The organism is Serratia sp. JUb9 (assembly GCF_014298095.1).
Classification (GTDB): Bacteria; Pseudomonadota; Gammaproteobacteria; order Enterobacterales; family Enterobacteriaceae; genus Serratia_B; species Serratia_B rhizosphaerae.
This window is the reverse complement of the sequence record NZ_CP060416.1, coordinates 1,147,962-1,205,632: the sequence shown is the minus strand read 5'-3', so window position 1 is coordinate 1,205,632 and position 57,671 is coordinate 1,147,962. Positions and strand designations below refer to the sequence as shown.

The following is a 57,671-nucleotide window of genomic DNA, read 5'->3' as shown; positions in this document are numbered from 1 at the left end:
ATCACGCTGAAGAACGGTGCTCACTGTCTGTTCCGGCCGATCCTGCCGGAAGATGAGCCGGCGCTGAAGCACTTTATCGACCGCGTGACCAAAGAAGACCTTTATTACCGATATTTCAGCGAGATCAATGAGTTTAGTCATGATGACTTAGCGAATATGACGCAAATCGACTACGATCGTGAAATGGCATTTGTCGCGGTCGCCGAGGATCAGCAGATTATCGGCGTGACGCGCGCACTGTCCGACCCGGACAATACCGACGCCGAGTTCGCCGTCCTGGTACGTTCCGATCTGAAAGGATTAGGCCTGGGTCGTCAACTGCTGGAAAAGATGATTGGCTATGCGCGCAGCCGCGGTCTGCTGCGTCTGAGCGGCATCACCATGCCGAATAACCGCGGTATGGTGACATTGGCAGAGAAACTGGGTTTTATGGTGGACGTACAGCTGGAAGACGGTATCGTCAATCTGACGCTGCCGCTGAAGTCCGGAAAAGCGGGGTGAGCTATGTCGCAACGCGTTACAAATCCACCATTTAATGCCAAAACATACGCACAATCGGGGCAACTAATGGTATTATCGACCACTTGTTCGATTTTATGTTGTCTGCATGTGGCGTTCCGGCCATCTAATCATGAGAGAAGAAGCGCACTGTGATGTTGTCAAAATTTAAACGTAGCAAACATCAACAACACCTTGCACAACTGCCAAAAATTCCCCAGTCGGTAGCTGATGTTCGTACGCTGTACACGCCGTCGGATTACCGCACCGCCTTACTTGACGCCATTGCCAACGCCACTCAGCGCATCTATCTGGTCGCCCTGTATCTTGAGCACGATGACGCCGGCCGCGATATTCTCAACGCGCTGTATCAGGCAAAGCAGCAGCGCCCTGAGCTGGAAATTTGCGTGTTGGTGGACTGGCATCGCGCACAGCGCGGCCGTATCGGCGCCGCCGCAGCCAATACCAACGCCGACTGGTACTGCGCCATGGCGCAGCAGCACCCGGATCTTAGCGTACCGGTGTACGGCGTGCCGGTGAATACCCGTGAAGCGCTGGGCGTACTGCACCTCAAAGGCTTTATCGTTGACGATACCGTGATCTACAGCGGCGCCAGCATCAACGATGTCTATCTGCATCAGCACGATAAATACCGTTACGATCGTTACCAGCTGCTTGGCAACGGCTCGTTGGCCAGCGCGATGGTCGACTATATCAGGCAGCATCTGCTGACCGCCGGCGCCGTGCAACGCCTGGACCGCTGCGATCGCCCCAAAAGCCCGGAAATCAAAAACGAAACGCGGCAGTTTCGTCTTGCCCTGCGCCACGCCGGCTACCAGTACAGTGGTAGCGCAGGCAACGACGAGCTGGCGGTGACGCCGTTGGTCGGGCTGGGCAAACAAAGCGTGCTGAACAAGACCATCCATCACCTGATGGCCAGCACCGACCAAAAGCTGACGCTGTGCACCCCCTACTTCAACCTGCCGGCGCTGCTGGTGCGCAATATTATTTATCTGCTGCGCCAGGGCAAACAGGTGGAAATTATCGTCGGTGACAAAACGGCTAACGATTTCTATATTCCGCAGGATCAACCGTTCAAAATCATCGGCGCGCTGCCGTACCTGTATGAAATCAACCTGCGCCGCTTCGTTACCCGCCTGCAACGCTATGTCGATACCGGCCAGCTGATCGTCCGCCTGTGGAAGGACGGTGACAACAGTTACCACCTGAAAGGCATGTGGGTCGATGATGAATGGCAGCTGCTCACCGGCAATAACCTCAACCCGCGCGCCTGGCGGCTGGATTTGGAGAACGCCATCCTGATCCACGATCCTAACCAGGAAATGCGTGAACAGCGCGCCCAGGAACTGGAATGTATCCGCACCCACACCACCGTGGTCGGCCACTACCAGGAACTGGAAAGCATTCAGCAATACCCGGTAAAAGTACGCAAGCTGATCCGCCGATTACGACGCATCCGCATCGACCGGTTGATTAGCCGTATACTCTGATTCCGCTATAATTGATTCTCCAGACCCCGGCACGCGCCGGGGTTTTTGTACGCCATGACAACAGGACGTTTTCATTATGCGTGTATTGCATCTCTGCCTGCTGATCCCACTGTTATTCACCGGCGGCTGCAGCCATCTGGCCAACGACAGCTGGACCGGTAAAGACAAAGCCCAGCATTTTATCGGCTCTGCGGCGCTGGCCGCCGCCGGTAGCGCCTACGGCGACCATCAGAATTGGAGCGAGCCTCACAGCCGCACTTTCGGCCTGATGTTCGCCATCAGCGTCGGCGCCGCCAAAGAGCTGTATGACAGCCGCGAAGGCGGCACCGGCTGGAGCTGGAAGGATTTTGCCTGGGATGTTGCCGGGGCGGCGGCGGGCTATAGCCTGTACCACGCCGCCCGCTGACTTACAGCTGAATCTCCTTCCCTTTGCGATGCAGCTTCAGCGAAACCAGCAGCGCCAGCAGGCTCATGCCGGACACATACCAGAAGAAGACATTCTCGATGCCGAATGACTTCAGCGACAGGGCGACGTATTCCGCCGAGCCGCCGAACATCGCATTGGCAACGGCATAAGACAGCCCCACGCCCAGCGCCCGCACCTCAGGCGGAAACATTTCCGCCTTCAGCAGGCCGCTGATCGAGGTATAAAAACTGATGATAATCAACGCCACAACAATCAAGCCAAAAGCGGCATAAGGACTGGAGACGCTTTTCAGAGTAAACAGAATCGGCACCGTTAACAGCGTCGCCAGCGTGGAGAAGATCAGCATGGAGTTACGACGGCCGATCTTATCCGACAGTGCTCCGGCTACCGGCTGCAGCAGCATAAAGACGAACAGCGCCGCCGTCATGATGCCGCTGGCCAGCCTGGCGTCCATACCGGCGGTATTGACCAGATATTTCTGCATATAGGTGGTAAAGGTATAAAACGTCAGCGAGCCTGCCGCAGTAAAACCCAGCACCATCAAGAATGCTTTGCGGTTTTTCCACAGCCCCCTCAGCGAACCGGCATCCTGATGATTACGGGTTGAGGCGTCAGACGTTTCGTTCAACGAGCGGCGCAAATAGAGCGCTACAACCGCCAGTACCGCCCCCAACGCAAACGGAATGCGCCAGCCCCAGGCCACTAACTCAGCATGAGACAGGATCTGCTGCAGCACCACCAGAACCAGCAATGCCAACAGCTGGCCACCGATCAGCGTGACATACTGGAAAGAAGCGTAAAAGCCGCGCTTGCCTTTCACCGCCACTTCACTCATATAGGTCGCGCTGGTGCCGTATTCACCACCGACCGACAGCCCCTGGAACAGGCGCGCAACCAGCAGCAGCACTGGCGCCCAGTTGCCGATCGACGCGTAGGTGGGCAGACAGGCGATCACCAGCGATCCCGCGCACATCATACAGACCGAGATCAGCATGGAGTTTTTACGGCCATGCTTATCGGCGATATAGCCAAACAGCCAACCGCCGATCGGCCGCATAAAGAAGCCGGCGGCGAAAATGCCGGCAGTTTGCAGCAGTTGGGTGGTACTGTTGCCTGCCGGAAAAAAAGCGGCGGCAAAATAGATCGAGCAGAAGGAATAAACGTAGAAATCAAACCACTCCACCAGGTTGCCCGATGAAGCGCCAACAATGGCAAAGATTCGCTTTTTTTTATCTTGTGCCTCTAACGTAGCGGCATCCCCGAGCGGTGAGGTTGTTTCAGTCATTATCTATTCTCCAAGCCAGTGTTTTGGCACCCTGCAGGTTTATTGTTGCTTTGTTGTTTACAACAAATTAACAACTTAATGAGTAGCAGGCGAAGAATATTGTCGTGATTTTTGTGATACGGATTAAACAGTAGGATGAAAGTCACGCACTGTTACAGTGCGCCCGTATAAAACGATCCTAACGGCCAAAAACGCAAAAAGCCTCATGCTTTCGCATGAGGCTTCTTACTTTGTTTGATGCCTGGCAGTGTCCTACTCTCGCATGGGGAGACCCCACACTACCATCGGCGCTACGGCGTTTCACTTCTGAGTTCGGCATGGGGTCAGGTGGGACCACCGCGCTATTGCCGCCAGGCAAATTCTGTTTCAATCAACCCGCAACGCTTCCACGTCGCCAGTCAATCCAATCTCGGAACTTCGCTGAAAATTATTCGTATCATCCTGATACTCACCCCTTCGGGGCCAACGCTCCGCGTTGTTCAAAATCGTTCCCGACGATTTTGTCATCCGTCTCTAAAACACCTTCGGTGTTGTAAGGTTAAGCCTCACGGTTCATTAGTACTGGTTAGCTCAATGCATCGCTGCACTTACACACCCAGCCTATCAACGTCTTAGTCTTAAACGTTCCTTCAGGGGCCTTAAAGGCCCAGGGAAGACTCATCTTGAGGCAAGTTTCGCGCTTAGATGCTTTCAGCGCTTATCTTTTCCGCACTTAGCTACCGGGCAATGCCATTGGCATGACAACCCGAACACCAGTGGTGCGTTCACTCCGGTCCTCTCGTACTAGGAGCAACCCCTCTCAATCTTCCAACGCCCACGGCAGATAGGGACCGAACTGTCTCACGACGTTCTAAACCCAGCTCGCGTACCACTTTAAATGGCGAACAGCCATACCCTTGGGACCTACTTCAGCCCCAGGATGTGATGAGCCGACATCGAGGTGCCAAACACCGCCGTCGATATGAACTCTTGGGCGGTATCAGCCTGTTATCCCCGGAGTACCTTTTATCCGTTGAGCGATGGCCCTTCCATTCAGAACCACCGGATCACTAAGACCTGCTTTCGCACCTGCTCGAGCCGTCACTCTCGCAGTCAAGCTAGCTTATGCCTTTGCACTAACCTCACGATGTCCGACCGTGATTAGCTAACCTTCGTGCTCCTCCGTTACTCTTTGGGAGGAGACCGCCCCAGTCAAACTACCCACCAGACACTGTCCTCACCCCCGATTAGGGGGCCGAGTTAGAACATCAAACATTAAAGGGTGGTATTTCAAGGTTGGCTCCATGCAGACTGGCGTCCACACTTCAAAGCCTCCCACCTATCCTACACATCAAGGCTCAATGTTCAGTGTCAAGCTATAGTAAAGGTTCACGGGGTCTTTCCGTCTTGCCGCGGGTACACTGCATCTTCACAGCGAGTTCAATTTCACTGAGTCTCGGGTGGAGACAGCCTGGCCATCATTACGCCATTCGTGCAGGTCGGAACTTACCCGACAAGGAATTTCGCTACCTTAGGACCGTTATAGTTACGGCCGCCGTTTACCGGGGCTTCGATCAAGAGCTTCTGGTTACCCATAACCCCATCAATTAACCTTCCGGCACCGGGCAGGCGTCACACCGTATACGTCCACTTTCGTGTTTGCACAGTGCTGTGTTTTTATTAAACAGTTGCAGCCAGCTGGTATCTGCGACTGGCTTCAGCTCCATCCGCAAGGGACTTCACCTACGCGCCAGCGTGCCTTCTCCCGAAGTTACGGCACCATTTTGCCTAGTTCCTTCACCCGAGTTCTCTCAAGCGCCTGGGTATTCTCTACCTGACCACCTGTGTCGGTTTGGGGTACGATTTCGTGTTACCTGGAGCTTAGAGGCTTTTCCTGGAAGCTTGGCATCAACTACTTCTGCACCGTAGTGCATCGTCATCACGCCTCAGGGTTAACAAGTAACCGGATTTACCAGGTCACTCCCCCTACACGCTTAAACCGAGACAACCGTCGCTCGGCTAGCCTAGCCTTCTCCGTCCCCCCTTCGCAGTAACACCAAGTACAGGAATATTAACCTGTTTCCCATCGACTACGCTTTTCAGCCTCGCCTTAGGGGTCGACTCACCCTGCCCCGATTAACGTTGGACAGGAACCCTTGGTCTTCCGGCGTGCGGGTTTTTCACCCGCATTATCGTTACTTATGTCAGCATTCGCACTTCTGATACCTCCAGCATGCCTCGCAGCACACCTTCAACGGCTTACAGAACGCTCCCCTACCCAACAACGCATAAGCGTCGCTGCCGCAGCTTCGGTGCATGGTTTAGCCCCGTTACATCTTCCGCGCAGGCCGACTCGACCAGTGAGCTATTACGCTTTCTTTAAATGATGGCTGCTTCTAAGCCAACATCCTGGCTGTCTGTGCCTTCCCACATCGTTTCCCACTTAACCATGACTTTGGGACCTTAGCTGGCGGTCTGGGTTGTTTCCCTCTTCACGACGGACGTTAGCACCCGCCGTGTGTCTCCCGTGATAACATTCTTCGGTATTCGGAGTTTGCATCGGTTTGGTAAGCCGGGATGGCCCCCTAGCCGAAACAGTGCTCTACCCCCGAAGATGAGTTCACGAGGCGCTACCTAAATAGCTTTCGGGGAGAACCAGCTATCTCCCGGTTTGATTGGCCTTTCACCCCCAGCCACAAGTCATCCGCTAATTTTTCAACATTAGTCGGTTCGGTCCTCCAGTTAGTGTTACCCAACCTTCAACCTGCCCATGGCTAGATCACCGGGTTTCGGGTCTATACCTTGCAACTAGACGCCCAGTTAAGACTCGGTTTCCCTACGGCTCCCCTATTCGGTTAACCTTGCTACAAAATATAAGTCGCTGACCCATTATACAAAAGGTACGCAGTCACACCACGAAGGTGCTCCCACTGCTTGTACGTACACGGTTTCAGGTTCTATTTCACTCCCCTCGCCGGGGTTCTTTTCGCCTTTCCCTCACGGTACTGGTTCACTATCGGTCAGTCAGGAGTATTTAGCCTTGGAGGATGGTCCCCCCATATTCAGACAGGATAACACGTGTCCCGCCCTACTCATCGAACTCACGACCTGTGCATCTTCGTGTACGGGACTATCACCCTTTACTGTGCGACTTTCCAGACGCTTCCACTGACACACAAGCCGATTCAGGTTCTGGGCTCTTCCCCGTTCGCTCGCCGCTACTGGGGGAATCTCGGTTGATTTCTTTTCCTCGGGGTACTTAGATGTTTCAGTTCCCCCGGTTCGCCTCATGCCACTATGTATTCATGACATGATAGTGTGTCGAAACACACTGGGTTTCCCCATTCGGGTATCGTCGGTTATAACGGTTCATATCACCTTACCGACGCTTTTCGCAGATTAGCACGCCCTTCATCGCCTCTGACTGCCTAGGCATCCACCGTGTACGCTTAGTCACTTAACCTCACAACCCGAAGGTGTCTTTCGACATCGTCGCGTTGCTACATTTGAGAGACTCTATGACAGGTTACTCCTCATCCCGAACGTCTACGGGGGACAAGTTTCAGCTGCCATGTTTCAATTTTCAGCTTGTTCCAGATTGTTAAAGAGCAAAATACTTCGCAGCATACTGTTGCCAATATACTCTGAAGTATTGATTTTCGGACTTATATGGTGGAGCTAAGCGGGATCGAACCGCTGACCTCCTGCGTGCAAGGCAGGCGCTCTCCCAGCTGAGCTATAGCCCCATATAATCGCGTGCAATACCTTTGTTATTACCAACTCGTAAAGAGTTAATTCTTTCTTAGGCAAGGCATGCAACCGGGAAGTTTACTTTGGTAAACGACCGAGAGCATAACGCAGCATAAGGAAGAATTTGGTAGGCCTGAGTGGACTTGAACCACCGACCTCACCCTTATCAGGGGTGCGCTCTAACCACCTGAGCTACAAGCCTATAAAGGTATTTCTGCTCGTTACTTTTTCATCAGACAATCTGTGTGGACACTGCACAGTCAGGATATCTTTAGGTAAGGAGGTGATCCAACCGCAGGTTCCCCTACGGTTACCTTGTTACGACTTCACCCCAGTCATGAATCACAAAGTGGTAAGCGCCCTCCCGAAGGTTAAGCTACCTACTTCTTTTGCAACCCACTCCCATGGTGTGACGGGCGGTGTGTACAAGGCCCGGGAACGTATTCACCGTAGCATTCTGATCTACGATTACTAGCGATTCCGACTTCATGGAGTCGAGTTGCAGACTCCAATCCGGACTACGACGTACTTTATGAGGTCCGCTTGCCTTCGCAGGTTCGCTTCTCTTTGTATACGCCATTGTAGCACGTGTGTAGCCCTACTCGTAAGGGCCATGATGACTTGACGTCATCCCCACCTTCCTCCAGTTTATCACTGGCAGTCTCCTTTGAGTTCCCGGCCGAACCGCTGGCAACAAAGGATAAGGGTTGCGCTCGTTGCGGGACTTAACCCAACATTTCACAACACGAGCTGACGACAGCCATGCAGCACCTGTCTCAGAGTTCCCGAAGGCACCAAAGCATCTCTGCTAAGTTCTCTGGATGTCAAGAGTAGGTAAGGTTCTTCGCGTTGCATCGAATTAAACCACATGCTCCACCGCTTGTGCGGGCCCCCGTCAATTCATTTGAGTTTTAACCTTGCGGCCGTACTCCCCAGGCGGTCGATTTAACGCGTTAGCTCCGGAAGCCACGCCTCAAGGGCACAACCTCCAAATCGACATCGTTTACGGCGTGGACTACCAGGGTATCTAATCCTGTTTGCTCCCCACGCTTTCGCACCTGAGCGTCAGTCTTCGTCCAGGGGGCCGCCTTCGCCACCGGTATTCCTCCAGATCTCTACGCATTTCACCGCTACACCTGGAATTCTACCCCCCTCTACGAGACTCTAGTCTGCCAGTTTCAAATGCAGTTCCCAAGTTAAGCTCGGGGATTTCACATCTGACTTAACAAACCGCCTGCGTGCGCTTTACGCCCAGTAATTCCGATTAACGCTTGCACCCTCCGTATTACCGCGGCTGCTGGCACGGAGTTAGCCGGTGCTTCTTCTGCGAGTAACGTCAATGTAATGCCGTATTAAGACACTACCCTTCCTCCTCGCTGAAAGTGCTTTACAACCCGAAGGCCTTCTTCACACACGCGGCATGGCTGCATCAGGCTTGCGCCCATTGTGCAATATTCCCCACTGCTGCCTCCCGTAGGAGTCTGGACCGTGTCTCAGTTCCAGTGTGGCTGGTCATCCTCTCAGACCAGCTAGGGATCGTCGCCTAGGTGAGCCATTACCCCACCTACTAGCTAATCCCATCTGGGCACATCCGATGGTGTGAGGCCCGAAGGTCCCCCACTTTGGTCCGAAGACGTTATGCGGTATTAGCCACCGTTTCCAGTGGTTATCCCCTCCATCGGGCAGTTTCCCAGACATTACTCACCCGTCCGCCGCTCGCCGGCAAAGTAGCAAGCTACTTTCCGCTGCCGCTCGACTTGCATGTGTTAGGCCTGCCGCCAGCGTTCAATCTGAGCCATGATCAAACTCTTCAATTAAAAGCTTGATTCGCTAAGTTAATAGCTGTTGCTCAAAGATTTACTGCATGAATTTTACTTCAGTTAGTCACTCTTCAAGACTTGATATTTTTTTGCATCCGAAGATGCTGGATATCGTCTTGTGAGTGCCCACACAGATTGTCTGATAAATTGTTAAAGAGCGTGAGTTACGCGCTTTCGCTTGCTAACTCGAGGTGGCGTATATTACGCTTTCCTCTTTCAGAGTCAATTCATTTTTTCAGAATTTTTTCTCTGTCGACCCCGGATACTCTGTGATGTTGTTCACATGTTCCGTGTCGATGGAGGCGCATTATAGGGAGGCGATTCAGAATAACAAGGATTAATATTCACTTTTTTCTCAACCGCTCACTATTACGCCACAACGTCGATTAAACCCGCTGTTTTATCGCCTGCGGCAGCTCAGCCAGACTATTTAACACCCAATCGGCCTGTTGCTCCCCTTCTGCCGTTACCGCTTTGCCGGTACGCACCAGAACTTTCATGCCGACACCCGCAGCGGCGGCGGCCTGCATATCTTCCGGTTTATCGCCCACCATATAAGAAGCGGCCATATCAATATTCAGTTCCTGCTGCGCCTGCAGCAGCATGCCCGGCTGTGGTTTGCGGCAGTCGCACACCTGACGCAGCTCTTCTACCGTTCCTTCCGGGTGATGCGGGCAGAAATAGATGCCGTCGAAGTCGACGCCGCGGTCAGCCAGCGACCAGTCCATCCATTCGGTGAGATACATAAACTGCTCTTCGCTGAACATCCCGCGCGCAATGCCCGACTGATTGGTTACCAGCACCAACGCAAAGCCCATGTTTTTTAATTCACGGCATGCATCGATCACACCATCAATAAATTGGAAGTCATCGATTTCATGGACATAGCCATGGTCGACATTGATCGTGCCGTCACGATCTAAAAAAATAGCTGGAACGCTTTGTGTCACCGGTTTGCTCCTGAGGGCCTGAAAACGCGGACAGTATCGCATGTTTTACCCCATACTGAGAACGGTAGCGAAAGCTCCCCCGTTGACTTAGACGTCTAGACGCCTTAACATCTGACCATGCCTTGGTTCCACGCCAAGGTTTACTTTTATCTAGCCACGGGCAACCACGCTAAAATAAGAAGAATATGATTAAACTCTCTAACATTACCAAAGTGTTCCAGCAGGGCTCGCGTACCATTAACGCGCTCTCAGACGTGACTCTCCACGTCCCTGCCGGGCAAATTTATGGCGTTATCGGTTCATCCGGGGCCGGTAAGAGTACGCTTATCCGCTGCGCCAATATGCTTGAGCGCCCGACATCAGGCCAGGTTCTGGTGGACGGCCAGGATCTGACCGCCCTGTCAGAAAGCGAACTGACGCGCGCGCGCCGCCAAATCGGCATGATTTTCCAACACTTCAACTTACTGTCGTCCCGTACCGTCTTTGGCAACGTTGCGCTGCCGCTGGAACTGGACAACACCCCGCGCGCCGACATCAAAAAGCGCGTCGGCGAACTGCTGGAGCTGGTCGGCCTGGCCGATAAGCACGACGCCTACCCGGCCAACCTGTCCGGCGGGCAAAAGCAGCGCGTGGCGATCGCGCGCGCGCTGGCCAGCCAGCCTAAAGTACTGCTGTGCGACGAAGCCACCAGCGCCCTGGACCCGGCCACCACCCGTTCGATTCTGGAACTGCTGAAAGACATTAACCGTCGCCTGGGGCTGACCATCCTGCTTATCACCCACGAAATGGACGTGGTAAAACGCATCTGCGATCAGGTCGCCGTTATCAGCCAGGGTCAGCTGATTGAAAAAGACAGCGTCAGCGAAGTGTTCTCGCACCCGAAAACGCCGCTGGCGCAGCAGTTTATTCAGTCCACGCTGCATCTGGATATTCCTGACGATTATGCCGAGCGCCTGAGTCCGGAACGCAGCGGCGACCGTCAACCCCTGCTGCGCCTGGAGTTCACCGGCCAGTCGGTGGATGCGCCGCTGCTGTCCGAAGCAGCTCGCCGCTTCAACGTCAACAACAATATTATCAGCGCGCAGATGGATTATGCGGGCGGAGTGAAATTCGGTGTGATGCTGGCAGAGCTGCACGGCAGCGATGAAGACGCACTGGCGACGATTAAATTCCTGCAAGAAAATCAGGTAAAAGTAGAGGTTCTGGGTTATGTCTGAGGCAATGATGTGGTTAATGGCGCGTGGCGTGTGGGAAACCGTCATGATGACCTTTGTCTCCGGCTTCTTCGGGTTTATCATCGGCCTGCCCGTCGGCGTGCTGCTGTATGTCACCCGTCCGGGACAGATTATCGCCAACCCGGCGCTGTATAAAGTGCTGTCCGCACTGGTGAATATTTTCCGTTCCATTCCATTTATTATTTTGCTGGTCTGGATGATTCCCTTCACGCGCATGATCGTCGGCACCTCCATCGGCCTGCAGGCGGCGATCGTGCCGCTGACCGTCGGCGCAGCGCCGTTTATCGCCCGTATGGTGGAGAACGCCCTGCTGGAGATCCCGTCCGGTCTGGTGGAGGCCGCGCGCGCCATGGGCGCCACGCCGCTGCAGATCATCAAAAAAGTTCTGCTGCCGGAAGCGCTTCCGGGTCTGGTTAACGCCGCCACCATCACGCTGATCACTCTGGTGGGCTATTCCGCCATGGGCGGTGCCGTCGGCGCCGGCGGCCTGGGGCAGATTGGTTATCAGTATGGTTATATCGGATATAACGCCACGGTGATGAATACCGTATTAGTATTACTGGTGATCCTGGTGTATCTGATCCAGTTCTGCGGCGATCGGATTGTCAAAGCCGTCACCCATAAATAAGTTTCACAGCAACGCGCACAGCATCTTTGTATGCGAGTCTAATAAGAGGAAGGGATATGTCGTTAAAACTTAAATCCATCGCGGCAATCGGCGCACTGATCGGCTCTCTGGCTCTGGCTGGCTGCGGCCAGGATGAAAAAGATCCAAACCATATCAAGGTCGGCGTGATCGTCGGCGCAGAACAGCAGGTTGCAGAAGTCGCGCAAAAAGTGGCGAAAGACAAATATGGCCTTGACGTTGAGCTGGTAACCTTCAACGACTATGTCCTGCCTAACGAAGCGCTGAGCAAAGGCGATATCGACGTTAACGCCTTCCAGCACAAACCGTATCTGGATCAGCAGATCAAGGATCGCGGTTATAAACTGGTGCCGGTCGGCAATACCTTTGTGTATCCGATTGCTGGTTACTCGAAGAAAATCAAATCGCTGAGCGAACTGCAGCCTGGCTCGCAAATCGCGCTGCCGAACGATCCAACCAACCTGGGCCGTTCTCTGCTGTTACTGCAGTCTGAAGGGCTGATCAAGCTGAAAGACGGCGTGGGCCTGCTGCCGACCATTCTGGACGTGACCGAAAACCCGAAAAACCTGAAGCTGGTTGAATTGGAAGCGCCACAGCTGCCACGCTCGCTGGACGATCAGCAAATCGCGCTGGCGGTAATCAACACCACCTACGCCAGCCAGATTGGCCTGACTCCGGCCAAAGACGGCCTGTTTGTTGAAGGTAAAGATTCGCCTTACGTCAACCTGCTGGTTGCGCGTGAAAACAACAAAGATGCGGAAAACGTGAAAAAATTCGTTCAGGCTTATCAGTCAGACGAAGTGAACGAAGCCGCGAACAAAATCTTCAACGGCGGCGCGGTGAAAGGCTGGTAATTCCACGCTTTTTACGGTGGGATAACATCAGATAGCTCGCAATCTTAAGGCTATTTTGTTCCTATAATTGCAAGACGGGCTTCGGCCCGTCTTGTTATTTCCACCATAGATTGCTTCAATAGCGCCACTTTTATGAAAAGGCAGAGGAATCTCTATGCGTGCTTTACCTCTCTGTTTGTTAGCGCTTGCGCTTAGCGGCTGCTCCATGCTGCATACCGAATCAACCCCGACAAACAGTACCAGCAAACCCACGACCACAACGTCAAGCAAACCTGCGCCAGCGCCCCGCCCTGCGCCGGTAAAACTGTATAAAAGCGCAGAAGAGCTGGTCGGCAAGCCGTTCCGCGATCTGGGTGAAGTCTCCGGCGAATCTTGCCAGACCACCATTCAGGACTCCCCGCCGAACATGACCACCGCACGTAAACGTATGCAGATCCGCGCCTCCTATATGAAGGCCAACGCCGTGCTGCTGCACGACTGCCAGATTGTCAAAGGCGTCGCCGGCTGTTACCAACAGGCCGTCTGCCAGGGTTCTGCGCTTAACGTTTCGTCCAAATGAGTGAATTTGTTGTCAATCAGATCGGAACTATCCGCTCGCCGTATAAAGAAAAATTCGCCGTTCCCAGGCAGCCGGGGCTGGTAGAAGACGGCGGCGGCGAGTTGCTGTTGCTGCCGCCTTACAATCAGGCCGAAGCAGTACGCGGCCTTGAGGCGTTCAGCCATCTGTGGGTGATGTTTATTTTTCACCAAACCATGGATGGCGGCTGGCGCCCCACCGTGCGGCCGCCGCGCCTCGGCGGCAATGCCCGCATGGGCGTGTTCGCCACCCGTTCGACCTTCCGCCCCAACCCCATCGGCATGTCGCTGGTCGAGCTGAAAAAAGTGCGCATTCAGGGCGGTGAGGTCGTACTGGAACTCGGCAGTCTGGATCTGATGGATGGTACGCCGGTGGTGGATATCAAACCCTACCTGCCGTTCGCCGAAAGCCAGCCGCAGGCCGTGGCCGGCTTTGCCCAAGCGGCGCCGGCGGCGGATATGCCCGTCAGCTTTTCACCGCTGGCGGAACAGCAACTGCTGCAGCAACAAACGCGCTACCCTCAGCTGCGCCGTTTCATTACCCAGGTGCTGGCGCAGGATCCGCGTCCAGCCTACCGTAAGGGGGAAGATACAGGGCGAGATTATGCCGTCTGGCTGCTGGACTTCAACGTGCGTTGGCGGGTCGTCGCCGGCATGACCGAGGTGCTGTCGCTGGAGCCGCGTTAAAATTCGTCCCGCTCTCTTTTGGCAACCGTCTCACGCTGTTAAACTAAATCACTTTTGACAATTTTGGCCGCCTTGTCGGCAGCCCGTTGCAATTTGCAGTTCTAACGGAACAAAAACACCATGCGTACTAGCCAATATATGCTCTCCACTCTGAAGGAGACCCCTGCCGATGCCGAAGTGATCAGCCACCAGCTGATGCTGCGCGCCGGGATGATTCGCAAGCTGGCCTCCGGTCTTTACACCTGGCTGCCGACCGGCCTGCGGGTTCTGAAAAAAGTTGAAAACATCGTTCGCGAAGAAATGAACAACGCCAATGCGATCGAAGTTTCCATGCCGGTGGTTCAGCCCGCCGATCTGTGGCAGGAAAGCGGCCGTTGGGAGCAATACGGCCCGGAATTATTGCGCTTCGTCGATCGCGGCGAACGTCCGTTCGTACTCGGCCCTACGCATGAGGAAGTGATTACCGATCTGATTCGCAATGAAATCAGCTCCTATAAACAGCTGCCGCTGAACTTCTTCCAGATTCAGACCAAATTCCGCGATGAAGTGCGCCCACGTTTCGGCGTGATGCGTTCCCGTGAATTCCTGATGAAAGACGCCTATTCGTTCCATACCACGCAGGAATCGCTGCAGGCGACCTATGACGCCATGTATGAAGCCTATAACAAGATCTTCTCCCGCATGGGGCTGGACTTCCGTCCGGTTCTGGCGGATACCGGCTCCATCGGCGGCAGCGCCTCGCATGAATTCCAGGTGCTGGCCGACAGCGGCGAGGACGATATCGTCTTCTCCACCGTGTCCGATTTCGCCGCCAACATCGAGCTGGCCGAAGCCGTCGCGCCGGCGCAGCCGCGCGCGGCCGCTACGGAAGAGCTGCGCATCGTCGATACGCCAAACGCCAAAACCATCGCCGAGCTGGTTGAACAGTTCCAGCTACCGGTGGAAAAAACCGTGAAAACGCTGCTGGTGTGCGCCAGCGAAGAGAGCGGCCATTCGCTGATCGCCCTGCTGGTACGTGGCGACCACGCGCTGAACGAGATCAAAGCGGAGAAACTGCCGCAGGTGGCAACGCCGCTGACCTTCGCCACCGAAGATGAGATTCGCGCCATCGTGGGCGCCGGCCCGGGTTCGCTTGGCCCGCTCAATATGCCGGTGCCGGTGGTGATCGACCGCAGCGTCGCGGCTATGAGCGATTTCGGCGCTGGCGCCAACGTTGACGATAAGCACTACTTCGGCATCAACTGGGAACGCGACCTGCCGCTGCCACAGGTGGCTGACATCCGCAACGTGGTTGAAGGCGACGCCAGCCCGGATGGTCAGGGTACGCTGCTGATCAAACGCGGCATCGAAGTCGGTCACATCTTCCAGTTGGGCACCAAATACTCGGAAGCCATGAAGGCGACCGTACAGGGTGAAGACGGCCGTAACCAGGTGCTGACCATGGGCTGCTACGGTATCGGCGTCACGCGTGTAGTGGCGGCGGCTATCGAACAGAACCATGACGAGCGCGGCATCATCTGGCCTGACGCTATCGCGCCGTTCCAGGTGGCGATTCTGCCAATGAACATGCACAAGTCTTTCCGCGTGCAGGAGCTGGCGGAAAAACTGTACGCCGAGCTGCGCGGCCACGGTATCGACGTGATCCTCGACGACCGTAAAGAGCGTCCGGGCGTCATGTTCGCCGATATGGAACTGATTGGCGTCCCGCACTCTATCGTCATCGGCGACCGCAACCTGGACAACGATGAGATCGAGTACAAGAACCGCCGCGGCGGCGAGAAGCAAATGCTCAAGACCGGCGACATCGTCGATTATCTGGTTAAGCAGATCAAAGGCTAACGTTTCTCAGCCAACAAAAAACCCGCCGAGGCGGGTTTTTTTATCGCTGTTATTTGCTGTCGCAGCCTTTGGCCTTATCAAACTTGATGTTGCCATCCGGCACCAGCGCTTTCTCCATCATCCCCTCTTCCATCGACGGCTGTACGCTGAAGTGGCCGCTGAGCATCAGGAATACCGGCTCGCCGCCTTCCACGCCGCTGTTGGCGTAACCGCGCTCCAGCGCCAGGTTGTTATCCACCGGGAAGGTTTTACCGGTCGCACAGTCTTTGAACACTGCCGCATCCGCCATATAGGTGTAGCTGCCGCGCAGCGCCATCGGCGTTTTCGGCAAGGATTTTTCCACCGGCTGCAGCTGATAGTTCAGCTTGGAGTCAATCGGCGCGCCGCTTTGGTCCAGCATCTCCAGATTTTTCCCCACCGGATGGAAATAGCGCTTATCGCCGTTGCTGTCGGTCAGCACCAGCTTGTCCGCCGTGCGCGCCCATTTGCCGTAGTTGGCGAAGGTTTTATCACCGTCACGGCTGCCACGGTAGGTTTCCTGCAGCACGAAAGTGCCGTCTTCATCCAGGAACAGCGACGTATCCAGCCCCTCGCAGTCTGCACACGGCAATACGCCCTGATAGCTCTGCTTCATAGGCTGCAGCGCCTGCTCTTTTGGCTGGTAATGGTTGTTACAACCGAACAATGACAGCGTCCCTGCGGCTAATAACAGGGCAATAGTTATTTTTTTCACAGTTTTTCTCCTACTGTGCTTCTTATCTCGATGACAGATGTCAGGGACGAATCTTCCCTCGTAACGCCTTGGTTGCGCCTTTACGTACTTTGCTTTCCACGCGACGCCGCTGTGCGCCTTTGCTTGGCCGGGTCGGGCGGCGCGTTTTTTCTACCACCATTGCCTGACGGATCAACGCCACCAGCCGCGCCAACGCCGCTTCACGATTTAATTCCTGGCTGCGATACTCCTGCGCCTTGATCACCACCACCCCTTCGCTGGTAATCAGATGATGCGTAAAGGCCAGTAATCTTTCTTTATAATACTCTGGCAGGCTGGAGGCCCGGATGTCAAAGCGCAAATGGATCGCCGTTGAGGCTTTGTTCACATGCTGGCCGCCCGCCCCCTGCGCTCGGATGGCCGTCAGCACAATCTCATGGTCCGCAATGGCCACGCTTCGTGACAATTCCAGCAACGGTTACTCTCCGGCCTGCTGCCATTCGGCAAACTGGATTTCCAGACTACTCTGAGCATCGGACAACCAAATAGTTCCCTCCTGCAGTGTCGCCTGCAGCGTCATATTGCGGTTGGCCAGCGCCGCCAGCCGGGTCAGATGTTCGTCATTTAAAAAGCGGATGCTGAGGTTGCGGTAAGTAGCAACCTTACTCTGCATCGACTGCCACCAGACCTGGGCGGCGCGCTCGCCGTAGGCATACAGCACCACGCGCGGTGACTGGTTGCAGGCCTTTTTTAATCGTTTCTCATCCGGCAGCCCCAATTCAATCCACAGCTCCAGGCCGTTGTGGTCATTGCGCTGCCAGAGCTCCGGCTCATCATCGGCGCTTAGCCCTTTGGTAAACGTCAGGCGCTCATCGGCATGGCAAATCCACGCCAGCAGGCGCAGCATCATGCGCTGCCCGGTTTCCGAAGGGTGTTGAGCAAGGGTAAGCGCGGCGTCGTGATAGAAGTGCCTATCCATATCCGCAATATTGACCGTGGCTTTATAAATTGTCGCTTTCAGTGCCATGCGTAACCTCATTATTTCCAACGCACAGTGTACTTGATTTCATCCGTCAACGCAGGGAAAGCTCGGGATATTCAGCGCTGACCGGGGGTGCTGATAACTTAATAACACCGTGCTATAGTCGTTCAGGATCGACAAACTCCGCAAACCTGCGCGTCATCGCATTAGCATTATTGATGGCTCTGCGGTTCTTAAGGGAGGAAATTGTGCAACAATACTGTGAGTTAGTACGACGTTTTTACGCCGGGATCGGCAGCGGAGATCTCGGCTACGTGCCTGATGCGCTAACCTGTGTCTTAAAGGCATTGGACGATGTGGCCGCCAACGGCGCACTGCCGTCCTCCGTTCGGGAACAGGCGGCCTTTGCCGCCGCTAACTTATTGGTGAGCGACTATGTTGATGAATGATGAGTACCAACCCATCAATTGCGATGATTACGACAACCTGGAACTCGCCTGTCAGCATAAACTTATTCTGAAGCTGGAGTTACGCGACGGTGAAGTGCTTGAAGCCAAAGCCGTCGATATGCTGCAAAAAAAGCGTGTTGAATATTTAACCATCGAACTGAACGGCCAGCAGCGCGATCTGCGCCTGGACCACATCAGCAGTTTCAGCCATCCGGAAATCGGTACCGTGGTCGTCAGTCTTTCCGACTGAACTGTCACGCTCTTCCTCTTACAGGGCAGCCGCCGGCTGCCCTTGTCATAGGCTAAGGCTTCAGACTGGCGTAATACGCCGCCAAATCCGCAATATCCGCGTCCGACAGGCCGGAGACGTAAGCCTTCATCACCTCGGCCTGACCGCCGGAGCGATCGCCGCTCTGATAAGCCTTGAGCGCATGCTCAAGATACAGGGCATTTTGCCCCGCCAGATTCGGGTACATCGGCACCGATACCTTACCCGCCGCGCCATGGCAGGCCAGACAGCTGGCGGACTTATTCTTGCCCGCCGCCGCATCGCCGGCGGCCAGCGCCGGCAGGCTCAGCAGCCCGGCTGCTGCAATAACAACGCTCACAAATTTCATTGCCGTTCCTCTGTGGGACTTAGGTTTTCTGCCACCGCAGCGACCAGAACGCCTGTTCCGGCTGCGGCCGCCCCGCCTCGGTAATAAAAACGCCGGGCGCGGCAATCAGTTGATCATCATAATAGAGTAAGGGGATCCGTTCACGCTGCCAGGGCGGAATACCCAGCTCCTGCCACAGTTTTTTCGCCGAGCGCGAATGCGCCCGTCCGACGATGCGCAGGGTGCCGCTGACGCCGAAGCGTACGCTGACGTGCTGCTGCGGCAGCGGTGCCCGCACGGTATCCGGGCCGCCCTCGCGGCTGAGCACGCCAAGACCGTCCGGCAGGGCCAGCGGCGCCTCATCCGGCCAGGCCAGGCATTGATCGCGTAAATCTGCCAGCGGCGGCAACAGGTATAACCGCTGGCGGAAGCGGCGAATCTGATAGTTCCCCAGACGCAGCTGCGGCTCGGCGTCACGGCGGGCCAGCGCCACTTCCCCCCACACCCGCTGCAGCTGTTCTCTTGCCGGCATGCTGACCGCAAAGCCCGCGATCCAGCGGCGCAACAGGGCAAAGCGGCGCGCGGCGGAGCAGGCGCTCAAGCCGTCAATCGCCAGCGATCGCTCATCGTCCAGCAACGTCTGCAGCTGCTCCGCCAGCAGCTCATCCAGCAGCTGTTCCTGTTCGGCGCACAGGCTGGCGCTGCGCGCCGTCGCTTCGGCAAAGTGCGGCCAGCGCTGTTGCAGCAACGGTAAAATCTGCAAACGTAAAAAGTTGCGATCGAAACGCGCATCCTGATTGCTGTCGTCATCAATCCAGTCCAACTGATGCTGTTTTGCATAGTGCTCCAGTTGCTGACGGCTGACGCCAAGCAAGGGGCGCAGCAAAACATGTTTCCCCAGCGCGCCGCAGGCGGCCATCGCCGACAATCCGGCCGGGCCGCTGCCGCGCTTGAGCGCCAGCAGAAAAGTTTCGCACTGGTCATCCAGATGCTGAGCGGTCAGCAGGCTTTCTCCCGGCTGCAACGCCGTCTGCAACGCCTGATAGCGGGCATCGCGCGCCGCCGCCTCAATACCGCCGGCGCGCGGATCAAGCTGCACATGACGCACCGTCAGCGGCACCCGCCATGCATCGCACTGCTGCTGACAGTGCATTACCCAGCGGTCGGCAAACCGGCTCAGGCCGTGATGCACATGCAGCGCGCGCAGCTGCAACTCAGGATGCCGGCGACGCAGTTGCGTCAGCACATGCAGCAGGACGCTGGAATCCAGCCCGCCGCTGAAAGCCAGTAGCAACTGCCGGCACGTTCCCAACTGCTCCGCCACCCGGGTGATTAATTGATTGCTGTCCATGAATAGGTTCTATCGTCTCGACATGGCTGCAAGGTAACCCCGGCGGCTATTATCAATCAAGCATTAACCGCCCGCGTTTGACGGCGCGCCAGCAGCCACCAGCCGCCCAGCAGCACAATCATCACGCTGGCGCTGCCGCCGGCCCACCAACCCACCTGAGCGAAAAATTGCGCATAGGCCTGCACGGCGGCGCCGCTGGTCTGCTGCTCCACGGTATGGCTGGCAATCACGCCCGCCAGATAGTTGGCTACCGCGCCGGTCGCCAGCATATAAATACCGGTCAGCACACCGGTAACGCCGGGAATGTTCAGACGGGTAATCTGCGCCATCGCCACCGGATCGATAAACAGTTCAGCCGCACCCATCAGCGCCAGCCCGGCAATCATCATCCCCATCGAGGTCTGTTTACCTAACTGCCCCAGCCGCGCATTGATCGCCATCAGCATAAAACCACTGCCGATCAGCAGCAGGCCAAAAGCGAACTTGCACCAAGTACGCAGCGCACGACGCCCTGTTTCACCGCTGCTCCCCAGCCAGGCCAGCGCCACGCCGCCCAACATCACCGCCAGCGCGTTGATCGACTGGAACAGCGCGGTCGGCACCGTCCAACTGAACCAGCGTCGGTCGACGAAGCGATCGATAAACAGGCTGATAGAACTGCCCCCCTGCTGCGCAAAGGCCCAGAACAGCGTCCCCAACAGCATCAGTGTGATAATTTGCCACAGCGCCCGGCGCTGGTCGGCGTCCGCCCGCCAAAGAATGCGCGCCAGCCACACCACAGCCACCGAACAGACCAGCATCAACAGGTAGCCGGACAAACCATAGATCAACAGAAAGGTGAAAAACAGCGGCGCAAGCAGTAACGCCGCAGCCAACCAGCCCCAGTTCGGCACGCCCCAGCAGACGGCTCGCAGCTGTACCAGGTTGACGCCGCGCACGCCACGAAAATGACGCCCGCCGCACAGGAAAAGGGTCAAGCCGGCAAACATACCGATCCCCGCCAGCGCAAAGCCGATATGCCAGCCATAGCGTTCCGCCGCCAGCCCGCAGGCGATAGGCGCCAGTATCGAGCCGACGTTGCCGGCGGCGTACAGCAGAGAAAAACCGCCTTCGCGCCGTGCGTCATTCGGTTGATACAGCTCCCCCAGCAGGCAACTGATGTTCGATTTAAACAGGCCGTAGCCACAGATAATGATCGCCAGCGCCAGATAAAGCGCCTGGCTGGATGCGCCGCTGAAGCCCAGCACCACATGGCCGAGCGTCATTAACACCGCGCCGGCAATCACCGCCGCGCGGTTGCCTAACAGGCGGTCGGCCAGCCAGCCGCCGAGAATGGGGGTAACGTAAACCAGAGAAGCGTAGGCGCTGTATAGCTCGATGGCATGGCCGTCAGAATAGCCGAGTTGGTGGGTCAGATAGAGAATAAGTAACGCACGCATGCCGTAAAAGCTGAAATATTCCCAAATTTGTATCGCTACGACATAGTAGATTGCGCGCGGCTGTGTGGGTGTTTGCATAGGAGTCTCCCATCAGTCGGTAGCCGACAAAAAGTGGGAGGCGCGAACGCCTCCCGATGACTGATTACGCTTATTTTTCGTTTTTCAGCACTTTAACGGTGTAACGTCCGTCTGCCTGACGGTAAGCGCCGTGGATATCGGTCTCAAAGCCCGGATAATGCGCGCCGATTTCGCACAGCATTTGCAGGAACTCCAGAACCGGGCGGCTCTCTTCGGTCAGCATCTCACCCGGCATTACCAGCGGCACGCCCGGTGGGTATGGCAGGATCATGTTGGCGTTCACCTTACCGACCATCTCTTCCAGATACACCTCTTCCACCTCACCGTGCAGCTCTTTCTGGAAGGCCTGATACGGGTTCATCACCATGCTTGGCAATACTTCAAAGGCGCGGTACATCAGGTCCGGCAGATTGTGCTGCTCAACCAGGCGGTGAATATTCTGCGCCAGATCCTGAATGCGCATATCCTCATAAAACTCGGGCGCTTCCTGATACAGCGACGGCAGCATGTTTTTCACCCGCAGGTTCAGATCGAACGCACGTTTAAATTCGGTCAGCGCACGCAGCAGGCTCAGCGCCTTGGTTTTATCGATGCCGATGCTGAACAGGAACAGCAGGTTATACGGCCCGGTTTTTTCAACGATAATGCCGTGTTCATCCAGGTATTTCGCCACGATGCTGGCCGGAATACCGAACGGCTGCATCTCACCCTCTTTGCTCATCCCCGGCGTCAGGATGGTGACTTTGATCGGGTCGAGGTACATATGCTCGTTATCGATGTTTTTGAAACCGTGCCAGGCGCTGTCGGAACGCAGCGGCCAGCATTCGGCGTCATCGATATGCTCAGGCTGCCAGACGTCAAAGAACCAACCGTCGGACTCCACTTTCAGCCGTTTGATTTCTTTACGGAATTTAATTGCACGGTCGACAGAACCTTCAATCAGACGCTTACCGGAGTTGCCTTTCATCATCGCCGCCGCGGTTTCGGTAGAGGCCACGATACCGTAGTGCGGTGAGGTGGTGGTATGCATCATGTAGGCTTCGTTGAATGTTTCTTCATTAATGTCGCCTTTCACATGAATCATCGACGCCTGCGAAAACGCCGCCAGCAGTTTATGGGTGGACTGGGTTTCATAAATCACCTTGCCTTCCACACGGTCGCCGCTCATCCCGCATTTGCCTTTATAAATCGGGTGGAAGTTGGTGTAAGGCACCCAGGCGGAATCAAAGTGAATCGACTTCACGTCCAGCGTGTCTTTGATAAAGTCGGTGTTGTACAGCAGGCCGTCATAGGTGGAGTTGGTGATCACCGCATGCACCGGCCAACTGGCGTTCGGCGTCTCTTTCACCCGTTTGGCGATGGTAGCGCGGCTGAACTCACTCTGCGGGATGCCGCCAAGAATACCGTAGGCATTACGGGTCGGACGGAAATAAATTGGCGTGATGTCGCTCATCATCATCAGATGCGTCAGCGATTTATGGCAGTTACGGTCAATCAGCACCGTGCTTCCCGCCGGCGCCGAGTACATGCCGACGATTTTATTCGCCGTTGACGTACCGTTGGTCACCATATAGCTGCGCTCGGCGTTGAAGACGCGGGAAATATACTCTTCCGCCTCTTTATGCGGGCCGGAATGATCCAGCAGCGAACCCAGCTCCGAAACGGAAATCGAAATGTCGGACTTCATGGTGTTCGGCCCGAAGAAGTCATAGAACAGGCTGCCGACCGGGCTTTTCTGGAAGGCGGTGCCGCCCATATGGCCCGGAGTACAGAAGGTGTACTTCCCTTCGCGTACGTATTTGAACAGCGCTTTGGTCAGCGGCGGCATAATGCTGTCGATATACTCATCGGTGTTCTGTTTTATCTTGGCGGCGATATCCTGAGCAGCGCCTAACGCATACTCAAAGAAGCGCACCTGCATACGTAAATCGTTCAGGCTGACGTCCAGCGTCGAATAGGTGTTGGCGAATGCATACAGCGGCATGTATTCATTGAGCTGGCTGATTTCTTCACACAGTTCCAGGTTGTATTTGTCCCAGTCGAAGATCACCCCGCACAGGCGGGCGTTGTTTTCGATCAGCTTCAGCAGGTCCGCGCGATCGTTCGGGTAAACCAGGCGGAAGCCCAGATTTTCCAGCGCCTGGTGCAGCTCACGGATCGGCTCTTCTTTGAAGTAGACGCCCATGTGATTCATGATGGCAATAACGTTCATACTCTATCTCCTGGCAAAGCCAGCCCCTTCCCGTCACGGCAGACAGGTCGGCAGGAAAAGGGCTGGATAAATATCAGTGGGTTAACGGCCGCGGCTTAATGTGCTTTCGCTGCGGCGTTATCTTCGATAGCCGCCTGCTTGGCGACCTGACGGGTATTCATTTTCCGGGCGTAGAACATCAGGATGATCAGGCTGACGATAAAGGTGCCGGACAGTTCGAAGGAGTTGGCGCCCATCAGCGCGATAAAGCAGAAGCCACAGCCGCAGACGGAGGCAATCAGGCTCAGCAGGTTGCGTACGTTAACGCCTTCGAAGCGGATCAAATCTACGCAGGAGTAGAAGTAAGGCAGCATAGTCAACAGCACCGCGATACCGGTCAACTCAGCGAACAGGTCGGACGCCTTGCCGCCGCTGGAGCTCATCACGGTGATCAGCACCATCAACGCGGTCATTTTGCAGCTGGCCAGCAGCAGACCTTTTTTAGGAATGCCGTTTTTATCCAGCTCGCCGTACACTTTCGGGAAGTTGCCGTCATGCGCGGCGCGCACCCCGGCCTGACCCACCAGCATCATCCACGAACCCAATGAAGTCAGGCAGGCAAATGCGGTGAAGGCGGAAACCATCGGCGCGGCCCAGCTGCCCATAATGGCAGAGGCGCTGATGGCGAACGGCGCGCCGCTGGCGGCCATCTGGCTGGCGGGGAACATGCCGCTCATCACCTGCGTTGCGGCGATGTAGACAATGCCGGCCAGGCCAGTGCCCAGCATGGTAGCCAGCGGTACGGTGCGTTTCGGGTTTTTCACCATGCCGGTGCTGACGGCGGCGGATTCCACCCCGATAAACGCCCACAGGCACAGCAGGATGCTTTTAATCACCGCGTGGCTGTCAGTGGTGCCGGAGGTGTTCCAGTTGGCGTGATAGGTGGCAACGTCAAACCAGTGCCAACCGGCAATGGCGGTCACAATCACCGGGATCAGCACCAGTACCAGCCCCATGGTGGTCAGACGGCTGACCCAGGTGCCGCCCAGCATATTCACAAAGGTAAAGACCCAGACAATGGCGATACAGGCAATACCTGCCGGGATTGGGTTATTCAATGCGGGGAAGAAAGTGGAAAGGTAAGATACGGCGGTAATACCGATGGCTAAATTACCAATCCAGTTGGCATGATAATAAAGTACGCCGGTCTGGAAACCGAATGCCGGGGAAATTTCCCCTGCGTAGGCAATCGGGCCGCCTTCCTGTGGATTTTTGGTGGCAAGGCGGGCATAAACATAGGCTAAAGACATGGCGCCAATAATAGAGATTACCCATCCCCATATAGCAATGCCGCCGAGGCTAGCCAGGTTCGCGGGTAACAATGCTATCCCGCTCCCCATCATATTACCGGCAACGACACCGGTACAGGCAATAAGCCCAATTTTCTTGGATGAAGCCATGGTCAGTTTCTCCTGAGTGTTATTTTTCTCTAAGTCAGAATGGAAAAAACGGCCGGCGCCGCCTGACTTGATGCTCAGGATATTAAGCAGCCACGGGAATAAAGTCCTAAAGATAAGGTGATATTACGCTCATGATCATACAAATGATAAGCTGAGGTTTTCCATTAACACATCAAGGAATCAAGAAAAGATAAACAACCAATAAAAACATGAAATTAAAAACACAAGGCGTGTTAAATAAATTCCTAAGACAACAAATTAAGTTAACCTAAAATTAACAGCATAAAAATACCATCCAACAAAAAAATAACCGCGCCGCCAATCTCATTGGCGGCGCGGTCAGTAAGACATATTTATTGCTTGGCGTAGTTGTTCAGATAAGGCACCACGGTGCTTACCGAGGTCTGAAATATTCCATTATTAATCCAGTGCAGCGTACTTTCACCGGGCCGTAGATTAAACGCGGTAATATAAGAGTCGGCGGCCAAATGATTTTGCCCCTGCATTTCATATACCTTGCCCAGCAGCACATAATTCAGCCATGACATCTGCACATCAATCGCTTTATTAATTGCCTGATGCGCCTCGTCAACCTGCCCTTGCCCCAATGCCTCTACGGTATATATCTGCTGCAGGATCGGGCTGTCTTGTAATTCCGGCACCGAGGCCAACTGCTGAATCTCGCGTTGCAGCTGAGCCAACTGCTCGCCGTCGAACGGCTGATAAGAATTACGCAATAAATCGACCAGCGTTTTTTCCGCGGCGATATACAGGAAATCGGGCGAGCTCTTCATCAGGTCGCTCAGCAGCCCGCTGGCGCGCGTCAGCGACGCCATATCGCCCTGAATCAACAGCTGGTGCGCCTGATAGAACTGCTGCAGGGCCGGCCCCTGCTTCGGCAACAGCTTATTCAGCCGCGTCTCCAACTGGGGCGGCCACGGCTGTTTCAGTACGGCGGACATATTGCTCAGCAGGTCCATCAGGATCGTGCGCTGATTATCCTTAGTGAGAAAATAGCGCTTATCAAGCATGATTGAGCTGTCGGCATTATCCACCAGCCGCACGGACAGGAAGCACTGCTGGGCGCGGTAGTGGCGCTGGTTGACGAACTCGATGGTCAGCGACTTGCCGGAGCTGCTCGGCCCCGAGTAGTTGTAGTTGGTCTGGTCATGCACCAGAAAGGTGGAATAGGTATTGAGTGAATCGGCGATCAGTTCGCTGATGCCCACCACGTAGGAGAGCTGCGGCATCCAGTTGCTGCAGCTGTTGCCGCCCTGAATGCGGATATCGATATCGCGCGGATTGAGCAACATCGGCATGGTAGCGACCGGCACGCGCTGCGACAGCGTGGCAATACCGACAAACGCCACGCAGGCGCAGAGCGCGGCCAGGAAGCATAGCCATACCCAAAACGGCGAACGCTGATAAAACCGCCTGTCACTGCCTTTGGCCGCCGTTGACGTCGTCGGGCGCGGCGGCACATAGACCGGCGCATCCTCTTCATCATCGCCGTCTTCCGGCTCATGCATAATCACCGCCACCTGAGGCGCTGCCAACGGCGTATCTTCAGCTTCGCGGCACCATATCACCGGCGCCGCCAGTTTATAGCCGCGCTTCGGTACCGTGATAATATATTCCGGACTCTGCTCATCGCCGTCTTTCAGGTATTTACGCAGTTCGGAAATACTTTGCGTCACCACATGATTGGTGACGATATTACGCTTCCAGACATTCTCGATCAGTTCATCCCGACTCAGCACCACATCCGGGTGGCAGGCGAAATAGAACAACATATCGATTAAACGTGGCTCCAGCGTCTTCCGACGCCCGTCACGGCTGATTTGGTTGTCAGCCGGCGTAACCAGCCACTCTCCGACGCGAAAAACAGGCTGTTGCATGGCGGAAATAACTCAAAGAGAACCTAAGGCAGGCGCGCGATAATAGCATATTCAGCCTGCAACCTGAGCCATTACGCGCCGATTAAGCATTCATTGTTCATATAATTCTAGCGGCAAGCCATCCGGATCGCTGAAGAATGTGAACCGCGACTCGGTATAAGGGTCAACCCGCACCGGCTCGCACTCTACGCCGGCCGCCTGCAGCTGCGCCACCGCCTGTTCAATATCCGCAACGCTGAACGCCAGATGACGTAGGCCGCAGGCTTCCGGGCGATTGACCCGCGCCGGCGGCGACGGAAAGGAAAACAGCTCAATCACATACTGGCCGTTCAACGCCAGATCGCCCTTCCAGGAGTCACGCTCCGCGCGATAATACTCGCCCTGCAGCGTGAAGCCCAGAATATCGCAGTAAAAACGCTTACTTACGGCATAATCGGACGCGATAATCGCAATATGGTGCACCTGACGTAATGCCAGCATAGTTTTCTCCTTTTATTCAGACCGTTAGCAACATATCGGCCGGCTTTGCCGCCGTCAACGGGGAAACGGCCGAAAACGCCGTTGCCGATCAAAGCGGATGCGCCAAATCGCAGGCATAAAAAAACCGCCCGCAGGCGGTTTTTGATCGGCACCGGGATCAGCAGTAGCCGTAGTTCATCAGGCGCTGATAGCGGCGGTTAAGCAGCTCTTCTTTGTTCAGCCCGTCGAGATCGGTCAGATCCGCCAGCAGTTGCGCCTTCAGCGATTCGGCAATCGCCGGTACATCGCGGTGAGCGCCGCCCAACGGCTCCGGGATAACCGAGTCGATCAGCTGCAGCTCTTTCAGGCGCGGTGCGGTGATGCCCATCGCCTCAGCGGCAATCGGCGCTTTGTCCGCGCTCTTCCACAGGATAGAGGCGCAGCCTTCCGGCGAAATCACCGAATAGGTGCTGTACTGCAGCATATTGACTTTGTCGCCCACGCCGATAGCCAGCGCGCCGCCGGAGCCGCCTTCGCCGATGACCGTACAGATCACCGGCACGTTGAGACGCGACATCTCACGCAGGTTGCGGGCAATAGCTTCCGACTGGCCGCGCTCTTCTGCGCCCACGCCCGGATAGGCGCCCGGAGTATCGATAAAGGTGATGATAGGCATGTTAAAGCGCGAGGCCATTTCCATCAGGCGCAGCGCCTTACGGTAGCCTTCCGGCGCCGGCATGCCGAAGTTGCGACGAATTTTTTCCTTCGTCTCACGACCTTTCTGGTGGCCGATAATCATCACCGGACGGCCTTCCAGACGCGCGATGCCGCCGACGATGGCTTTATCATCAGCATAGGCGCGGTCGCCTGCCAGCTCTTCAAAATCGGTAAAGATATGTTCGATATAATCCAGGGTATAAGGACGGCGCGGGTGGCGTGCCAGTTGAGCAACTTGCCAGGCCCCAAGATCGGAAAAAATCTTGCGCGTCAGCTCAACGCTCTTTTCACGCAGGCGCTGAACTTCTTCGTCCAGATTAATATCTAATTTTTCGTCTTGACGGCTGACGGCAGTCAGCGAGTCAATTTTCGCTTCCAGCTCTGCAATCGGCTGTTCAAAATCAAGAAAATTCAGACTCATAGCATTCCTATATTAGTCAAATTCCAGTTCCACCTGCTCATTACCTACCAAAGTCCGTAAGTCTATCAACAAGCGGTCCGTGGGCGTCACTCGCCAGGTTGCGCCAAAACGCAGCTTGGCACGAGCGTCGACCCGTTGATAGTACAGATGCACTGGAATCGTCCCCGATCGATGGGGTTCCAACGACTGGCGGAGACGGTTCAAAAGCTGGTCATCAATTTGCCTGTCCGTCAGCGAGATAGCAAGCCCACGAGCATATTTTTCACGGGCTTCACTGATGTCCATTAGCTCGCGGGCGGTCATTTTAAGCCCACCGCTAAAGTCATCAAAGCTGACCTGTCCACTGGCAATCAGGATACGGTCTTTTTCCAACAAATGCTGGTATTTTTCTAACGCGTCGGTAAATAACATCACCTCCAGGCGTCCGGAACGGTCATCCAGGGTGCAAATACCGATACGATTGCCGCGCTTGGTGACCATCACGCGCGCAGCGACCACCAGCCCGACGGCGGTAGTCATTTTGCCCCGATCCGTCGGGTGCATATCTTTCAAACGCAGGCCGCCGGCGTAGCGTTCGATCTCCTTCAGGTACTGGGTAATCGGGTGGCCGGTCAAATACAGCCCCAGCGTTTCCCGCTCACCGTCCAGCACCACCTGCTCCTGCCACGGCGCCACGTTGGCGTAGGACTGTTCCACCTGTTCCGGCGCTTCCGCCAGTACGCCAAACATATCCACCTGGCCGATAGCCTCGGCCTTGGCATGCTGGTCCGCCGCTTTCAATGCATCAGGCAGCGAGTTCATCAGCGCGGCGCGGTGCGGCCCCAACCGGTCGAATGCGCCGGACATAATCAGCTTTTCCAGAATACGCCGGTTAAGCTTTTTGATATCCGAGCGCGCGCACAGGTCAAACAGATCTTTAAAATAGCCCTGCTCGCCGCTGTTGCGTGCTTCAAGAATAGCCTCAATCGGCCCTTCACCCACGCCTTTAATCGCGCCGATACCGTAAACGATCTCGCCGTCATCATTGACGTGGAAGTGATACAGGCCGCTGTTGATGTCCGGCGGCAGGATCTTCAGCCCCATGCGCCAGCATTCGTCCACCAGGCCGACCACCTTATCGGTGTTGTCCATATCGGCGGTCATCACCGCCGCCATAAACTCGGCCGGATAATGCGCTTTCAGCCACAGCGTCTGGTAGGATACCAGCGCATAGGCGGCAGAGTGGGATTTGTTAAAGCCGTAACCGGCGAATTTCTCCACCAGGTCAAAGATTTTCATCGACAGTTCGCCGTCGACGCCGATGCTCTTCGCGCCATCTTCAAACACCGAGCGCTGTTTCGCCATCTCTTCCGGCTTTTTCTTACCCATTGCACGACGCAGCATATCCGCGCCGCCCAGCGTATAGCCGGCCAGCACCTGGGCAATCTGCATCACCTGTTCCTGATACAGGATAATGCCGTAGGTCGGCTCCAGCACCGGTTTAAGCGACTCATGCTGCCACTGGATATCCGGGTAGGAGATCTCTTCACGACCGTGCTTACGGTCGATAAAGTTATCTACCATGCCGGACTGCAGCGGCCCCGGGCGGAACAGCGCCACCAGTGCGATCATATCTTCGAAACAGTCGGGCTTCAGGCGTTTGATCAGGTCTTTCATACCGCGCGATTCAAGCTGGAATACCGCCGTGGTTTCCGAGCGCTGCAGCATATCGAAACTTTTCTTGTCATCGAGCGGGATCGCCGCGATATCTATCGGCTCCTCGCCGCTTTTGGCGCGCCGGGCGTTGATCATCTCCAGCGCCCAGTCGATGATGGTCAGAGTACGCAGCCCCAGGAAGTCAAACTTCACCAGACCGGCGTATTCCACATCGTTCTTGTCGAACTGCGTCACCGGGTGATGCCCTTCGGCGTCGCAGTACAGCGGCGCGAAGTCGGTAATCTTGGTCGGCGCGATCACCACGCCCCCGGCGTGTTTACCGGCGTTACGGGTGACGCCTTCCAGCTTGCGCGCCATATCGATCAGCGCTTTGACCTCTTCATCCGCCTCATAGATTTCCGGCAGCTGCGGCTCGGCGGCAAAGGCTTTCTCCAGCGTCATGCCCGGGTCAGGCGGCACCAGCTTGGAGATACGGTCAACGAAGCCATACGGATGCCCCAGCACGCGGCCCACGTCGCGGATTACCGCTTTCGCCGCCATGGTGCCGAAGGTAATAATCTGCGATACCGCCTCGCGGCCGTACATGTCCGCCACGTGCTCGATCACCCGGTCGCGTTTTTCCATGCAGAAGTCGACATCGAAGTCGGGCATCGAGACACGTTCCGGGTTAAGGAAACGTTCGAACAGCAGATCGAACTCCAGCGGATCCAGATCGGTGATTTTCAGCGCGTAGGCCACCAGTGAGCCGGCACCAGAGCCACGTCCCGGCCCTACCGGCACATCGTTATCCTTCGACCACTGGATAAACTCCATCACGATCAGGAAGTAGCCGGGGAAACCCATCTGGTTGATGACCTTCAGCTCGATATCCAGACGCTCATCATATTCAGGGCGTCGCTGGGCGCGAACCTCCGGATCCGGGTACAGAAACTCGAGGCGCTCTTCCAGCCCCTCTTTCGACTTGGCGACCAGGAAGTCTTCGGTGGTCATCTCACCGGTCGGGAACTGCGGCAGGAAATATTCGCCCAGACGGATGGTGACGTTGCAGCGCTTGGCGATTTCAACGCTGTTGATCAGCGCCTCAGGAATATCGGCAAACAGCTCGCACATCTCATCTTCGCTGCGCATATACTGCTGCGCGCTATAGTTGCGCGGGCGTTTGGGATCGTCGAGGGTAAAGCCGTCATGGATAGCGACGCGAATTTCATGCGCGTCAAAATCGTCTTCTACCAGGAAACGTACGTCGTTGGTGGCCACCACCGGCAGGCCGCGTTCAGCCGCCAACGCCACCGCCGCGTGCAGGTAGTTCTCCTCGTCCGGGCGTCCGGTGCGGATCAGCTCCAGGTAGTAACTGTCGGGGAAGTATTGTTGGTAAAAATCCAGACACTGATCGACCTGCGCCTGGTTGCCGCGCAGCATAAATTTGCCCACGTCGCCCATTCTGGCGCCGGACAGCAGAATCAGCCCTTCGCGGTATTCAATCAGCCAGTCGCGGTCGATAATCGGCCCTGCCGCGCCGTAGCCGCGCTGGTAAGCACGGGAAATCAGCAGCGTCAGGTTTTGATAGCCGGTGTTGTTCGCCGCCAGTACCGTCAGCTCAGCCAGCTCATCGCCCAGCACGTCGCTCTGTACGTGGAAATCTGCGCCGATGATCGGCTTTACCCCGGCGCCGTGCGCCGTGCCATAAAATTTCACCAGGCCGCACAGGTTGGTAAAGTCGGTGATGGCCAGCGCCGGCATGGCAAGCGCCGCGGCCCTCTTCACCAACGGGCCGGTCTTGGCGAGTCCATCTATCATGGAGTAGTCGCTGTGAACGCGCAGGTGAATAAAACGAGGTTCGGCCATATCCAGATACCAAAATGGGGGGCTCAGCAGGCTGAACCCGGGTTAACTCCAGCGTATTGTCAGGCCCGGTTCGGCCCACAGATTACAGCTCCAGCGCCCGTCTTACCGGGGCAAAGCTGCGACGATGATGTTCGGTGGCGCCCAACGCGGCCAGCCGCTCCAGATGGAAAGCGGTCGGATAGCCTTTATGCTGCGCAAAGCCATATTCCGGAAAAGCGCGATCCAGCTCGGTCATTTCACGGTCGCGCGTCACCTTCGCCAGGATAGACGCCGCGCTGATTTCCGCCACGCGGCTGTCGCCTTTGACCACTGCCTGCGCACGCATCGGCAGCGCCGGGCAGCGATTACCGTCGATTAAAACCATATCCGGCTCAATATGCAACCCGGCCACCGCCCGCTGCATCGCCAGCATCGTGGCATGCAAAATATTCAGACGGTCAATCTCTTCCGGCTCGGCACGCCCGAGGCTCCAGGAGAGCGCCTTGGCGAGGATCTCATCATACAGCGCCAGCCGGCGCTTTTCGCTGAGCTTTTTCGAATCGGCCAGGCCGACGATCGGTTGCGCCGGGTCAAGGATCACTGCAGCGGTAACCACCGCGCCGACCAGCGGGCCGCGCCCGACTTCATCCACGCCGGCAATCAGCCGGGCGTCGGGGTAGATAAAGGCTTCAGTCATTTGTTCGCCAGCTCCAACACAGCCTGAGCGGCCTGTTCGTCTGCATCGCAGCGGATGCTCTGATGCAGTTCAAGGAAAGTCTGTTTCAACTGCTCCGCCTGCGGGCTATCTTCCAGCAGAGGAAGCAACGCTGCGGCCAGCTTGTCCGGTACGCAGTCGTGCTGCAACAGCTCGGTGACGATTTCACGCCCGGCCAGCAGGTTCGGCAGCGAAACGTACGGCGTTTTCACCAGCCGCTGCGCCAGCCAGAAAGTGAACGGCTTCATACGATAGCCCACCACCATCGGACACTTGGCCAACATGCACTCCAGCGCAGCGGTGCCGGAAGCCAGCAGTGCCGCATCGCTGGCGATCATCGCCTCGCGCGCTTTGCCGTCCAGCAGATGGGCGGGCAGATCCGGCGCTACCTGCGCCTTGATGCGCTCGAACTGTTCGCGCCGCTTGGCATTCACCAGCGGCACCACCACTTCGAGGTCCGGATAGCGGGTGCGTAACAGCTGCGCGGTTTGTAGGAAATCGGCGCTCAGCATCTCCACTTCCGCACCGCGGCTGCCCGGCAGCAGCGCCAGACAGCGCGCCTCCGGCGCAATGCCCAATGCGGCACGTGCGGCCAGTTTATCCGGCTGCAGCGGCATCGCATCGGCCATGGTATGGCCGATAAAACGGCAGGGAACGTTGAAACGATCGTAAAACGCTTTTTCAAAAGGGAGAAACGCCAACACCAGGTCGGTCGCTTTGCCTATTTTGAAAACGCGCTTTTGACGCCAGGCCCAGACGGACGGGCTGACATAGTGAATGGTGCGAATGCCGCGCTGTTTCAGGCGGCCTTCCAGCGTGATATTGAAGTCTGGCGCGTCAATACCGACAAACACGTCAGGCGCCAGTTCGCTGAAGCGGCGGGTCAGATCCTTACGAATCTTCAGCAGACGGGGCAAGCGCTCCAGCACTTCCACCACGCCCATTACCGCCAGCTCCTCCATGTCGTACCAGGCTTCGCATCCCTCGGCCTGCATCAGCGGGCCGGCGACGCCGACAAAGCGCGCATTCGGGTGCTTCGCTTTCAGCGCGCGAATCAATCCGGCGCCAAGAATGTCGCCGGAGGTCTCGCCGGCGACCAGTCCGATAGTCAATGGACGCGTTGACATAGATCAGCGAATAATGCCGCGGGTGGAACGCGCGAAGAAATCGAGGAACTGCTTCACTACCGGCTGCTGCTGCGCCAGCGCTTCGATTTCCGTCTTGGCTTCGTCCAGCGTTTTTTCGCTGCGATACAGAGTCTTGTAAGCGTTACGGATCGCCTGCATTTCATCCTTATCAAAGCCGCGACGTTTCAGGCCAACGGCATTCACGCCGAACGGCGTTGCATGGTTGCCCTGCGCGATAACGAAAGGCGGCACATCCTGCGCAACGCCGGAGCAGCCGCCAACCATGACGTGCGCGCCGATAATGCAGAACTGGTGAATAGCCGTCATACCGCCGATGATCGCATGATCGTCGATCTCCACATGGCCCGCCAACGTCGCATTGTTGGCAAGTATGCAGGAATTCCCCACCACGCAGTCGTGAGCCACGTGCACATTAACCATCAGCAGGTTATCGTTGCCGACTTTGGTCACGTTGGTGCCCTGCGCCGTACCGCGGTGAATGGTTACGCTCTCGCGAATGCGGTTACGGTCGCCGATTTCAACGCGCGTCGGTTCGCCCGCATATTTCAGATCCTGGTTCACTTCGCCGATAGAGGCGAACTGATAAATCTGGTTTTCGCGGCCAATTTTGGTGATGCCATTGACCACTACGTGAGATTTAAGCACCGTGCCTTCGCCGATTTCCACCTGGGAGCCGACGTAACAGAAAGGGCCAATGTGCGCTCCGGCGCCGATAACGGCACCGTCTTCAACAATTGCGCTTGGGTGGATAAAGGCGGTTTGGTCTATCACGGATTATGCCTCCCGGCTGCGGGCACACATCATGGTTGCTTCGCAGACAATTTTACCGTCGACGGTCGCCACGCCTTTAAAGCGCGTCAGGCCACGACGAGTTTTCTCGAAAGTGACTTCCATAATCATCTGGTCGCCAGGCACGACAGGACGCTTGAAGCGCGCTTCGTCAATACCGGCAAAATAGTACAGCTCGCCCGGCTCCAGCTTGCCGACGCTTTTAAACGCCAGAATACCGGTAGCCTGCGCCATGGCTTCCAGGATCAATACGCCTGGGAAAATCGGCTTGCCAGGGAAGTGGCCCTGGAAAAACGGCTCGTTAACGGAAACGTTTTTTACCGCACGCAGATATTTATGCTCTTCAAACTCAAGTACACGGTCAACCAGCAAGAATGGATAACGATGAGGGAGCAGTTCCAAAATTTCTGCAATATCTAGAGTATGAGTGTCAGTAGTCAAAATACTCTTCCTGTCTCTAAAAACTGATGGCATCAACAACACGGCCTGCGTTGACCCCAAAAAGGAGATCATCAGGCAGGCCGCAAATTCACAACACTTTGCGCTTTTAGCCGCGAGCGGCCAACGCGTTTCGTTTTTCTACCCAGTTAGGCGGGCGGCGGTGATTATACCCATCATCCTGCAAGCTGCATCTTTATTTTGCACTTCGTTTCCCTATACGTGCACGATATTGCCTGCAGTATTTCATTTTGGGACTGAATACGCCGTGATGCAGCGGGCAAGCTTATTGGGAATCGTCGTCTTTACCGACTTTTCGTTCGACAGCTTTCAAACGCTTGCTGATCTCATCGATATTCATCACCAACGCGGCGGTTTTACGCCAAGCTTTATTGGGTTGTAACGGAATACCCGAAGAGTATACCCCAGGTTTGGTGATTGGTCGCATAACCATTCCCATTCCCGTGACCACCACCTGGTCGGCAATCTCCATGTGACCGTTGATCACGCTGGCGCCGCCGATCTGGCAATAGCGGCCTATTTTCAGACTGCCAGCCATGATGACGCCACCGGCAACGGCGGTATTTTCGCCAATCACCACGTTATGCGCAATTTGGCATTGGTTGTCGATGATAACACCATTTCCGATCAGAGTGTTATCCAGCGCACCGCGGTCAATGGTGGTGCAGGCGCCAATCTCGACGCAATCGCCGATGATGACCGTGCCCAGTTGGGGGATCTTCACCCAGTTTCCGCGTTCGTTGGCATAGCCGAAGCCGTCTGCGCCAATCACCGTCCCCGACTGAATCAGGCAGCGTTGCCCAATTTCAACCTCATGATAGACGGTGACGTTTGCCCATAAGCGCGTACCCGCGCCCAGGCGAGCATTCTTGCCGATAAAACAGCCCGGGCCGATAACCACGTTATCGCCGAGCACCGCGCCTGACTCAATAACCGCATTCGCGCCGACGGCCACGTTCTGCCCAAGCTGCGCTTCAGGAGAAATTACCGCGCTTGGCGCGATATCCTGAGCCGGTGCCGGCGTGGTGTCCATCAGTTGCGCCATGCGCGCATAGGTCAGGTAGGGATTCTTTACCACCAGCGCCGCGCTGCGGCAGTGTGGCAGATCTGCTTCAGTCAGCACCACGGCGCTGGCCTGACAGGAAGACAGCTGCTGTTGATAGCGGCTGTTTGACAAAAACGTAATTTGGCCAGTTTGTGCGGAATGCATAGAAGCAATGCCGGTGATGACGAGATCGCCATCACCGTGCAATTGTGCATCCAACTGCTGCGCTAAATCAGCCAGTCGAATTGAAGGCATGTTTTATTTAACCTGTTTCAGCACGTCAGCAGTGATGTCTTTGGAAGAACCTGCGTAAGCTACGGCGTTGGCGTCGATCACCACGTCATAACCTTCTTTGCTGGCAACAGTTTTCACTGCATCCTGAATACGGCTCAGGATCTTGTTACGCTCTTCCATCTGACGACGGCGATTGTCCTGCTCGAAAGACTGAGCTTTCTTGGAGAACTGCTCGCGCTGCGCCATCACGTCTTTTTCCAGCTTGCTGCGTTCGCTCGCCTTCATCGTAGAGCCGTCACGCTGCAGTCGCTGCATTTTAGTCTGCAGGCTGCGTTCCATGTTCTGGAGTTCACTTGCACGGCCTTTGAATTCGTTTTCCAGTTGTTTCGCCACGGTTTCGCGTGCTGGCAACTGTTGGAAAATGCTGGAAACGTTAACGACAGCAATACTGTCAGCAGCCTGAACACTCGCTGAAGCAGCCATTGCTAAACCGAGGCCTGCGGCACACAACCACTTTTTCACTATAAACTCCTTACCATCACCGTTTGTGTCATTCGACACGTGAAATACACAATCTGCCAGACTTATCTCACGAAACAATGAGACTTTTCTCCCTCTGTCGCTTTGACAGTCTGGCTATTGCGATTCTTAGCAACGTTTTACACAGAGGTAAAACCGTTACCAGGTCTTACCAATATTAAACTGGAACTGCTCGGATTTATCGCCTTCGTAATCCTTAAGCGGGTTGGCGTAAGAGAACACCAACGGCCCCAGCGGCGACATCCACTGCAGCGCAATACCGGCGGACACGCGAATGTTGCCTGGTTTGCTGTAATCCGGAATATCGAAACCAGCGGTCTGGTTCTTCTCCCAGTTGGTATCCCACACGGTACCCGCATCGACGAACAGCGAGGTACGTACCGAGTTAGCGTATTTTTCGCTGATAAACGGCGTAGGCGTAATCAACTCCATGCTGGCGACCGCCATGGCGTTGCCGCCGACCGCATCGTCAGAGCCGCACAGCTTGGTGCCGTTGCTGCAGCTGTAGGAGTTGGAATTGTAGTACACCGCTTTCGGACCAATGGTATTGGACTGGAAGCCACGCACGGAGCTGGAACCGCCGGCATAGAAGTTCTCATAGAACGGCATTTCCTTACCGCCCAGACCGTCGGCATAGCCCAGACGGCCACGGCCCAACAGCACCCAGGTGCGATCTTCGTTGATCGGCACGTACTGTACGCTGTCCAACGTCAGTTTGTAGTATTCGTTGTCAGAGCCAGGAATGGTGATTTTACCATTCAGGGTGGTGCGGTTACCGGAGGTCGGGAAATAACCACGGTCAAGGTTGTTGTACGTCCAGCCCAGGTTCAGCGTGAAGTCATCCGCCTTATAGCTGGCGCGATCCATGGTGTTCGGATCCTGCCCCATCGAGTTCAGATAACGCCACATGGCGATCTGCGGCTGCATGTCGGACAGGCTGTTATGCACATAGCCCAGGCCGGCGCGCAGCGAGTTGTTCTCGTTGATTGGGAAACCCAGCGTACCGTCAACGCCGTAGCTGCTGTTGGTATAATCAGACAGGTCTGCGTCGTCGGCCTTAAAGTCGTTATAGAAGATACGACCGCCCAGGCTCACACCGTCAACGGTGAAGTATGGGTTGGTGGCGGACAGTTCCGCATAGGTCTGATAGTCGTTCTTGGTGCCGCTGACGCCCACCGAGTAACCGGTGCCCAGCCAGTTGTCCTGCTGAACGCCAACCTGGAAGCTGACGCCGCTTTCCGTACCGTAACCTACGCCGAAGTTGAACGTACCGGTGTTGCGCTCTTTCACCTTGTAGGTGACGTCAACCTGATCGGCAGTACCCGGCACGCGTTGCGTTTCAACGTCCACGGTTTCGAAGTAGCCCAGACGGTTCAGACGCTCTTTGCCCTGCTCAACCTGGTCATTGCCCAGCCATGAGCCTTCCATCTGACGCATTTCACGGCGCAGTACGGAATCTTTGCTGGTGTCGTTACCTTCGAACTTGATGCGGCGCACATAGAAGCGGTTGCCCGCGTCGATATTGACGTGCAGCTTGACGGTTTTATCCGCATCGTTGATTTCCGGCTGAGTCTGTACGCGCGGGTAGGCGTAACCATAACGGCCCAACATCTTCTTGATGTTATCTTCCATTTTGGTCACTTTGCTGCCGTTGTACAGTTCGCCCGGCTCAATCTTGGTCAACTGGGCGACTTCGGCCGAATGGCCGGCCAGGTTGCCGTTCACCACCACGTCAGAAAGCTTGTACTGATCGCCTTCGGTGATGTTGATGGTGATGTAGATGCCTTTCTTGTCCGGCGTCAGGCTGACCTGCGTCGAATCAATGTTGAAACGCGCGTAACCGCGGTCCAGATAGAAGCTGCGCAGGGTTTCAAGATCGCCCGCCAGTTTCTGCTTCTGGTATTTGCGATCGCCGACCACGTTCCACCATGGCACCTCATCACGCAGTTGGAAACGTGAAATCAGTTCATCGTTGGTGAAGGCATGGTTGCCGACGATGTTGATCTGTTGAATTTTTGCGGAAACCCCTTCCGTGAACACCAGCTTCAGGTCAACACGGTTGCGCGGCAGTGGCGTCACCACGGCTTTCACCGAGGCGCTGTACTTACCAACGCTGTAGTAGAAGTCTTCCAGGCCTTTTTCAATACTGGAAATCGTGGTGCGGTCGAGCGCTTCGCCAACCCGGACGCCAGAGGCTTCCAGGTTTTGCTTGAGCATGTCATCTTTCACCGACTTGTTGCCGGAGAAGGTGATGCTGGCAATGGTAGGACGTTCCTTAACCTGCACGATCAACGTATTACCATCGCGCAGTACGCGCACGTCCTCGAAGTTGCCGGTGGCAAACAAGGCACGAATGGTATTACTGATGTCATCGTCAGTGACGGTATCGCCTACGCGAACCGGCATGTTGAGTAACGCCGCACCGACGGCGACCCGCTGCAGGCCTTCGAAATGAATGTCTTTCACCACGAACCCGTCTGCACCGTATACGGTGGCGCTGCCAAACAGCAGCGACGCTATGAGCAACTTTTTCATCGCCATCGTTGTTATGCGTTCTTCCTAACCTATCCCCGCCCTTACAGGCGAGAAAAATCATTGAAAAGTGCAAGACCCATTAACAGTACCAGCAAAATCGAACCTATGCGGTAGCTGTAGTCCTGTACTCGCTCGGAAACCGGGCCACCCTTCAGCTTTTCTATCGCCAGGAAGAGGAGGTGCCCACCATCTAACACCGGTAATGGGAACAGGTTGATGATCCCCAGGTTGACGCTAATCAACGCCAGGAACATCAGGTAATACACAAACCCGACCCCGGCTGAAGCCCCGGCGCCCTGTGCTATGGAAATCGGGCCGCTCAGGTTGTTCAGCTTCACATCACCGGTTATTAATTTACCCAGCATGCTGACCGTTAGGCGCATGATTTGCCAGGTCTTGTCCCCGGCCTGATACAGCGCCGAGAACGGTCCAAACTGACGAATCGTCTTGTACTCATCCGGCAGCGGCAACACTTTCGGAATAATACCGGCAAAGCCGATGTCCTTTCCTGCCGCCGTCTTGCTATCCGGAACCAGCGTCAATGACAACGGCGCGCCGTTTCGCTCAATCTCTAAAGCCAGCGGCTGCCCCGGGCCGTCGTGAATTCGCTTCACCAACGTTTGCCAACGTCCTAAAGGCTGACCATCGACTTTAACGATCCTGTCCCCGGCTTGCAAACCCGCTTTTTGCGCTGCCGAACCGGATTGCACCTGTGCCAATACCGATTCAATCTGCGGCCCGCGGGGAATAATCCCCAGTGAAACCACCGGATCCTGCTTGTCTGGCTCAAAATTCCACTGGCGTAAATCCAGGGTTTTATTTACCACCTGCGATGTGCCAAAAGGCGCAATCCCTACTTCGGTTTTCTCATCGCCAATCTTGGTCACCAGCGCCAGACGAACAGCTTCCCAATCAGGCGTTTCGATACCGCCAACGGACTTTAGTTCCATTCCTGGTGAAATTTGCGCCTGAGCGGCGATAGATTGTGGTGATATTTCGCCAATAACCGGACGAAAACTAGGGACGCCGATGATAAACACCAGCCAGTAAGCAACCACGGCGAACAGGAAGTTCGCGATTGGCCCTGCGCTGACAATGGCGGCGCGCTGCCAGACGGTTTTATTGTTAAAGGCCTGGTGACGCCGCTCAGGCGCCACCGTCTCCACGCGCTCATCCAGCATTTTGACGTAGCCGCCCAGCGGGATCAACGCGATAACGAATTCGGTGCCGTGACGGTCGGTGCGCCGCCACAGGGCGCGGCCAAAGCCGATGGAGAAGCGTTCAACGCGGACGCCGCAGCGACGGGCCACCCAAAAGTGCCCGAACTCATGCACGGTAATCAATATACCGAGTGCAATAATAAACGCTACCAGGTTCCAGAGCACGCTGAACATCATCCCTACACTCCCCGTCACGGACGGATTAAAACACTAACAGCATCAAACAGGCAAATACCGGCACGGCGGCGGTCAGGCTGTCGATACGATCCAGTATCCCGCCATGTCCCGGAATCAGATGGCCGCTGTCCTTGATGCCCGCTTCCCGTTTGAACATGCTCTCGGTGAGGTCGCCCAGCACCGAGGCCAGCGCGGCAGTCACCGAACAAACCAGCAGAGTTGCCGGCACCACGTTCAGCGGCGCATAGCGGCCAAACAGCCAGGAAATCAGCGCCGAGGTCACCAGACCGCCGATCAGACCTTCCCAGGTTTTACCCGGCGAAACCTTCGGTGCCAGCTTGTGTTTGCCGAACAGTTTGCCGAAGACGTAGGCGCCGGAATCCGCACCCCATACCAGCAGCATCACATACAGCAGCCACCAGGCACCGGTAAAATGGTTTTGCTCATAGCCGAACTGACGCAGCGCCAGCATGCCCCAAAAGAACGGCACGATAGTCAGGATACCGAATACCAGCCGCAGCGGGCGTGAATTACGCCACAGCCCTGCGGAGCCCGGATAAAACAGCACCAGCAGCAACGCAGCCAGCCACCATCCGAGCGACATCCACAGCGGCCCGCCAACCTGCAGCAGGTGAACGGACTGATGATAGGCCGGTACGCTCAGCATCATCAGCGCCAGTAAAAAGCCGCAGAGTATCGCCAACCAGATACGTTGAGAACGGGAGGCAAACCCGGCCAACTGGCCCCACTCCCACGCAGCTAACATGCACACTACCAGCGTTACCAGGGCAAATCCCACCGGAGGCAGCAAAAACAGCGCTGCAATAACGATCGGTATTAAAATCAGAGCAGTTATGAGGCGATACTTCAGCAAAAGTTCCCCCTAGGACGCATTAGCGCCGATAGGTGTTGTTCCCCCGAAGCGGCGCTCACGTTGTGCAAATGCATTCAGCGCACCTTCAAAGACAAGTTCATCAAAATCAGGCCAGAGTACATCAGTAAAGTAAAGTTCGGCATAAGCGATCTGCCACAGTAAGAAGTTGCTGATGCGGTGTTCACCGCCGGTACGGATCACCAGATCCACCGGCGCCAGATCGCTCATGCAAACCTGTTCGCTCAGCAACTCTTCGCTGATTTGGTCCGGGCGCAGTAAACCTTCCTGCACTTTTTCGGCCAAAGTCTTTACTCCCTGCATGATATCCCAACGACCGCCGTAGTTGGCGGCAATGTTGAGCGTCAGGCCATCGTTATTTTCAGTCAGTTGCTCGGAGCGACGAATACGCTCCTGCAAACGTGCGCTGAATCGGCTGACATCGCCAATCACGCGCAATCTGACGTTATGTTTGTGCAGGCTTTTCACTTCACTGTCCAGGGCGCGCACAAAAAGCTCCATCAATGCGGAGACCTCCTGCGCCGGACGATTCCAGTTCTCACTGCTGAAGGCATAAAGCGTGAGCGCATCCAAATGATGGCTGGCGGCAAAGCTGACGGCTCGGCGCACCGATTTCACCCCTGCTTTATGACCGAAGACACGTAACTTGCCCTGACGTTTAGCCCAACGTCCGTTACCGTCCATAATGATGGCAACGTGACGTGGCCCTGAAATGGACGGATTAGCTTCTTGTTGATTTGCGGACGACATAACTCGTACTTATTTCCTCGATAGAAACACAACAGCCTTTCCGGAACTTCAGGCCCTTGCGCGCAAAAAAAGCCGTGTGCCCGACACGGCTTTTTCGTCTGCACGTCCTGATAGCCCAGACGTCGTCTGGGACGAAGAGGTATTCGGCATACCAATCAGGCCATTATTCAACGGTATAACCGCTGACAGGTGGCGCAGACTATATCACCTCAGCGAAGCCTGAACAAACAGGCCCAGAGCGGCGCGCGCAATTTACGAACAAAATCAGACAATATCACGGGCTCAGGCGCGCTGCGCCTTCACAATTTCAGCGGCAGCAACACGCGCCTGGCGATCGATATCTAAGACCGCGTCAACGCAGGTCGGTTCCTGCAAAGACAGCCGTTCGACAACTTTTTGGTTCACCGCCGCGATATCGGTGAAGCGAATCTGCGCCTGCAGGAAAGCGGCCACCGCCACTTCGTTGGCGGCATTGAGCGCGGTGGTCGCCGCCTGCCCCGCATCAAAGGCCGCAATGGCCAGATGCAGGCAGGGATAACGTTCACGCTCAGGCTCGGAGAAGGTCAACGCGCCGATGCGGCAAAAGTCCAGCGCGGCAACGCCGGAATTCACGCGCTGCGGATAGGCCATCGCGTGGGCGATCGGCGTACGCATATCCGGCGTGCCCAACTGCGCCAGTACGCTGCCGTCGACATAGCGCACCATCGAGTGAATGACCGACTGCGGGTGCAGAATCACTTCCATTTGTTCGGCCGAGGCATTAAACAGCCAGCGGGCCTCAATATATTCCAGACCTTTATTCATCATGGTGGCGGAATCCACCGAGATCTTGCGCCCCATCGACCAGTTGGGATGGGCACACGCCTGATCCGGCGTCATCGCGGCAAACTGCTCCAGCGGCGTGGTACGGAACGGGCCGCCGGAACCGGTCAGCACAATGCGCGAAACACCATGATCTTCCAGTGAAGAGTATCCCAACTGGCGCTGAATGCTCTCAGGTAAACTCTGAAAAATCGCGTTATGCTCGCTATCGAGCGGTAAAAGCTGCGCCTGACTCTGCCGCACCGCATCCATAAACAGACGGCCGCAGGTCACCAGCGACTCTTTATTCGCCAGCAGCACCTGCTTGCCAGCGCGGATTGCCGACAGCGTTGGCAGCAAACCGGCGGCGCCGACGATGGCCGCAGTCACCTGATCGACGTCGTCCAGCGCCGCCAGCTCGCAGGCGGCCTGTTCACCCGCCATCACTTCGGTCGTCACGCCCTGCTCCGCCAGCAGCGTGCGCAGTTGCGCCGCCGAGGCTTCGTCCGCCATCGCCGCATAGGTCGGGCGGAACTCCAGGCACTGCTGCGCCATCACCGTTGCATTACGGCCGGCGACCAGCGCCTTCACGACGAAACGTTCAGGATTCTCCCGTACGACGGCCAGCGTGCTGGTGCCGACGGAGCCGGTGGAGCCAAGAATAGTCAGTTGCTTCATGAGTTCACTCTGAGTAACTGTCTGATAAGATCGATGGGGCTCCAGTGTGAAACCTTGCGCACCGGATGTCCACGATCTTTCAGTACGATAAAACGAGATCTGCGCTGCAAAAAATAAAGCGCCGCCTAAGCGACGCTTTGTTCAGCGCAAAGCCGATTAGAATTCCATCAGCTCTTTTTCTTTCTCCGCCAGAGCGGTGTCTACCAGCTTGATGTAAGCATCGGTCATTTTCTGAATGTCGTCTTGCGCACGACGTTCTTCATCTTCGCTGATTTCCTTGTCTTTCAGCAACGCCTTGACCTTATCGTTGGCATCGCGACGCACGTTACGCACGGACACACGGCCCTGCTCTGCTTCACCACGCACGATCTTAATCAGATCTTTACGACGCTCTTCGGTCAGCGCAGGCAGCGGCACGCGGATATCAGAACCGGCGGAAGACGGGTTCAGACCCAGATCGGAGGTCATGATGGCTTTTTCCACCGCCTGGCTCAGGGAACGATCGAACACGTTGATTTTCAGCGTACGGGAATCTTCCACCGTGATGCTGGCCAGTTGGCGCAGCGGCGTCGCGGCGCCGTAGTATTCCACCATGATGCCGTCAAGAATGCTTGGCGACGCGCGGCCGGTGCGGATTTTGCTGATTTGGTTTTTGAATGCTTCGACGCTTTTTTCCATGCGTGCGTCAGCATCTTTTCTGATGTCATTAATCACGTTGCGAACCTTTGGAAACGGGTTACTTGGCAGGCTTATTATAGCCCGTGAATTTTACTTGCTGGGGACAGGCGCGCACGTCGCCACCCGCCCCGCTCAATCAGTATCGAGCAGCAATTACTTGCTGATCAATGTACCTTCGTTCTCACCCATCACGACGCGACGCAGCGCACCCGGCTTGTTCATATTGAACACGCGGATCGGCAGGCTGTGATCGCGCGCCAGCGTAAACGCGGCCAGATCCATGACTTTCAGTTCACGTTCCAGCACGTCCTGATAGGTTAACTGTTCGTACAGCGTCGCATCCGGGTTTTTCACCGGATCGGCGGAGTATACACCATCCACTTTGGTGGCTTTCAATACCACGTCTGCTTCAATTTCGATCCCACGCAGGCAGGCGGCAGAGTCGGTGGTAAAGAACGGGTTGCCGGTACCGGCGGAGAAAATCACTACGCGGTTGTTACGCAGCAGGCTGATGGCCTCTGCCCAGCTGTAGTTATCACACACGCCATTCAGCGGGATAGCCGACATCAGGCGGGCGTTCACATAGGCACGGTGCAGTGCATCACGCATAGCCAGGCCGTTCATCACGGTAGCCAGCATTCCCATGTGGTCGCCCACTACGCGGTTCATCCCGGCTTGCGCCAGGCCCGCGCCGCGGAACAGGTTGCCACCGCCAATAACTACACCGACCTGAATGCCCAGCTCGACCAGCTCTTTCACTTCCTGAGCCATGCGATCCAAAACGCTCGCGTCGATACCAAAACCTTCTGCGCCTTGCAGGGCTTCGCCGCTCAGTTTGAGCAGGATACGCTGATATACGGGTTTTGCATTGGTTGCCATGGTTATTCTGTCCTAAGCAGCAGTAATAGTATTGGGGGTTTTAGCCGATGAAATGCGCCTGCGCAGAGTATAACCCGGCAGGGCTCGCCATCGGAGTAAATCTGGCTGGATCCGGATAAAGATATATCCTAAATAATTCAGGTTGCAGGAAAAAGGCACCCTACCCGCTGCCTGAAATACGGCGGATATAAAATGGAACCGCCAGACGGCGGTTCCATTAACAGTCATTAAGACTGCTTGCTCATTGCTGCAACTTCAGCAGCAAAGTCAGCTTCAACTTTCTCGATGCCTTCGCCCACTTCGAAGCGGATGAAGTTAACAACGTCAGCGTTGTGCTCTTTCAGCACCTGACCAACGGATTTGCTTGGCTCGATAACGAAAGGCTGACCGGTCAGAGAAACTTCGCCGGTGAATTTCTTCATGCGGCCTTCAACCATTTTCTCTGCGATTTCTTTCGGCTTGCCGGACTGCATAGCGATGTCCAGCTGAACCTGATACTCTTTTTCCACCACTTCGGCAGAAACGTCTTCAGGCTTCACGAACTCAGGTTTGCTGGCCGCAACGTGCATTGCGATCTGCTTAACCAGCTCTTCGTCAGCGCCTTTAGCGGAAACCAGAACGCCGATACGTGCGCCGTGCAGGTAGCTGCCCAGCACGTCGCCTTCCAGTACGGCTACGCGACGAATGTTGATGTTTTCACCAATTTTCGCCACCAGAGCAACGCGCTCTTCTTCGAACTGTGCTTTCAGTACTTCGATGTCAGTTACTTTACCGGCAACGGCCGCGTCCAGCACTTTGTCAGCGAATGCCTGGAAACCAGCGTCTTTAGCCACGAAGTCAGTCTGGCAGTTAACTTCCAGGATCACGCCGTAGTTGCCTTCGATTTTGGTTTTGATCACGCCGTCAGCAGCTACGTTGCCTGCTTTTTTCGCTGCTTTGATCGCACCAGACTTACGCATGTTTTCGATTGCCAGCTCGATGTCGCCGTTGGATTCAACCAGCGCCTTTTTGCAATCCATCATGCCAGCGCCAGTACGCTCACGCAGTTCTTTTACCAGGGCAGCGGTAATATCAGCCATTTTTTAATTCCTCGGTTATCTCACTCGGAGATTTACCCGATACCTTTCGCGCCGTCGCGCCGGGCAACAACGCGGAACCTATCGGACAGGGTTCTCATTCAGATAAGCAAAGGGGGCCTTTAAGGCCCCCCTAACCAACATATGTCAATACCTGGTTAATAAGGGCTCGAGTTCGAGCTTGCCTTATTATTCAGCTTCTACCAAGCCTTCTTCCGCCTGAACGGCCAGATCTTGAGAGCGACCTTCGCGTACTGCGGCAGCAACGGCGGTCAGGTACAGGTTTACTGCACGGATTGCGTCGTCGTTACCAGGGATGATGAAGTCAACGCCGTCTGGATCGGAGTTGGTATCAACGATAGAGAATACCGGGATACCCAGGTTGTTGGCTTCTTTGATCGCGATGTGTTCGTGATCGGCATCGATAACGAACAGAGCGTCTGGCAGACCGCCCATATCCTTGATACCGCCCAGAGAGTTTTCCAACTTCTGCAGTTCACGGGTACGCATCAGCGCTTCTTTTTTGGTCAGCTTGTCGAAGGTGCCGTCTTGAGACTGGGTTTCCAGATCTTTCAAACGTTTGATGGACTGACGAACGGTTTTCCAGTTAGTCAGCATACCGCCCAACCAGCGATGGTTCACGAAGAACTGGTCGCAGTTGTTGGCAGCTTCTTTTACCGCTTCGCTTGCTGCGCGCTTGGTACCAACAAACAGGATCTTGCCTTTACGGGCGGAGATCTTGCTCAGCTCAGCCAGAGCGTCGTTGAACATTGGTACGGTTTTTTCCAGGTTGATGATGTGAACCTTGTTACGAGCGCCGAAGATGAATGGCTTCATTTTCGGGTTCCAGTAACGGGTCTGGTGACCGAAGTGTACACCGGCCTGGAGCATGTCGCGCATGGAAACAGTTGCCATGATTAAACCTCTATAGATTAAATTGGGGTTATGCCTCCACGTATCCCATAACGCCGACCCCAGAGCGAAGTTCTCACCTGAGGCACCCCGGCGCATGTGCCGATACGTGTGTGTTATTTACACAAATCGAGTGCAGTTAAGTAGTTTCAGCCTCACCGGCCACCGTCTTTTGGACGGAAGTCGCGGATCGCCGGCGCGCTTTATACCATAAACCCGTCGCCGACTCCAACTTTTGTTGCAGTATAACCCCTGAACGCCGCCCGCGCGCGCAAATCAAATTTGGCAGCCCTCCGGCGGGCTGATACCATAGCAAACTGCTTCTATATTCTTAATATTGTCGGCAAGCACGACACCTTCGGACGAATTTCATGGCCATCTCAATCAAAAACGCTGATGACATCCAAAAAATGCGCGTAGCCGGCCGCCTGGCCGCCGAAGTGCTGGAAATCATCGAGCCTTACGTCAAACCCGGCGTCACCACCGGTGAACTGGACCGTATCTGTCACGAATACATCACGGAAAAGCAGCAGGCGATCTCCGCCTGCCTGGGCTACCACGGCTTCCCGAAATCCGTCTGTATCTCGGTGAATGAAGTGGTGTGCCACGGCATCCCGAGCGATGACAAAGTGCTGAAAGACGGCGATATCGTCAATATCGACGTCACCGTTATCAAAGACGGCTGGCACGGCGACACCTCCAAGATGTTCCTGGTGGGCAAACCGACGATTCTGGGCGAGCGCCTGTGCCGCATCACGCAGGAAAGCCTGTACCTGGCGCTGAAAATGGTCAAGCCGGGCATCCGCCTGCGCACGCTGGGCAAAGCCATTCAGCAGTTCGTAGAGGCCGAGAAGTTCTCCGTGGTGCGTGAATACTGCGGACACGGCATCGGCGAAGTGTTCCACGAAGAGCCGCAGGTGCTGCATTACGACGCCGACGACGGCGGCGTGGTGCTGCAGGCGGGCATGGCCTTCACCATCGAGCCGATGGTCAACGCCGGCGACTACCGCATCCGCACCATGAAAGACGGCTGGACGGTAAAAACCAAAGATCGCAGCTTGTCGGCACAGTATGAGCATACTATTGTGGTGACTGAAAACGGCTGCGAGATAATGACGTTGCGCAAGGATGACACCATCCCCAACATCATTACGCATGACATGTAAGCGCGGCGGCAACGCCGTACGCTAAACGCATAACACAGGCCGGCTTTTGCCGGCCTTTTTTATTTTTATAGGCCATCCCATGTCTGAAGATTTTCGTGCATCCGCCCCGCCGGTCGTCGCGCCACTGACGCCGCCAGCCTCGCCCCATACCTATGGCGATGATGAGCTGGACTGCGGCACGCTGAAACAGCGACTGGAGCAGTTTCAGCACTGGCTGGCGACATCCTTTGACGCCGGAGCCAGCGCCGAAAGCCTGGTAGCGGCGCGCAGTGAGTTCGTCGACCGCCTGCTGCGCCGCCTGTGGCGTTTTTACGGCTTTGAGCAGGTTGCCGAAACCGCGCTGGTCGCGGTGGGCGGCTACGGCCGCGACGAGCTGCATCCGCTGTCGGACATCGACGTGCTGGTGCTCAGCCAGCAGCGGTTGAGCGAGCCGCAGGCGGCGCGCGTCGGCGAATTCATCACCCTGCTGTGGGATCTGAAACTGGAGGTCGGCCACAGCGTGCGCACGCTGGAAGAGTGCCTACTGGAAGGGCTGGCCGATCTGACCGTGGCCACCAACCTGATCGAATCGCGGATGATCTGCGGCGACGTGGCGCTGTTCCTGCAGATGCAAAAACACATTTTCAGCGACGGCTTCTGGCCCTCGCCCGACTTTTTCCACGCAAAAATAGAGGAGCAGCAGGAGCGTCACCAGCGCTACCACGGCACCAGCTACAACCTGGAGCCGGACATCAAAAGCAGCCCCGGCGGCCTGCGCGATATCCATACCCTGTTATGGGTGGCGCGGCGCCACTTCGGCGCCACCTCGCTGGATGAAATGGTCGGTTTCGGCTTTCTGACACAGGCGGAACGCAACGAGCTGAACGAATGTCAGAGCCTGCTGTGGCGTATCCGTTTCGCGCTGCATCTGGAGCTATCGCGTTATGATAACCGGCTGCTGTTCGACCGCCAGCTCAGCGTAGCGCAGCGGCTGCGCTACCAAGGCGAAGGCAATGAGCCGGTCGAGCGCATGATGAAAGACTTCTACCGCGTGACGCGCCGCGTCAGCGAACTGAACAACATGCTGCTGCAGCTGTTTGATGAAGCAATTCTGGCGCTGGACGCCACGGAAAAACCGCGCCCGCTGAACGATGATTTCCAGCTGCGCGGCGATCTGATCGATCTGCGCGACGAGACGCTGTTTGAACGCCAGCCGGAAGCCATCATGCGCATGTTCTATCTGATGGTGCGTAACCGCGATATCCGCGGCATCTACTCCACCACCGTGCGCCAGCTGCGTCATGCGCGTCGCCATCTGAAGCAGCCGCTGTGCACCATTCCCGAAGCCCGCGAGCTGTTTATGGCGATTCTGCGCCATCCCGGCGCGGTGGCGCGCGCCCTGCTGCCGATGCACCGCCACAGCGTGCTGTGGGCCTATATGCCGCAGTGGGGAAAAATCGTCGGCCAGATGCAGTTTGACCTGTTCCACGCCTACACCGTAGATGAACACACGATTCGCGTGCTGCAAAAGCTGGAAAGCTTCGCCGATGAAGAAACCCGGCCGCGCCACCCGCTGTGCGTCGAGCTGTATCCGCGCCTGCCCCACCCGGAGCTGCTGCTGATCGCCGCGCTGTTTCACGATATTGCCAAAGGACGCGGCGGCGATCACTCTATTCTGGGGGCGGAAGACGTGGTGGAGTTCGCCGCGCTGCACGGCCTCAACTCGCGGGAAACCCAGCTGGTCGCCTGGCTGGTGCGCTGTCACCTGTTGATGTCGGTCACCGCCCAGCGGCGCGACATTCAGGACCCGACGGTGATCCAGCAGTTCAGCGCCGAAGTACAGAGCGAAACACGGCTGCGCTATCTGGTCTGCCTGACGGTGGCGGATATCTGCGCCACCAACGAAACGCTGTGGAACAGCTGGAAACAGAGCCTGTTGCGCGAACTCTATTTCGCCACGGAAAAGCAGCTGCGCCGCGGCATGCAAAACAGCCCGGACCTGCGCGAACGCGTACGCCACCACCGCCTGCAGGCGCTGGCGCTGCTGCGCATGGACAATATCGACGAAGAGGCGCTGCACCGCATCTGGAGCCGCTGCCGCGCCGACTATTTCCTGCGTCATTCGCCCAATCAGCTGGCCTGGCATGCACGCCACCTGCTGGCCCACGACTCCACCAAACCGCTGGTGCTGGTCAGCCGGCAGGCGACGCGCGGCGGCACCGAAATCTTTATCTGGAGCCCGGATCGTCCCTACCTGTTCGCCGCCGTCGCCGGAGAGATGGACCGCCGCAACCTGAGTGTACACGACGCGCAGATTTTCACCAACCGCGACGGAATGGCGATGGACACCTTTATCGTTCTGGAACCAGACGGCAGCCCGCTGGCGCAGGATCGCCACAACGCCATTCGTCAGGCGCTGCTGCAGGCAATCACCCAACGCGACTATCAGCCGCCGCGGGTGCGCCGGCCATCGTCCAAACTGCGCCACTTCAGCGTGCCGACGGAGGCCAGCTTTCTACCGACCCACACCGACCGGCGCAGTTACCTTGAGCTGACCGCGCTGGATCAGCCCGGCCTGCTGGCGCGCGTCGGTGAAGTGTTTGCCGATATGGGGCTTTCCCTGCACGGCGCGCGCATTTCCACTATCGGCGAGCGGGTTGAGGATTTATTTATTCTGGCCGACGGCGATCGGCGTGCTTTAAACGCCCAAACGCGCAGAAAGTTGGAACAACGGTTGACAGAGGCCCTCAATCCAAACGATAAAATGTGATATACCCTTCATCTTTCAAGCGGCAGCGTTGTTGGCTGCCCTTACTCACCCCAGTCACTTACCGACGTAAGCTCCGGGGAACTCGTGCGGTTGCCGCCTCGCCGCCACTCGAAATCTTTTGGGTAAACCAGTAACCTTTAGCTAAACATTATCAGGACGAGAACAGAATGCAGCAATTACAGAACGTTATCGAGAGCGCCTTTGAACGTCGTGCGGACATTACCCCGACGAGCGTAGACACCGTAACGCGCGAAGCGGTAAACCAGGCCATCGCCCTGCTGGACAGCGGCGCCCTGCGCGTCGCCGAAAAGATTGACGGCCAGTGGGTAACCCATCAGTGGCTGAAAAAAGCCGTGCTGCTCTCTTTCCGCATCAACGACAACAAGGTGATGGACGGGGCTGAAACCCGCTATTACGACAAAGTGCCGATGAAATTCGCCGACTACGACGAAGCGCGCTTCCAGAAAGAAGGTTTCCGCGTCGTACCACCGGCCACCGTGCGCCAGGGCGCGTTTATCGCACGCAACACCGTGCTGATGCCATCCTACGTCAATATCGGCGCCTATGTTGACGAAGGCACCATGGTCGATACCTGGGCCACCGTCGGTTCCTGCGCGCAGATCGGTAAAAATGTTCACCTGTCCGGCGGCGTCGGTATCGGCGGCGTGCTGGAGCCGCTGCAGGCCAACCCGACCATCATCGAAGACAACTGCTTTATCGGCGCACGTTCCGAAGTGGTTGAAGGGGTGATCGTGGAAGAAGGCTCGGTGATCTCCATGGGCGTTTACCTCGGCCAGAGCACCCGTATTTACGACCGTGAAACCGGCGAAATCCACTACGGTCGCGTCCCAGCGGGTTCCGTCGTGGTATCCGGCAACCTGCCGTCCAAAGATGGTTCCTACAGCCTGTACTGTGCGGTGATCGTCAAAAAAGTGGACGCCAAGACGCGCGGAAAAGTCGGCATTAATGAGTTATTGCGCACCATCGACTAAGCTGAATAGCGGGTGATTCACCCGCTATTTTTTTATCTTAAGCAACGCGGGCATCCTCACTAACGTGGAATAACACTTATTACTAGGGGCGACGTATGTACGATAATTTGAAAAGCTTGGGCATTAATCAACCGGAAGATATCGATCGTTATAGCCTGCGGCAAGAGGCCAATAACGACATCCTCAAGATCTATTTCCGCAAGGATAAAGGCGAGTTCTTCGCCAAAAGCGTGAAATTCAAATATCCACGTCAGCGTAAAACCGTGGTGGCCGACAACGCCGGTCAGGGTTATAAAGAGATCCACGAGATAAACCCCAACCTGCGCTATGTGATCGATGAGCTGGATCAGCTGTGTCAGCGCGATCAGGCGGAAGTCGATTTGAAACGCAAGATCCTCGAAGACCTGCGCCATCTGGAAGGCGTGGTGTCGCACAAGATTGCCGAGATTGAAGCCGACCTGGAAAAGCTGACCCGCGGCAAATAATCATCAGGGCGCGGTCACCGCGCCCTTCAGGGTTTACTTCAGCAATGCCGCCCATTTTTCTACCCACGGGCAGGAAACCACTTCGGGTTCAGGCTGTTCCATGGCATCAATTTCCAGCACTTCCCCTACGCGCGTCGCCCCCTGCTCCTGCAGCAATGCATCAAACACTCGGCCGGCGCCGCAGAAATTGTCATAGCTGCTGTCGCCCAGCGCAATCACTCCGTAGCGCAGCTCCGGCTGATAACCGACCCGATCGCGAATCGCCACGAACAGCGGCGCGATGCTGTCCGGCAAATCTCCCTGCCCGGTGGTCGAGGTCACCACCAGCGCATAATGCTGATGATAGGCCTGCCACTCTTCCAGCGTCCCCTCTTCGAACAGTTTGACCTCGTGCCCCTGCTCGATAAGGATGGTTTCCGCTTCTTCCGCCACCAACAACGCATTACCGTATACCGTGCCGACGAAAATACCGACCTGAGCCATGCTTACAACTCCCTTAATGCTCTGAAAAAATTCTCAGCTAGCTTGACCGTAAGCCGCCGGAAACTCAACCCTGACGAGCTCAGGGAGAACATCCAGCCAGCCAAACTGTGACATTACGCCCTGCCAGGCCTGATCCCAACGGGCGGAAATCTGCAGCGGCTGTCCGCTCACCGGGTGATTAAGCCGCAGGTAGCTGGCGTGCAGCATCAGGCGCGGACAGGAAAAATGCTGCGCCATGCCGCGGTTTTGCCGCAGATCGCCGTGTTTGCTGTCGCCGATGATCGGGTGGCGCAAATGCGTCATATGGCGCCGTAACTGATGCTTGCGGCCGGTTTCCGGCTGCAGCTCCATCAGGCTGTAGCGCGCGCTGTCATAGCGCCCGATCGCCACCGGCATTTCCACCTGCGCCAACGGCCGATAGTGGGTCAGTGCCGGTTGCGGCGCTTTATCCGCATCAGAAAACTTATCGGCGATCTTGTCCCGCTCCTGCGTCAGCGGATAGTCGAGCGTCGCGGCTTCATTGACAAAGCCGCGCACCACCGCATGGTAAGTTTTCTCTACCTGATGCTGTTCAAACTGCTGCGACAACAGATGAGCAACCTCGCTGGACAGCGCCATCAACAATATGCCGGACGTCGGCCGGTCAAGCCGGTGAACGGTAAAAACGTGCTGGCCGATCTGATCGCGCACCGTCTGCATCACAAACACGCTTTCATGGCGGTCCAGCCAGCTGCGATGCACCAGCCAGCCGGCGGGCTTGTTCACCGCCACCAGATGCTCATCCTGATAAAGAATCTCCAGCATTACTGCGGCTCTTGATTCAGTAAGTCATCCAGGCGCTGCAGCACCACCAACAACGGCAGACAGCCAGGCTCTTTGTCTTTCAGCGCCTCCTCAAAATAGGGCGTGATGGCAAAGCGCGTCGGCAACGGCGCATTGGCGTCCAGCAGGGCATACATGCGCGGCAGCATCACCCACTGCAGCCACTCCTCCGCCTGCATGCTGTCAATGCAAAACGGTTCGCTGCTGTTAAACGCCTCAGGCGCCGGCGGCGTAGCCTGCCACAGCGCCAGATCGCGCATGGATTGTTCGATAGTCTGCAAGTAAAGGCGAACCTGATTATGTATATTCATCTGCATTTCCGATCGTTCGAAGCGATAAAACTCAGCGCGCAGGCTGAAAGGCGGCAGAGCATAGCATTTAACCGGTTATAGCCCAAATTCCGTCGGCAAGACAGATTTTACGCTGGTGGCTGAACTGCGCGCGCGGCACAATATCCATTAAGTAAACCAATAAATAAGATGATACACATGACCGCAACATCAGCAGTAAAACAACACGCAACGCCCGGTAAAGCCATGCTGGCCTCGGTGACCGGCTATGCCATGGATGGTTTTGACCTGCTTATTCTGGGCTTTATGCTGCCGGTTATCGCCGCCGAACTACACCTCACCTCTGCCGAATCCGGCTCGCTGGTCACCTGGACGCTGATCGGCGCGGTATTGGGCGGCATAATTTTCGGCCACCTCAGTGACCGCTTCGGCCGGATCCGCATCCTTACCGTCACTATTTTGATGTTTTCACTGTTTACCGGCCTGTGTGCGCTGGCGGTCGGCTATTGGGATCTGCTGGCTTACCGCACGCTGGCAGGTATCGGGCTGGGCGGCGAGTTCGGCATCGGTATGGCGCTGATCGCCGAAGCCTGGCCGGCGGAAAAGCGCAACCGCGCCTCCGCCTACGTGGGCATGGGCTGGCAGCTTGGCGTGCTGGCTGCAGCGTTTCTGACGCCGCTGCTGCTGACGCATATCGGCTGGCGCGGCATGTTTCTGGTCGGCCTGGTGCCGGCCCTGGCCTCCTTCCTGATCCGCCGCACGCTGGGAGAGCCAGAAGGATTCGAGCGGCAAAAAAGCACGGCGCCGGTTTTATCCTTCCGCCAGCGTCTCGGTCTGCTGTTCAAGGACCGCGCGACCGGACGCGCCAGCATCGGCATTTTTATTCTTTGTTCGGTGCAAAATTTTGGTTACTACGGGCTGATGATCTGGATGCCCACCTATCTGGCGACCAACTTTGGCTTTTCCCTGACCAAATCCGGCATCTGGACTGCGGTGACGGTCGTCGGCATGACCTTGGGCATCTGGCTGTTCGGCATGTTGGCCGACCGCTTTGCACGCTGGAAGATTTTCATCGCTTATCAGTTGGGTGCGGTGGTGATGGTGGTGTGCTACGCACAACTCAGCGACCCGACCTGGATGCTGCTGGCCGGCGCGGTGATGGGGTTGTTCGTCAATGGCATGATTGGCGGTTACGGCGCACTGATTTCAGACACCTACCCAACGCAGGCTCGGGCTACGGCGCAAAATATTCTGTTTAATCTGGGACGCGGCGTTGGCGGGTTGGGGCCGCTGGTCATTGGCGCACTGGTGACGCAGGTATCCTTCACCGCGGCCATCAGCCTGTTGGCCGCCATTTATCTGCTGGATATCTACGCCACGCTGTTCCTGCTGCCGAAAAAACAGGGCCAAGGGGATACGCTGGGAGCGATCGGCTAAATGCGCAAGGCAGGCAAAAAGTTGGGGGCACTGTATGAACAGTGCCCCCGGTTCGTTTTATAGCTTTCCCGCTACACGGAATGCTCCCTGCTCAATCCCTGAAAACTTTTCCTGCGGCCATCCTGACCCAACGTCCATGCCTTATCCTTTAACTAGCATCATCCTGACGCGGTCCTCGGTCTCCCTGACCCACCAGCCATCCCGTACCGGCTCTCAATCTCCATCCTGGAGGTGTCCCTGATTTCTTTCCTGAAATATCCTGAGCATCGCCCTGACGCCATCCCGCCACTGGGCGCATCCGCTTCTTCATCCAGAAGTCTGCATCATCCCGATGCTTCCAGCTCCAGCCGCCTTCCGTCCGGCATGTATAAGATCGCTTAATTCCTTTCTCGCCACAAGGGATTGTGAGACAAAAGTACAAAAAGGCGTTACACGATAGTTTTTAGCGATACGTTAACCAACTGATATATCTAGCAATAAATCAATTTTTGCCATTAGGCGTCTATAAATTAAAAGCGATCTCGCACAAGGTTTGTGCGAGATATCTCACAAGCATTTTGGGTTTTAGCTCAATCACCAGCTAACGGGCGCAGCGCATCAAGGAAGTTGCCCAACGTAGCAGCCAACAGCGTACGCCGATCGCTGCCAAACTGTTCCAGCACCACATTGCCGCTGATGTTGCACAGTGACACCATCTCCATCTCTGATTCCGTGGTCGCCAGGAACAGCGTCGGCGAAAGCTTCAGACGTTTCTGCGTCACCAGATGACCGATCAGGTTTTCCTGCAGGCGGATAAAATCATCCGCGCTCCACACCTGCAGCAGGCTAAGACGATGCTCGCCGAACTGCGCGCTCATATCCCCGGCATATTGCTGCGTATAAAAGGTGTGAATATCCGGCTGCAGCCGCAGCTCCAGCGCAGTTTCTACCTTTTCCAGCGTTGCCGCAGGCGTAAACGGCTGCGGCAGCCACAGCACCTCATCGTCGCGATTTTCTACCACGCACGGTGAAGGCACGCCGTACAATTCGCGGCTGGCCGGCGCATGGCCACGCTGCTGCTGCCAGAGCGCCACATAGCGCTGGGTAAATTCACGCAAGGCGTGAGTCACATCATGGTCCATATTTTCTCTCGCATACGGTAAACTGACGGCCATTGTACCCATAACCTTGCATACTTGCTTGCAGCGACGCCGGCGTTAAGCACGTTGCCGCGTCTGCAATGCCATTTTTCAGCACTAACCGGAGTAAGGTGACAGCAGATGTCCTCCTATCAAAATCATCAGGCATTATCAGGGCTGACGCTCGGTAAACCCACCGCTTACCACGACCAGTACGACGCCACGCTGCTGCAGCCGGTGCCGCGCAGCATGAACCGCGAGCCGTTGGGCCTTTACCCCGATAGCCTGCCGTTCCACGGCGCGGATATCTG

The 57,671-nt window shown here is 56.1% G+C and carries 50 protein-coding genes, 2 tRNA genes and 3 rRNA genes (2 of these 55 cut by a window edge); 17 read left to right on the top strand and 38 right to left on the bottom strand.

What is annotated here, in order from left to right:
- The 3 genes from HF675_RS05700 to HF675_RS05690 form a co-directional block, all read left to right on the top strand.
- Positions 1–501, top strand: partial view of a bifunctional acetate--CoA ligase family protein/GNAT family N-acetyltransferase gene (locus HF675_RS05700; protein ID WP_187044226.1) — the end only. It extends 2,151 nt beyond the left edge of the window; 501 of the gene's 2,652 nt are visible here — the last part of the coding sequence; the start codon falls outside the window, past its left edge; its stop codon occupies positions 499–501.
- Positions 502–653: 152 nt separating this feature from the next.
- Positions 654–2,009, top strand: a complete 1,356-nt coding sequence (gene pssA / locus HF675_RS05695; protein WP_172606261.1) for a CDP-diacylglycerol--serine O-phosphatidyltransferase — start codon at positions 654–656, stop codon at positions 2,007–2,009.
- 76 nt (positions 2,010–2,085) lie between these two features.
- Positions 2,086–2,415 (top strand): YfiM family lipoprotein, encoded by a 330-nt coding sequence (locus HF675_RS05690; protein ID WP_187044225.1) that lies wholly within the window; start codon positions 2,086–2,088, stop codon positions 2,413–2,415.
- A 1-nt stretch (position 2,416) separates the two neighbouring features.
- On the opposite strand, the gene HF675_RS05685 is transcribed toward HF675_RS05690, so the two are convergent.
- The 7 genes from HF675_RS05685 to gmhB all read right to left on the bottom strand — a co-directional run bounded on the left by HF675_RS05685 (position 2,417) and on the right by gmhB (position 10,220).
- The gene (locus HF675_RS05685; RefSeq protein WP_105232277.1) at positions 2,417–3,721 is read right to left on the bottom strand and encodes an MFS family transporter; all 1,305 of its coding nucleotides are present in this window, start codon (positions 3,719–3,721) and stop codon (positions 2,417–2,419) included.
- A 239-nt stretch (positions 3,722–3,960) separates the two neighbouring features.
- Positions 3,961–4,076: ribosomal RNA gene (gene rrf, locus HF675_RS05680) — 5S ribosomal RNA — on the bottom strand.
- Positions 4,077–4,255: 179 nt separating this feature from the next.
- Positions 4,256–7,163, bottom strand: a 23S ribosomal RNA gene (locus tag HF675_RS05675).
- A gap of 207 nt (positions 7,164–7,370) precedes the next feature.
- Positions 7,371–7,446 (bottom strand) — tRNA-Ala (locus HF675_RS05670).
- A gap of 129 nt (positions 7,447–7,575) precedes the next feature.
- Positions 7,576–7,652, bottom strand: a tRNA-Ile gene (locus HF675_RS05665).
- Positions 7,653–7,726: 74 nt separating this feature from the next.
- Positions 7,727–9,267: ribosomal RNA gene (locus HF675_RS05660) — 16S ribosomal RNA — on the bottom strand.
- The 16S, 23S and 5S rRNA genes sit together here with 2 tRNA genes alongside, the layout of an rRNA operon.
- Before the next feature lie 389 nt (positions 9,268–9,656).
- The gene (gmhB, locus tag HF675_RS05655) at positions 9,657–10,220 is read right to left on the bottom strand and encodes a D-glycero-beta-D-manno-heptose 1,7-bisphosphate 7-phosphatase (RefSeq protein ID WP_105232278.1); all 564 of its coding nucleotides are present in this window, start codon (positions 10,218–10,220) and stop codon (positions 9,657–9,659) included.
- A 185-nt stretch (positions 10,221–10,405) separates the two neighbouring features.
- Between gmhB and metN the strand changes: the two genes are divergently transcribed.
- The 6 genes from metN (at position 10,406) to proS (ending at position 16,057) form a co-directional block, all read left to right on the top strand.
- A complete protein-coding gene (metN, locus tag HF675_RS05650) occupies positions 10,406–11,437 on the top strand; it encodes a methionine ABC transporter ATP-binding protein MetN (protein ID WP_105232279.1) in 1,032 nt (343 codons plus the stop codon).
- On the top strand, positions 11,430–12,083 hold the full coding sequence (locus tag HF675_RS05645; protein WP_015673531.1) for a methionine ABC transporter permease MetI: 654 nt from the start codon (positions 11,430–11,432) through the stop codon (positions 12,081–12,083). Before metN ends, HF675_RS05645 begins: the two co-directional genes overlap by 8 nt.
- A 56-nt stretch (positions 12,084–12,139) precedes the next feature.
- Positions 12,140–12,955: a MetQ/NlpA family lipoprotein gene (locus HF675_RS05640; RefSeq protein WP_105232281.1), complete on the top strand. Its 816-nt coding sequence runs from the start codon at positions 12,140–12,142 to the stop codon at positions 12,953–12,955.
- Positions 12,956–13,109: 154 nt separating this feature from the next.
- Positions 13,110–13,514, top strand: a complete 405-nt coding sequence (rcsF, locus tag HF675_RS05635) for an Rcs stress response system protein RcsF (protein ID WP_105232282.1) — start codon at positions 13,110–13,112, stop codon at positions 13,512–13,514.
- Positions 13,511–14,218, top strand: a complete 708-nt coding sequence (tsaA, locus tag HF675_RS05630) for a tRNA (N6-threonylcarbamoyladenosine(37)-N6)-methyltransferase TrmO (protein ID WP_187044224.1) — start codon at positions 13,511–13,513, stop codon at positions 14,216–14,218. Before rcsF ends, tsaA begins: the two co-directional genes overlap by 4 nt.
- Positions 14,219–14,338: 120 nt before the next feature.
- Positions 14,339–16,057 (top strand): proline--tRNA ligase, encoded by a 1,719-nt coding sequence (proS, locus tag HF675_RS05625; protein ID WP_187044223.1) that lies wholly within the window; start codon positions 14,339–14,341, stop codon positions 16,055–16,057.
- 49 nt (positions 16,058–16,106) lie between these two features.
- On the opposite strand, the gene nlpE is transcribed toward proS, so the two are convergent.
- From nlpE to HF675_RS05610, 3 genes are read right to left on the bottom strand one after another with little or no spacing between them, the layout of a single operon-like run.
- Positions 16,107–16,790, bottom strand: coding sequence for an envelope stress response activation lipoprotein NlpE (nlpE, locus tag HF675_RS05620; RefSeq protein ID WP_187044222.1), 684 nt, complete (start codon positions 16,788–16,790; stop codon positions 16,107–16,109).
- Between the two features lie 40 nt (positions 16,791–16,830).
- Positions 16,831–17,244, bottom strand: coding sequence for an alternative ribosome rescue aminoacyl-tRNA hydrolase ArfB (gene arfB / locus HF675_RS05615; protein ID WP_105232287.1), 414 nt, complete (start codon positions 17,242–17,244; stop codon positions 16,831–16,833).
- A 3-nt stretch (positions 17,245–17,247) separates the two neighbouring features.
- Positions 17,248–17,796, bottom strand: a complete 549-nt coding sequence (locus HF675_RS05610; protein ID WP_187044221.1) for a YaeQ family protein — start codon at positions 17,794–17,796, stop codon at positions 17,248–17,250.
- Positions 17,797–17,999: 203 nt separating this feature from the next.
- Here HF675_RS05610 and HF675_RS05605 point away from each other — a divergent pair, with 203 nt between their 5' ends.
- Both HF675_RS05605 and rof read left to right on the top strand, forming a co-directional pair.
- A complete protein-coding gene (locus HF675_RS05605; protein ID WP_015673539.1) occupies positions 18,000–18,200 on the top strand; it encodes a YaeP family protein in 201 nt (66 codons plus the stop codon).
- Complete coding sequence (rof, locus tag HF675_RS05600; RefSeq protein ID WP_105232289.1) at positions 18,187–18,450, top strand: Rho-binding antiterminator; 264 nt, start codon at positions 18,187–18,189, stop codon at positions 18,448–18,450. Before HF675_RS05605 ends, rof begins: the two co-directional genes overlap by 14 nt.
- 52 nt (positions 18,451–18,502) lie before the next feature.
- Here rof and HF675_RS05595 read toward each other — a convergent pair whose 3' ends face one another.
- The 24 genes from HF675_RS05595 to rpsB form a co-directional block, all read right to left on the bottom strand.
- Positions 18,503–18,817 (bottom strand): cytochrome c, encoded by a 315-nt coding sequence (locus tag HF675_RS05595; protein WP_105232290.1) that lies wholly within the window; start codon positions 18,815–18,817, stop codon positions 18,503–18,505.
- A 19-nt stretch (positions 18,818–18,836) separates the two neighbouring features.
- The gene (gene tilS / locus HF675_RS05590) at positions 18,837–20,147 is read right to left on the bottom strand and encodes a tRNA lysidine(34) synthetase TilS (protein WP_111736564.1); all 1,311 of its coding nucleotides are present in this window, start codon (positions 20,145–20,147) and stop codon (positions 18,837–18,839) included.
- 56 nt (positions 20,148–20,203) lie between these two features.
- Entirely contained in the window at positions 20,204–21,664 is a 1,461-nt protein-coding gene (dtpD, locus tag HF675_RS05585) for a dipeptide permease DtpD (protein WP_105232292.1), read from the bottom strand.
- A gap of 70 nt (positions 21,665–21,734) precedes the next feature.
- Complete coding sequence (cadA, locus tag HF675_RS05580) at positions 21,735–23,876, bottom strand: lysine decarboxylase CadA (protein ID WP_187044220.1); 2,142 nt, start codon at positions 23,874–23,876, stop codon at positions 21,735–21,737.
- 95 nt (positions 23,877–23,971) lie between these two features.
- Positions 23,972–25,315 carry a cadaverine/lysine antiporter gene (gene cadB, locus HF675_RS05575; protein WP_105232294.1) on the bottom strand — a complete coding sequence of 448 codons (1,344 nt, stop codon included), beginning with the start codon at positions 25,313–25,315 and terminating at the stop codon, positions 23,972–23,974.
- A 353-nt stretch (positions 25,316–25,668) separates the two neighbouring features.
- Entirely contained in the window at positions 25,669–27,213 is a 1,545-nt protein-coding gene (gene cadC / locus HF675_RS05570) for a lysine decarboxylation/transport transcriptional activator CadC (protein ID WP_187044219.1), read from the bottom strand.
- A gap of 90 nt (positions 27,214–27,303) precedes the next feature.
- Positions 27,304–27,693 (bottom strand): VOC family protein, encoded by a 390-nt coding sequence (locus tag HF675_RS05565; RefSeq protein WP_105232296.1) that lies wholly within the window; start codon positions 27,691–27,693, stop codon positions 27,304–27,306.
- A 157-nt stretch (positions 27,694–27,850) separates the two neighbouring features.
- Entirely contained in the window at positions 27,851–28,810 is a 960-nt protein-coding gene (gene accA, locus HF675_RS05560) for an acetyl-CoA carboxylase carboxyl transferase subunit alpha (RefSeq protein WP_105232297.1), read from the bottom strand.
- A gap of 12 nt (positions 28,811–28,822) precedes the next feature.
- Positions 28,823–32,311, bottom strand: coding sequence for a DNA polymerase III subunit alpha (gene dnaE, locus HF675_RS05555; RefSeq protein ID WP_187044218.1), 3,489 nt, complete (start codon positions 32,309–32,311; stop codon positions 28,823–28,825).
- An 82-nt stretch (positions 32,312–32,393) separates the two neighbouring features.
- Complete coding sequence (gene rnhB / locus HF675_RS05550) at positions 32,394–32,987, bottom strand: ribonuclease HII (protein WP_105232299.1); 594 nt, start codon at positions 32,985–32,987, stop codon at positions 32,394–32,396.
- Entirely contained in the window at positions 32,984–34,132 is a 1,149-nt protein-coding gene (gene lpxB / locus HF675_RS05545; RefSeq protein WP_187044217.1) for a lipid-A-disaccharide synthase, read from the bottom strand. The genes rnhB and lpxB overlap by 4 nt, the downstream gene beginning before the upstream one ends.
- Before the next feature lie 3 nt (positions 34,133–34,135).
- On the bottom strand, positions 34,136–34,924 hold the full coding sequence (lpxA, locus tag HF675_RS05540; protein WP_105232301.1) for an acyl-ACP--UDP-N-acetylglucosamine O-acyltransferase: 789 nt from the start codon (positions 34,922–34,924) through the stop codon (positions 34,136–34,138).
- 3 nt (positions 34,925–34,927) lie between these two features.
- Positions 34,928–35,383, bottom strand: coding sequence for a 3-hydroxyacyl-ACP dehydratase FabZ (fabZ, locus tag HF675_RS05535; RefSeq protein ID WP_015673553.1), 456 nt, complete (start codon positions 35,381–35,383; stop codon positions 34,928–34,930).
- A 283-nt stretch (positions 35,384–35,666) separates the two neighbouring features.
- Positions 35,667–36,701, bottom strand: a complete 1,035-nt coding sequence (gene lpxD / locus HF675_RS05530) for a UDP-3-O-(3-hydroxymyristoyl)glucosamine N-acyltransferase (protein ID WP_105232302.1) — start codon at positions 36,699–36,701, stop codon at positions 35,667–35,669.
- 3 nt (positions 36,702–36,704) lie between these two features.
- A complete protein-coding gene (gene skp / locus HF675_RS05525) occupies positions 36,705–37,202 on the bottom strand; it encodes a molecular chaperone Skp (RefSeq protein WP_105232303.1) in 498 nt (165 codons plus the stop codon).
- A 156-nt stretch (positions 37,203–37,358) separates the two neighbouring features.
- A complete protein-coding gene (bamA, locus tag HF675_RS05520; RefSeq protein ID WP_105232304.1) occupies positions 37,359–39,761 on the bottom strand; it encodes an outer membrane protein assembly factor BamA in 2,403 nt (800 codons plus the stop codon).
- A gap of 35 nt (positions 39,762–39,796) precedes the next feature.
- A complete protein-coding gene (gene rseP / locus HF675_RS05515) occupies positions 39,797–41,149 on the bottom strand; it encodes a sigma E protease regulator RseP (RefSeq protein WP_105233490.1) in 1,353 nt (450 codons plus the stop codon).
- A gap of 28 nt (positions 41,150–41,177) precedes the next feature.
- Positions 41,178–42,026, bottom strand: coding sequence for a phosphatidate cytidylyltransferase (cdsA, locus tag HF675_RS05510; protein ID WP_015673558.1), 849 nt, complete (start codon positions 42,024–42,026; stop codon positions 41,178–41,180).
- A gap of 9 nt (positions 42,027–42,035) precedes the next feature.
- Positions 42,036–42,794 carry a (2E,6E)-farnesyl-diphosphate-specific ditrans,polycis-undecaprenyl-diphosphate synthase gene (gene ispU, locus HF675_RS05505; protein WP_054306199.1) on the bottom strand — a complete coding sequence of 253 codons (759 nt, stop codon included), beginning with the start codon at positions 42,792–42,794 and terminating at the stop codon, positions 42,036–42,038.
- A gap of 282 nt (positions 42,795–43,076) precedes the next feature.
- Entirely contained in the window at positions 43,077–44,273 is a 1,197-nt protein-coding gene (gene ispC, locus HF675_RS05500; protein ID WP_111736560.1) for a 1-deoxy-D-xylulose-5-phosphate reductoisomerase, read from the bottom strand.
- Between the two features lie 156 nt (positions 44,274–44,429).
- Complete coding sequence (frr, locus tag HF675_RS05495) at positions 44,430–44,987, bottom strand: ribosome recycling factor (protein WP_105232306.1); 558 nt, start codon at positions 44,985–44,987, stop codon at positions 44,430–44,432.
- A 117-nt stretch (positions 44,988–45,104) separates the two neighbouring features.
- The gene (pyrH, locus tag HF675_RS05490) at positions 45,105–45,830 is read right to left on the bottom strand and encodes a UMP kinase (protein ID WP_105232307.1); all 726 of its coding nucleotides are present in this window, start codon (positions 45,828–45,830) and stop codon (positions 45,105–45,107) included.
- A 227-nt stretch (positions 45,831–46,057) separates the two neighbouring features.
- Positions 46,058–46,909, bottom strand: a complete 852-nt coding sequence (tsf, locus tag HF675_RS05485; protein WP_105232308.1) for a translation elongation factor Ts — start codon at positions 46,907–46,909, stop codon at positions 46,058–46,060.
- Between the two features lie 186 nt (positions 46,910–47,095).
- On the bottom strand, positions 47,096–47,821 hold the full coding sequence (gene rpsB / locus HF675_RS05480; RefSeq protein WP_105232309.1) for a 30S ribosomal protein S2: 726 nt from the start codon (positions 47,819–47,821) through the stop codon (positions 47,096–47,098).
- A 368-nt stretch (positions 47,822–48,189) separates the two neighbouring features.
- On the opposite strand from rpsB, the gene map reads away from it, so the two are divergent.
- The 4 genes from map (at position 48,190) to HF675_RS05460 (ending at position 53,210) form a co-directional block, all read left to right on the top strand.
- Complete coding sequence (map, locus tag HF675_RS05475) at positions 48,190–48,984, top strand: type I methionyl aminopeptidase (RefSeq protein ID WP_015673564.1); 795 nt, start codon at positions 48,190–48,192, stop codon at positions 48,982–48,984.
- Between the two features lie 79 nt (positions 48,985–49,063).
- Entirely contained in the window at positions 49,064–51,733 is a 2,670-nt protein-coding gene (gene glnD, locus HF675_RS05470) for a bifunctional uridylyltransferase/uridylyl-removing protein GlnD (RefSeq protein WP_105233492.1), read from the top strand.
- Positions 51,734–51,900: 167 nt separating this feature from the next.
- Entirely contained in the window at positions 51,901–52,725 is an 825-nt protein-coding gene (gene dapD / locus HF675_RS05465) for a 2,3,4,5-tetrahydropyridine-2,6-dicarboxylate N-succinyltransferase (RefSeq protein WP_105232310.1), read from the top strand.
- Positions 52,726–52,820: 95 nt separating this feature from the next.
- Positions 52,821–53,210: a DUF3461 family protein gene (locus HF675_RS05460; RefSeq protein ID WP_105232311.1), complete on the top strand. Its 390-nt coding sequence runs from the start codon at positions 52,821–52,823 to the stop codon at positions 53,208–53,210.
- A gap of 33 nt (positions 53,211–53,243) precedes the next feature.
- Here the strand turns inward: HF675_RS05460 and HF675_RS05455 are convergent, their stop codons facing one another.
- From HF675_RS05455 to HF675_RS05445, 3 genes are read right to left on the bottom strand one after another with little or no spacing between them, the layout of a single operon-like run.
- Positions 53,244–53,693, bottom strand: coding sequence for a flavodoxin (locus HF675_RS05455; protein WP_187044216.1), 450 nt, complete (start codon positions 53,691–53,693; stop codon positions 53,244–53,246).
- A 33-nt stretch (positions 53,694–53,726) separates the two neighbouring features.
- Positions 53,727–54,497, bottom strand: a complete 771-nt coding sequence (gene truC, locus HF675_RS05450) for a tRNA pseudouridine(65) synthase TruC (RefSeq protein ID WP_187044215.1) — start codon at positions 54,495–54,497, stop codon at positions 53,727–53,729.
- Entirely contained in the window at positions 54,497–54,826 is a 330-nt protein-coding gene (locus tag HF675_RS05445; RefSeq protein ID WP_172606260.1) for a YqcC family protein, read from the bottom strand. Before HF675_RS05445 ends, truC begins: the two co-directional genes overlap by 1 nt.
- 177 nt (positions 54,827–55,003) lie before the next feature.
- Here HF675_RS05445 and HF675_RS05440 point away from each other — a divergent pair, with 177 nt between their 5' ends.
- Positions 55,004–56,242: an MFS transporter gene (locus HF675_RS05440; protein ID WP_111736559.1), complete on the top strand. Its 1,239-nt coding sequence runs from the start codon at positions 55,004–55,006 to the stop codon at positions 56,240–56,242.
- Between the two features lie 569 nt (positions 56,243–56,811).
- Here HF675_RS05440 and syd read toward each other — a convergent pair.
- On the bottom strand, positions 56,812–57,363 hold the full coding sequence (syd, locus tag HF675_RS05435) for a SecY-interacting protein (RefSeq protein WP_187044214.1): 552 nt from the start codon (positions 57,361–57,363) through the stop codon (positions 56,812–56,814).
- A gap of 138 nt (positions 57,364–57,501) precedes the next feature.
- On the opposite strand from syd, the gene queF reads away from it, so the two are divergent.
- Positions 57,502–57,671, top strand: the beginning of a protein-coding gene (gene queF / locus HF675_RS05430) for an NADPH-dependent 7-cyano-7-deazaguanine reductase QueF (RefSeq protein ID WP_105232317.1). The gene runs 679 nt beyond the window's last position; only the first 170 of its 849 coding nucleotides appear in the window; the start codon lies at positions 57,502–57,504; its stop codon lies beyond the right edge, outside the window.

Coding starts and splice junctions, on each gene's coding strand:
- ispU (WP_054306199.1), bottom strand. CDS start 42,794: ATGTCGTCCGCAAATCAACAAGAAGCTAATCCGTCCATTTCAGGGCCA.
- proS (WP_187044223.1), top strand. CDS start 14,339: ATGCGTACTAGCCAATATATGCTCTCCACTCTGAAGGAGACCCCTGCC.
- dnaE (WP_187044218.1), bottom strand. CDS start 32,311: ATGGCCGAACCTCGTTTTATTCACCTGCGCGTTCACAGCGACTACTCC.
- lpxD (WP_105232302.1), bottom strand. CDS start 36,701: ATGCCTTCAATTCGACTGGCTGATTTAGCGCAGCAGTTGGATGCACAA.
- HF675_RS05610 (WP_187044221.1), bottom strand. CDS start 17,796: ATGGCACTGAAAGCGACAATTTATAAAGCCACGGTCAATATTGCGGAT.
- HF675_RS05685 (WP_105232277.1), bottom strand. CDS start 3,721: ATGACTGAAACAACCTCACCGCTCGGGGATGCCGCTACGTTAGAGGCA.
- map (WP_015673564.1), top strand. CDS start 48,190: ATGGCCATCTCAATCAAAAACGCTGATGACATCCAAAAAATGCGCGTA.
- pyrH (WP_105232307.1), bottom strand. CDS start 45,830: ATGGCAACCAATGCAAAACCCGTATATCAGCGTATCCTGCTCAAACTG.
- dtpD (WP_105232292.1), bottom strand. CDS start 21,664: ATGCAAACACCCACACAGCCGCGCGCAATCTACTATGTCGTAGCGATA.
- accA (WP_105232297.1), bottom strand. CDS start 28,810: ATGAGTCTGAATTTTCTTGATTTTGAACAGCCGATTGCAGAGCTGGAA.
- HF675_RS05460 (WP_105232311.1), top strand. CDS start 52,821: ATGTACGATAATTTGAAAAGCTTGGGCATTAATCAACCGGAAGATATC.
- rpsB (WP_105232309.1), bottom strand. CDS start 47,821: ATGGCAACTGTTTCCATGCGCGACATGCTCCAGGCCGGTGTACACTTC.
- HF675_RS05595 (WP_105232290.1), bottom strand. CDS start 18,817: ATGAAATTTGTGAGCGTTGTTATTGCAGCAGCCGGGCTGCTGAGCCTG.
- cadC (WP_187044219.1), bottom strand. CDS start 27,213: ATGCAACAGCCTGTTTTTCGCGTCGGAGAGTGGCTGGTTACGCCGGCT.
- lpxB (WP_187044217.1), bottom strand. CDS start 34,132: ATGTCAACGCGTCCATTGACTATCGGACTGGTCGCCGGCGAGACCTCC.
- tsaA (WP_187044224.1), top strand. CDS start 13,511: ATGAGTGAATTTGTTGTCAATCAGATCGGAACTATCCGCTCGCCGTAT.
- metN (WP_105232279.1), top strand. CDS start 10,406: ATGATTAAACTCTCTAACATTACCAAAGTGTTCCAGCAGGGCTCGCGT.
- HF675_RS05445 (WP_172606260.1), bottom strand. CDS start 54,826: ATGAATATACATAATCAGGTTCGCCTTTACTTGCAGACTATCGAACAA.
- rcsF (WP_105232282.1), top strand. CDS start 13,110: ATGCGTGCTTTACCTCTCTGTTTGTTAGCGCTTGCGCTTAGCGGCTGC.
- rseP (WP_105233490.1), bottom strand. CDS start 41,149: ATGTTCAGCGTGCTCTGGAACCTGGTAGCGTTTATTATTGCACTCGGT.
- cadA (WP_187044220.1), bottom strand. CDS start 23,876: ATGAACGTTATTGCCATCATGAATCACATGGGCGTCTACTTCAAAGAA.
- cadB (WP_105232294.1), bottom strand. CDS start 25,315: ATGGCTTCATCCAAGAAAATTGGGCTTATTGCCTGTACCGGTGTCGTT.
- HF675_RS05645 (WP_015673531.1), top strand. CDS start 11,430: ATGTCTGAGGCAATGATGTGGTTAATGGCGCGTGGCGTGTGGGAAACC.
- dapD (WP_105232310.1), top strand. CDS start 51,901: ATGCAGCAATTACAGAACGTTATCGAGAGCGCCTTTGAACGTCGTGCG.
- ispC (WP_111736560.1), bottom strand. CDS start 44,273: ATGAAGCAACTGACTATTCTTGGCTCCACCGGCTCCGTCGGCACCAGC.
- rnhB (WP_105232299.1), bottom strand. CDS start 32,987: ATGACTGAAGCCTTTATCTACCCCGACGCCCGGCTGATTGCCGGCGTG.
- glnD (WP_105233492.1), top strand. CDS start 49,064: ATGTCTGAAGATTTTCGTGCATCCGCCCCGCCGGTCGTCGCGCCACTG.
- syd (WP_187044214.1), bottom strand. CDS start 57,363: ATGGACCATGATGTGACTCACGCCTTGCGTGAATTTACCCAGCGCTAT.
- pssA (WP_172606261.1), top strand. CDS start 654: ATGTTGTCAAAATTTAAACGTAGCAAACATCAACAACACCTTGCACAA.
- bamA (WP_105232304.1), bottom strand. CDS start 39,761: ATGGCGATGAAAAAGTTGCTCATAGCGTCGCTGCTGTTTGGCAGCGCC.
- truC (WP_187044215.1), bottom strand. CDS start 54,497: ATGCTGGAGATTCTTTATCAGGATGAGCATCTGGTGGCGGTGAACAAG.
- HF675_RS05565 (WP_105232296.1), bottom strand. CDS start 27,693: ATGCTGGCATTACGTCAGGTGCACCATATTGCGATTATCGCGTCCGAT.
- HF675_RS05455 (WP_187044216.1), bottom strand. CDS start 53,693: ATGGCTCAGGTCGGTATTTTCGTCGGCACGGTATACGGTAATGCGTTG.
- tilS (WP_111736564.1), bottom strand. CDS start 20,147: ATGGACAGCAATCAATTAATCACCCGGGTGGCGGAGCAGTTGGGAACG.
- HF675_RS05640 (WP_105232281.1), top strand. CDS start 12,140: ATGTCGTTAAAACTTAAATCCATCGCGGCAATCGGCGCACTGATCGGC.
- tsf (WP_105232308.1), bottom strand. CDS start 46,909: ATGGCTGATATTACCGCTGCCCTGGTAAAAGAACTGCGTGAGCGTACT.
- HF675_RS05690 (WP_187044225.1), top strand. CDS start 2,086: ATGCGTGTATTGCATCTCTGCCTGCTGATCCCACTGTTATTCACCGGC.
- rof (WP_105232289.1), top strand. CDS start 18,187: ATGTTGATGAATGATGAGTACCAACCCATCAATTGCGATGATTACGAC.
- HF675_RS05440 (WP_111736559.1), top strand. CDS start 55,004: ATGACCGCAACATCAGCAGTAAAACAACACGCAACGCCCGGTAAAGCC.